At 64.8% G+C, this 57,671-nt stretch carries 50 protein-coding genes (2 of these 50 running past the window's edge); 29 read left to right on the forward strand and 21 right to left on the reverse strand.

Going from position 1 to position 57,671, the window contains the following annotated elements; all coding sequences use genetic code 11:
- The 4 genes from QW881_RS09575 to QW881_RS09590 all read left to right on the forward strand — a co-directional run.
- On the forward strand, positions 1-1,176 hold the 3' portion of the coding sequence (locus QW881_RS09575) for a PA0069 family radical SAM protein (protein WP_315757056.1). Its footprint begins 3 nt before the window's first position; only the last 1,176 of its 1,179 coding nucleotides appear in the window; its start codon lies beyond the left edge, outside the window; the stop codon is at positions 1,174-1,176.
- A gap of 30 nt (positions 1,177-1,206) precedes the next feature.
- Complete coding sequence (locus QW881_RS09580) at positions 1,207-1,656, forward strand: VOC family protein (RefSeq protein WP_315757057.1); 450 nt, start codon at positions 1,207-1,209, stop codon at positions 1,654-1,656.
- A gap of 75 nt (positions 1,657-1,731) precedes the next feature.
- The gene (locus QW881_RS09585) at positions 1,732-2,586 is read left to right on the forward strand and encodes a ribonuclease HII (RefSeq protein WP_315757058.1); all 855 of its coding nucleotides are present in this window, start codon (positions 1,732-1,734) and stop codon (positions 2,584-2,586) included.
- Between the two features lie 209 nt (positions 2,587-2,795).
- The gene (locus QW881_RS09590; protein ID WP_315757059.1) at positions 2,796-4,304 is read left to right on the forward strand and encodes a glycosyltransferase family 39 protein; all 1,509 of its coding nucleotides are present in this window, start codon (positions 2,796-2,798) and stop codon (positions 4,302-4,304) included.
- A 120-nt stretch (positions 4,305-4,424) separates the two neighbouring features.
- Here the strand turns inward: QW881_RS09590 and QW881_RS09595 are convergent, their stop codons facing one another.
- Positions 4,425-5,246, reverse strand: coding sequence for a uracil-DNA glycosylase (locus QW881_RS09595; RefSeq protein ID WP_315757113.1), 822 nt, complete (start codon positions 5,244-5,246; stop codon positions 4,425-4,427).
- 303 nt (positions 5,247-5,549) lie between these two features.
- On the opposite strand from QW881_RS09595, the gene QW881_RS09600 reads away from it, so the two are divergent.
- The 3 genes from QW881_RS09600 to QW881_RS09610 all read left to right on the forward strand — a co-directional run bounded on the left by QW881_RS09600 (position 5,550) and on the right by QW881_RS09610 (position 10,318).
- Positions 5,550-7,208, forward strand: coding sequence for an electron transfer flavoprotein-ubiquinone oxidoreductase (locus QW881_RS09600; protein ID WP_315757060.1), 1,659 nt, complete (start codon positions 5,550-5,552; stop codon positions 7,206-7,208).
- A gap of 241 nt (positions 7,209-7,449) precedes the next feature.
- On the forward strand, positions 7,450-9,246 hold the full coding sequence (locus QW881_RS09605) for a tetratricopeptide repeat protein (RefSeq protein ID WP_315757061.1): 1,797 nt from the start codon (positions 7,450-7,452) through the stop codon (positions 9,244-9,246).
- A 169-nt stretch (positions 9,247-9,415) separates the two neighbouring features.
- On the forward strand, positions 9,416-10,318 hold the full coding sequence (locus QW881_RS09610) for a 4-(cytidine 5'-diphospho)-2-C-methyl-D-erythritol kinase (protein WP_315757062.1): 903 nt from the start codon (positions 9,416-9,418) through the stop codon (positions 10,316-10,318).
- A gap of 216 nt (positions 10,319-10,534) precedes the next feature.
- Here the strand turns inward: QW881_RS09610 and QW881_RS09615 are convergent, their stop codons facing one another.
- Complete coding sequence (locus QW881_RS09615) at positions 10,535-11,545, reverse strand: polyprenyl synthetase family protein (protein WP_315757063.1); 1,011 nt, start codon at positions 11,543-11,545, stop codon at positions 10,535-10,537.
- Between the two features lie 136 nt (positions 11,546-11,681).
- On the opposite strand from QW881_RS09615, the gene QW881_RS09620 reads away from it, so the two are divergent.
- The 6 genes from QW881_RS09620 to glyS all read left to right on the forward strand — a co-directional run bounded on the left by QW881_RS09620 (position 11,682) and on the right by glyS (position 17,765).
- Positions 11,682-11,909 carry a DUF2007 domain-containing protein gene (locus QW881_RS09620; RefSeq protein ID WP_315739960.1) on the forward strand — a complete coding sequence of 76 codons (228 nt, stop codon included), beginning with the start codon at positions 11,682-11,684 and terminating at the stop codon, positions 11,907-11,909.
- A complete protein-coding gene (locus QW881_RS09625; protein WP_315757064.1) occupies positions 11,902-12,666 on the forward strand; it encodes a tRNA1(Val) (adenine(37)-N6)-methyltransferase in 765 nt (254 codons plus the stop codon). Before QW881_RS09620 ends, QW881_RS09625 begins: the two co-directional genes overlap by 8 nt.
- Positions 12,667-12,908: 242 nt before the next feature.
- On the forward strand, positions 12,909-13,811 hold the full coding sequence (locus QW881_RS09630) for a S49 family peptidase (RefSeq protein WP_315739962.1): 903 nt from the start codon (positions 12,909-12,911) through the stop codon (positions 13,809-13,811).
- Between the two features lie 106 nt (positions 13,812-13,917).
- Positions 13,918-14,109, forward strand: coding sequence for a hypothetical protein (locus tag QW881_RS09635; protein ID WP_315739963.1), 192 nt, complete (start codon positions 13,918-13,920; stop codon positions 14,107-14,109).
- Between the two features lie 128 nt (positions 14,110-14,237).
- Entirely contained in the window at positions 14,238-15,185 is a 948-nt protein-coding gene (locus tag QW881_RS09640) for a glycine--tRNA ligase subunit alpha (RefSeq protein ID WP_315757065.1), read from the forward strand.
- 339 nt (positions 15,186-15,524) lie between these two features.
- A complete protein-coding gene (gene glyS / locus QW881_RS09645) occupies positions 15,525-17,765 on the forward strand; it encodes a glycine--tRNA ligase subunit beta (RefSeq protein ID WP_315757066.1) in 2,241 nt (746 codons plus the stop codon).
- Between the two features lie 259 nt (positions 17,766-18,024).
- On the opposite strand, the gene QW881_RS09650 is transcribed toward glyS, so the two are convergent.
- A complete protein-coding gene (locus QW881_RS09650) occupies positions 18,025-18,378 on the reverse strand; it encodes a DUF1236 domain-containing protein (RefSeq protein WP_315739966.1) in 354 nt (117 codons plus the stop codon).
- A gap of 250 nt (positions 18,379-18,628) precedes the next feature.
- Between QW881_RS09650 and QW881_RS09655 the strand changes: the two genes are divergently transcribed.
- The 3 genes from QW881_RS09655 (at position 18,629) to QW881_RS09665 (ending at position 23,775) form a co-directional block, all read left to right on the forward strand.
- Positions 18,629-18,784, forward strand: a complete 156-nt coding sequence (locus QW881_RS09655) for a DUF3096 domain-containing protein (RefSeq protein WP_012042558.1) — start codon at positions 18,629-18,631, stop codon at positions 18,782-18,784.
- A 107-nt stretch (positions 18,785-18,891) separates the two neighbouring features.
- Entirely contained in the window at positions 18,892-21,855 is a 2,964-nt protein-coding gene (gene ppdK / locus QW881_RS09660) for a pyruvate, phosphate dikinase (protein WP_315757067.1), read from the forward strand.
- Between the two features lie 438 nt (positions 21,856-22,293).
- Positions 22,294-23,775 (forward strand): cell wall hydrolase, encoded by a 1,482-nt coding sequence (locus QW881_RS09665; protein ID WP_315757068.1) that lies wholly within the window; start codon positions 22,294-22,296, stop codon positions 23,773-23,775.
- Positions 23,776-23,779: 4 nt separating this feature from the next.
- Here the strand turns inward: QW881_RS09665 and QW881_RS09670 are convergent, their stop codons facing one another.
- From QW881_RS09670 to QW881_RS09685, 3 genes are all read right to left on the reverse strand, one after another.
- Positions 23,780-26,125 (reverse strand): ABC transporter substrate-binding protein, encoded by a 2,346-nt coding sequence (locus tag QW881_RS09670; protein ID WP_315757114.1) that lies wholly within the window; start codon positions 26,123-26,125, stop codon positions 23,780-23,782.
- 152 nt (positions 26,126-26,277) lie between these two features.
- Positions 26,278-27,171 carry a hypothetical protein gene (locus QW881_RS09675; protein WP_315739970.1) on the reverse strand — a complete coding sequence of 298 codons (894 nt, stop codon included), beginning with the start codon at positions 27,169-27,171 and terminating at the stop codon, positions 26,278-26,280.
- Between the two features lie 850 nt (positions 27,172-28,021).
- Complete coding sequence (locus tag QW881_RS09685; protein WP_315757069.1) at positions 28,022-29,620, reverse strand: L-aspartate oxidase; 1,599 nt, start codon at positions 29,618-29,620, stop codon at positions 28,022-28,024.
- A gap of 357 nt (positions 29,621-29,977) precedes the next feature.
- Between QW881_RS09685 and QW881_RS09690 the strand changes: the two genes are divergently transcribed.
- From QW881_RS09690 to QW881_RS09710, 5 genes are all read left to right on the forward strand, one after another.
- Positions 29,978-31,225 carry an MFS transporter gene (locus tag QW881_RS09690; protein WP_315757070.1) on the forward strand — a complete coding sequence of 416 codons (1,248 nt, stop codon included), beginning with the start codon at positions 29,978-29,980 and terminating at the stop codon, positions 31,223-31,225.
- 64 nt (positions 31,226-31,289) lie between these two features.
- Positions 31,290-32,276, forward strand: coding sequence for an MDR family oxidoreductase (locus QW881_RS09695; RefSeq protein ID WP_316158289.1), 987 nt, complete (start codon positions 31,290-31,292; stop codon positions 32,274-32,276).
- Positions 32,277-32,390: 114 nt separating this feature from the next.
- Complete coding sequence (locus QW881_RS09700) at positions 32,391-33,074, forward strand: hypothetical protein (protein WP_315757072.1); 684 nt, start codon at positions 32,391-32,393, stop codon at positions 33,072-33,074.
- Positions 33,075-33,250: 176 nt separating this feature from the next.
- Complete coding sequence (locus QW881_RS09705; RefSeq protein WP_315739975.1) at positions 33,251-33,484, forward strand: DUF6894 family protein; 234 nt, start codon at positions 33,251-33,253, stop codon at positions 33,482-33,484.
- A gap of 455 nt (positions 33,485-33,939) precedes the next feature.
- A complete protein-coding gene (locus QW881_RS09710; RefSeq protein ID WP_315757073.1) occupies positions 33,940-35,628 on the forward strand; it encodes a methyl-accepting chemotaxis protein in 1,689 nt (562 codons plus the stop codon).
- A gap of 12 nt (positions 35,629-35,640) precedes the next feature.
- Here QW881_RS09710 and QW881_RS09715 read toward each other — a convergent pair whose 3' ends face one another.
- The 7 genes from QW881_RS09715 to QW881_RS09745 form a co-directional block, all read right to left on the reverse strand.
- Positions 35,641-38,325: a DUF2339 domain-containing protein gene (locus tag QW881_RS09715; RefSeq protein ID WP_315757074.1), complete on the reverse strand. Its 2,685-nt coding sequence runs from the start codon at positions 38,323-38,325 to the stop codon at positions 35,641-35,643.
- A gap of 193 nt (positions 38,326-38,518) precedes the next feature.
- Positions 38,519-39,025 (reverse strand): tyrosine phosphatase family protein, encoded by a 507-nt coding sequence (locus tag QW881_RS09720; protein ID WP_315739978.1) that lies wholly within the window; start codon positions 39,023-39,025, stop codon positions 38,519-38,521.
- A gap of 101 nt (positions 39,026-39,126) precedes the next feature.
- Entirely contained in the window at positions 39,127-39,351 is a 225-nt protein-coding gene (locus QW881_RS09725) for a hypothetical protein (protein WP_315739979.1), read from the reverse strand.
- Positions 39,348-39,587: a hypothetical protein gene (locus tag QW881_RS09730; protein ID WP_315717219.1), complete on the reverse strand. Its 240-nt coding sequence runs from the start codon at positions 39,585-39,587 to the stop codon at positions 39,348-39,350. The genes QW881_RS09725 and QW881_RS09730 overlap by 4 nt, the downstream gene beginning before the upstream one ends.
- Position 39,588: 1 nt before the next feature.
- Positions 39,589-40,206, reverse strand: a complete 618-nt coding sequence (locus tag QW881_RS09735) for an HD family hydrolase (protein WP_315757075.1) — start codon at positions 40,204-40,206, stop codon at positions 39,589-39,591.
- Positions 40,203-40,832, reverse strand: coding sequence for a DNA-3-methyladenine glycosylase I (locus QW881_RS09740; RefSeq protein WP_315757076.1), 630 nt, complete (start codon positions 40,830-40,832; stop codon positions 40,203-40,205). Before QW881_RS09740 ends, QW881_RS09735 begins: the two co-directional genes overlap by 4 nt.
- Before the next feature lie 9 nt (positions 40,833-40,841).
- Positions 40,842-41,726 (reverse strand): folate-binding protein, encoded by an 885-nt coding sequence (locus QW881_RS09745; protein ID WP_316158290.1) that lies wholly within the window; start codon positions 41,724-41,726, stop codon positions 40,842-40,844.
- Between the two features lie 198 nt (positions 41,727-41,924).
- Here QW881_RS09745 and QW881_RS09750 point away from each other — a divergent pair, with 198 nt between their 5' ends.
- On the forward strand, positions 41,925-43,259 hold the full coding sequence (locus tag QW881_RS09750; RefSeq protein WP_315757115.1) for a dihydroorotase: 1,335 nt from the start codon (positions 41,925-41,927) through the stop codon (positions 43,257-43,259).
- A 132-nt stretch (positions 43,260-43,391) separates the two neighbouring features.
- Here QW881_RS09750 and QW881_RS09755 read toward each other — a convergent pair whose 3' ends face one another.
- Complete coding sequence (locus QW881_RS09755) at positions 43,392-43,910, reverse strand: protein phosphatase CheZ (protein WP_316158291.1); 519 nt, start codon at positions 43,908-43,910, stop codon at positions 43,392-43,394.
- A 734-nt stretch (positions 43,911-44,644) separates the two neighbouring features.
- On the opposite strand from QW881_RS09755, the gene QW881_RS09760 reads away from it, so the two are divergent.
- The 6 genes from QW881_RS09760 to QW881_RS09785 all read left to right on the forward strand — a co-directional run bounded on the left by QW881_RS09760 (position 44,645) and on the right by QW881_RS09785 (position 51,976).
- Positions 44,645-45,088, forward strand: a complete 444-nt coding sequence (locus QW881_RS09760) for a CBS domain-containing protein (RefSeq protein ID WP_316158292.1) — start codon at positions 44,645-44,647, stop codon at positions 45,086-45,088.
- Positions 45,089-46,916: 1,828 nt separating this feature from the next.
- The gene (locus QW881_RS09765) at positions 46,917-47,318 is read left to right on the forward strand and encodes a helix-turn-helix domain-containing protein (protein ID WP_315705390.1); all 402 of its coding nucleotides are present in this window, start codon (positions 46,917-46,919) and stop codon (positions 47,316-47,318) included.
- The gene (locus tag QW881_RS09770) at positions 47,315-48,172 is read left to right on the forward strand and encodes an IS3 family transposase (protein ID WP_315757083.1); all 858 of its coding nucleotides are present in this window, start codon (positions 47,315-47,317) and stop codon (positions 48,170-48,172) included. Before QW881_RS09765 ends, QW881_RS09770 begins: the two co-directional genes overlap by 4 nt.
- A gap of 72 nt (positions 48,173-48,244) precedes the next feature.
- Positions 48,245-49,741, forward strand: a complete 1,497-nt coding sequence (locus QW881_RS09775; protein ID WP_316196419.1) for a DUF1254 domain-containing protein — start codon at positions 48,245-48,247, stop codon at positions 49,739-49,741.
- 387 nt (positions 49,742-50,128) lie between these two features.
- Positions 50,129-50,311 (forward strand): hypothetical protein, encoded by a 183-nt coding sequence (locus QW881_RS09780; RefSeq protein ID WP_316158294.1) that lies wholly within the window; start codon positions 50,129-50,131, stop codon positions 50,309-50,311.
- Positions 50,312-50,623: 312 nt separating this feature from the next.
- Complete coding sequence (locus tag QW881_RS09785) at positions 50,624-51,976, forward strand: IS1182 family transposase (RefSeq protein ID WP_316158295.1); 1,353 nt, start codon at positions 50,624-50,626, stop codon at positions 51,974-51,976.
- Between the two features lie 1,418 nt (positions 51,977-53,394).
- Here QW881_RS09785 and QW881_RS09790 read toward each other — a convergent pair.
- The 4 genes from QW881_RS09790 to QW881_RS09805 form a co-directional block, all read right to left on the reverse strand.
- Positions 53,395-53,661, reverse strand: a complete 267-nt coding sequence (locus QW881_RS09790; RefSeq protein WP_315717207.1) for a hypothetical protein — start codon at positions 53,659-53,661, stop codon at positions 53,395-53,397.
- A gap of 168 nt (positions 53,662-53,829) precedes the next feature.
- Entirely contained in the window at positions 53,830-54,228 is a 399-nt protein-coding gene (locus QW881_RS09795; RefSeq protein ID WP_315717206.1) for a TIGR02301 family protein, read from the reverse strand.
- Between the two features lie 31 nt (positions 54,229-54,259).
- Positions 54,260-54,679 (reverse strand): NUDIX hydrolase, encoded by a 420-nt coding sequence (locus QW881_RS09800; protein ID WP_315754043.1) that lies wholly within the window; start codon positions 54,677-54,679, stop codon positions 54,260-54,262.
- Positions 54,680-54,744: 65 nt separating this feature from the next.
- Entirely contained in the window at positions 54,745-55,266 is a 522-nt protein-coding gene (locus QW881_RS09805; RefSeq protein WP_315717204.1) for a hypothetical protein, read from the reverse strand.
- Positions 55,267-55,352: 86 nt separating this feature from the next.
- Here QW881_RS09805 and QW881_RS09810 point away from each other — a divergent pair, with 86 nt between their 5' ends.
- On the forward strand, positions 55,353-56,123 hold the full coding sequence (locus QW881_RS09810) for an SOS response-associated peptidase (RefSeq protein ID WP_316158296.1): 771 nt from the start codon (positions 55,353-55,355) through the stop codon (positions 56,121-56,123).
- Positions 56,124-56,285: 162 nt separating this feature from the next.
- Here QW881_RS09810 and QW881_RS09815 read toward each other — a convergent pair whose 3' ends face one another.
- The 3 genes in view from QW881_RS09815 to QW881_RS09825 are tightly spaced (at most 15 nt apart) and all read right to left on the reverse strand, a layout consistent with a single transcriptional unit that may run on beyond the window.
- On the reverse strand, positions 56,286-56,867 hold the full coding sequence (locus tag QW881_RS09815) for an NUDIX domain-containing protein (RefSeq protein ID WP_316158297.1): 582 nt from the start codon (positions 56,865-56,867) through the stop codon (positions 56,286-56,288).
- Positions 56,868-56,876: 9 nt separating this feature from the next.
- Positions 56,877-57,332, reverse strand: coding sequence for a GNAT family acetyltransferase (locus tag QW881_RS09820; RefSeq protein WP_316158298.1), 456 nt, complete (start codon positions 57,330-57,332; stop codon positions 56,877-56,879).
- 15 nt (positions 57,333-57,347) lie between these two features.
- A protein-coding gene (locus tag QW881_RS09825) for an FAD-binding oxidoreductase (RefSeq protein ID WP_316158299.1) crosses the window boundary here: on the reverse strand, positions 57,348-57,671 show its 3' end. 1,104 nt of this gene lie beyond the right edge of the window; the window shows 324 of its 1,428 coding nt (coding positions 1,105-1,428); its start codon lies beyond the right edge, outside the window; its stop codon occupies positions 57,348-57,350.

The following is a 57,671-nucleotide window of genomic DNA, read 5'->3' on the forward strand; positions in this document are numbered from 1 at the left end:
AGCCGAGCATCTTCACATGCCCTCAAGCGCCCGCCGGTCCCGGTGCCCTCCGAGCCGGCGGGCGCGCCTTCGTCAGGTCCTGAGAATGACTTTCCCGAACTCGCGGTCGCCATCGAACGGGGCCGGCGCCGCGGCCGGGGTGCCCAATCCAACGCGAGCGGCCGCTACGAGGCGGAGGCCCGCGTTGTCTTCGATGATGGCTGGCAGAGCCTCGAGGAGCTGCCGCCGTTCAAGACGACGGTCGCGACCGACACCTCGCGCAAGGTCATCACCCGCAACGACTCGCCGGACATCGGTTTCGATCGCTCGATCAATCCGTATCGGGGCTGCGAGCACGGCTGTGTCTACTGCTTCGCGCGGCCGACCCATGCGTTTCTCGGGCTGTCGCCTGGTCTCGACTTCGAATCCAAGCTGTTCGTGAAGCCGGATGCGCCCGCGCTTCTGGAGAAGGAGCTGGCGGCCAGCGGCTACGAGCCGCGGATGATCGCGATCGGCACCAACACCGATCCCTATCAGCCGATCGAGCGCGAGCGGAAGATCATGCGCGGCATCCTCGAGGTGCTGGAAAAGGTTGGCCATCCCGTCGGGATCGTCACGAAGTCGGCGCTGGTGATGCGTGATGCCGACATCCTGGCGCGGATGGCCAAGAAGAACCTGGCGAAGGTCGCGATCTCCGTGACCACGCTGGATCCGAAGCTGGCGCGCACGATGGAGCCGCGGGCCTCGACGCCGTCGAAGCGGCTGGAGGCGCTGCAGGCGCTGTCCAAGGCCGGCATTCCGACCACGGTGATGGTGGCGCCGGTGATCCCGGCGCTCAACGACAGCGAGATCGAGCGCATTCTCGATGCCGCCGCCCATGCCGGCGTCAAGGAAGCGGCCTATGTGCTGCTGCGGCTGCCGCTGGAGGTGCGCGACCTGTTCCGGGAATGGCTACTCGAGCATTATCCCGACCGCTACCGCCACGTCTTCACCCTGATCCGCGACATGCGCGGCGGCCGCGATTACGACTCGCAATGGGGCACGCGAATGAAGGGGACAGGCCCGATGGCCTGGATGATCGGCCGCCGCTTCGAGATCGCCTGCGAGAAGCTCGGGCTGAACAAGCGTCGGACCAAGCTGACGACCGATCATTTCGTGCGGCCGAAGGGCGGCGGCCAGCAGCTCAGCCTGTTCTGAAGCGTGCGGAGAGTAAGTGGAGAGTAAGTGATGAGCGCACAAGCGAGCGTTCCGCGGTTCACCGTCATCACACTCGGTGTGTCCGAGATGCGGCGGAGCATCGCCTTCTATACATTGCTCGGCTTCGTCCGAAAATTCCGCGCGACCGGCGAGGCCGTGGCATTCTTCGAGACCGGCGGGACGGTGCTGGCGCTGTACCCGTGGGGCGCGCTCGCCGATGACGCGGGCGTGCCGGACGCACCGCGCCCTCAGGCGTTCCGAGGCGTGACGCTGGCATGGAACTGCCGCTCGGAGGCTGAGGTCGATGCGGCGCTCGCGTCGGCGGTGGAGAAAGGCGCGATGCTGCTGAGACCGGCGCAACGGACCGACTATGGCGGTTATAGCGGCTATTTCTCCGATCCGGACGGTCATGTCTGGGAAGTGGTGGTTGCGCCGGGGATTGATGTCGGCGAGGATGATCGAGTGCATCTGCCGGCGTAGTCGGTCGCCGGCAGGGGGCGAATAGCGGGGAATTGAGGCCCGTTCGGGTTGCGCCGCCGCCAGCCGTTTCGCACCATGGCGGCCATGATTCGCGATCAGTCAAAGAAGCCGGGCAGGGCGAAAGCAGCGAGCCGTGCCGTAGCGAAGAGCGCCCCTGCAAAGGCCGCGACCAAGCCTGCTGCCCCGGGTGCTGCCGGCAAGTCGGGCGCCAAGCTCGGCAAGGGCGTCATCGCGGTGGCGCCGCCGAGCTTCCGGCGTGAGCGCGCGCTGTTGAAGCAGGGCGTCTGGCCGGTCGCGGGCTGCGACGAGGCGGGACGGGGTCCGCTGGCCGGTCCGGTGGTCGCTGCGGCCGTGATTCTCGACCCTGCGCGCATCCCCAGGGGTCTCGATGATTCCAAGCGCCTGAGCGCGGAGCAGCGCGAGGCGCTGTTCGACAAGATCTGCAAGACGTCGGCGTTTGCGGTGGCCGTCGCCTCGCCGGCGCGAATCGATCGCGACAACATCCTGCGTGCCTCGCTCTGGGCGCTGTCGCGCGCCGTGAGGGCGCTGCCCGAGGCGCCGAAGCACGTCTTCGTCGACGGCCGCGACCGCATCGACGTCGATTGCGGCTGCGAGGCGGTGATTGGCGGCGATGGTCTGGTGATGTCGATTGCGGCCGCCTCGATCGTCGCCAAGGTCACGCGCGACCGGCTGATGTGCGCGCTGGCGCAGGATTGCCCGGGTTACGGCTTCGAGCAGCACAAGGGCTATGCTGTGCCGGAGCATCTCGCCGCATTGGACCGGCTTGGCCCCTCGGTGCATCATCGCAGCCTGTTCGCGCCTGTCGTCGCCGCCCGGCGCAAGCATCAGCCGTGGACCGATGTGCCGGAGCCGGATCTCTTCGCGGAGGTGACCGTGGTGACATCCACCGAAATCTCGCTCGAGGTCTGATGCAGGTTGCCTCGCGGGCGCCGCGGTCTTAATAGTTTTGGTCAGCCAGCCAGCACGAAGTGTCACCCCTCGCAGCAGGGGCGGTGTTGTGCGCCCCGATCGTGCGGTATCGATTGCGGGCGTCGGACAGCGAGGCTGCTGCGGATGAGCGACGGTCCTGCCGGCCTCCTCGACGTCCTCAGCGATTCAGCCAAGCGATCCAGCCGTTCATGCGTTTCACGTCACTGGTTGTCGAACTGATCCGCGCAAGGCCGCGGCTGGTCGTCGTCATCGTGGTGCTGTGCCAGGCCCTGATGTGGCTCGGCGTCGCCATGCTGTTCTATCGCAGCCCGCCCGGCCAGCTTGCCACCACCATCGCGTTCGGACGTGAATACCAGGTCGGCACCGATCTCGGCCCGCCACTGTCGTTCTGGCTGTCGGACATCGCCTATCGTCTCGCCGGCAATCACCTGCTCGGCGTCTACGTGCTGGCCGTGCTGTGCTCGGCCCTGGGTCTGTGGGTGATGTATCTCCTGGCGGGGGCGATCGTCGGCGGGCAGCAGGCGGTGCTCGCCGTGCTGCTGACCATGACCATCACCGCGTTCGGTGCACCCACGCTGGAATTCGGTCCGGAGGTGCTGGCGCGTCCGCTCTGGGCGCTGCTGCTGCTCCATAGCTGGCGGATTCTCGGCGAGGGCCGGCGCAACGCCTGGTTTGCCTGGTCGATCGAGGCCGGCCTGCTGCTGCTGACCACCTCGGCCGCGGCGGGCCTGCTGCTGCTGATCGCCGGCTTCGTGGTCTCCACCGCGCAGGGCCGCCGGGTGCTGCGCTCGTTCGATCCGCTGTTCGCGCTGCTGGTGGTGCTGGCGCTGGCGCTGCCCTACCTCATCTTCGTGCTGCGCGCCGACAGCGTCGGGCTGCCGGCGCTGCCCGTTCTCGCCGAGCTCTCGGTGCGCGCCTGGCATTGGCTCGCCTTGGCTGGCGGGGCGCTGCTGGCGATCTCGGCCATCGTGCTGCTGGTGCTGCTCGACGCCAGCTGGATCAGCCGCAGCGAGACCGACGCCCCGATCATCTACCGCCGTTCGGTCCCGCCGCTCGCCCGCGACTTCGTCTATTGCTTCGCGATCGCACCGGCCCTGGCGGGCAGCCTGATCTCCGGCCTGTTCGGTCTGCCCACGGTGTTCGGCGGCGTCGCCGTCACCTTGACGATGGTCGGCCTCGCGCTGGTGGTCGCGTCCGGCGATCTGATCTATCTGCGCCGCCAGCGGCTGCTGCGCACGGTGTGGGCGGCTGCGGTCGCTGCACCCGCGGTTTTCGTTGCCGGCAGCGCCGTGATTCAGCCCGTGATCGGCGAGGGCGAGGTCGCGACGTCGATGCCGGCCCGCGACATCGCCCGCTTCTTCGTCGAGAGTTTTGAGCGCCGTACCAACCAGCGGCTGCAGGCGGTCGCCGGCGATCCGCAGCTCGCCAGCCTGGTCGCGCTCGGTCGCCGCCGCGCGCATCTGTTCCTCGATGCCACCCCGCAGCGGACGCCCTGGGTCACGCCGGCGAAATTCGCCGAGAGCGGCGGCGTCGTGGTGTGGCGCGCCTCCGACACGGTCGGCACCCCACCGCCTGACATCGCCCTGCGCTTTCCGGGGCTGGTGCCGGAGGTGCCGCGCAGTTTCGACTGGCTGATCAACGGCCGCCAGCCGGTACTGCGCATCGGCTGGGCCATCGTGCGGCCGAGGGGGCCTTAGCGCTTTCCATGCGCCGTCATTGCGAGGAGCGAAGCGACGAAGCAATCCAGGGCTGCGCGCGTGACTCTGGATTGCTTCGCTTCGCCGCTGCGCTCGCAATGACGGAAGCGAATTGGGTCTTCAGACCGCTATCACCGTCGCGATTGCGCGCAGATCCTGCCAGGACAGTCGCTTGTAGGACGGCGAGCGCAGCAGATAGGCCGGATGGAAGGTCGCGATCGCGCGGATCGTCCGCTTGCCGGTGTCGTAGTCGCGCCATTTGCCGCGCACGCGCATGATGCCCTCGGTCGTACCGAGCAGCGACTGGGTCGAGGGATTGCCGAGCGTCACCAGCACATCGGGATCGACCAGCTCGATCTGGCGGCGAATGAACGGCAGGCAGATCTGCGTCTCCTGCGGCGTTGGCGTGCGGTTGCCGGGCGGGCGCCAGGGAATGACATTGGCGATGTAGACCTTGCTGCGGTCGAGCCCGATCGCGCCGATCATGCGGTCGAGCAGCTTGCCGGAGCGGCCGACGAATGGCAGGCCCTCGATGTCCTCGTCGCGGCCGGGCGCCTCGCCGACCAGCATGATGCGCGCCTGCGGATTGCCGTCGGCGAACACCAGCCGCGACGCCGTCTGCTTCAGCGCGCAGCCGTCGAAAGTCTCCAGGAGTTCGCGCAGCGCCTCCAGCGTCGGCGCCGTCCGCGCCGCCTCGCGGGCCGAGGCGACGGCCGCTTCCGGCGGAGGCGGCGGTTCTCCGCGCGGCGGAATGATCGCCGGCGCGGCCGGCCGGCCAGGCTGCGCCGCCACTTGGCGGGCGGCGGGAGTCGCGGCGGGGAACGAAACCGCCTCGGGCTCGACCAGCCGGTTGATCGGCTCGTCGGCCAAGGCGCAATCGACCCCGGCCTCCAGATAGAAGGCGAGCAGTTGCCGGACGTCGGGGAGGGGCTCGGGGGTCATCATGATCGATCGCCGCGGCAGTGTACGCTGCCTCGGCGCATGGCGGAATGCATTTCGGTGGTTGTCCTGCCCCGAAAAATCGGAAACAAGAGTTTGGAATAACCCAAAAAGGGACGGAACGCCCTAGTGTTCCGGCGCCAGCCGTCGCTCCCCCTCCGGACTAGCCCTCAGCGAACGGTGAACGCCTTCAGGAACCCTAGTTAAGTCATTGTTGCCATTGCAGCTCCGGGTTTGACCTTTGCACGCGCCAGGGGGCGGCAGAGGTCGGGTCCCCTGCACCGGCCGGGCCTGAGATCGAGAGAGATGAGCACCGAAGAATTACCTCCGCGCGAATCCATGGAGTTCGACGTCGTCATCGTCGGCGCCGGCCCCTCGGGCCTGTCCGCCGCGATCCGGCTGAAACAGCTCAATGCCGACCTCAACATCGTCGTGGTCGAGAAGGGCTCCGAGGTCGGCGCGCACATTCTGTCCGGTGCGGTGATCGATCCGGCGGCGCTCGACAAGCTCATCCCCGACTGGCGCTCGGACGACGATTGCCCGCTGAAGACCCAGGTCAAGGTCGACAAGTTCTTCTGGATGACCGAGAGCAGCGCGATCTCGCTGCCGGGCTTCGCGATGCCGCCGCTGATGGACAACCATCACTGCTACATCGGCTCGCTCGGCAATGTCTGCCGCTGGCTGTCGCGCAAGGCCGAGGCGCTCGGCGTCGAGATCTATCCGGGCTTCGCGGCCACCGAGGTGCTGTATGACGAGCAGGGCGCGGTGCGCGGCATCGCCACCGGCGACATGGGCATCGGCAAGGACGGCAAGCCGAAATCCTCGTTCACGCGCGGCATGGAGCTGCTCGGCAAGTACACGCTGTTCGCGGAAGGCGCGCGCGGCAGCCTGTCCAAGCAGCTGATCGCGAAATTCGCATTGGACGCCAAGAGCGAGCCGGCGAAATTCGGCATCGGCCTCAAGGAAGTCTGGCAGATCGATCCCGCCAAGCACCAGAAGGGGCTGATCCAGCATTCCTTCGGCTGGCCGCTCGACATGAAGACCGGCGGCGGCTCGTTCCTGTATCACTACGACGACAATCTGGTCGCAGTCGGATTCGTCGTCCACCTGAACTACGACGATCCCTATCTGTCGCCGTTCGAGGAATTCCAGCGCTTCAAGACGCACCCGTCGATCCGCGGCGTGTTCGAAGGCGGCAAGCGCCTCGCCTACGGCGCACGCGCCATCACCGAAGGCGGCTATCAGTCGGTGCCGCGGCTGTCGTTCGCCGGCGGCGCGCTGATCGGCTGCGCGGCGGGCTTCGTCAACGTGCCGCGCATCAAGGGCGTGCACAACGCGATGGGCAGCGCGATGCTCGCGGCCGAGCACGTCAATGCCGCGCTCGCATCCGGCCGCGCCAATGACGAGCTGGTCAGTTACGAGAACGCCTGGCGCGGCTCGCCAGTCGGCGAGGATCTGTTCAAGGTCCGCAACGTCAAGCCGCTATGGTCGAAGTTCGGTACGGTGCTCGGCGTCGCGCTCGGCGGCTTCGACATGTGGTGCAACACGCTCGGTTTCTCGTTGTTCGGCACCCAGTCGCACGTCAAGCCCGATCGCGCCACGCTCGATCCCGCCAAGGCGCACCAGCCGAAGCCGGCGATGAAGCCGGACGGCAAGTTGACCTTCGACCGGCTGTCCTCGGTGTTCCTGTCGAACACCAATCACGAGGAAGACCAGCCGGTGCATCTGAAGGTCGCCGACATGGCGCTGCAGAAGAGCTCCGAGCACGACGTCTATGCCGGACCGTCCAACCGCTATTGCCCTGCGGGCGTCTACGAATGGGTCGAGGAGGGCGCCACCCCGCGCTTCGTGATCAACGCGCAGAACTGCGTCCACTGCAAGACCTGCGACGTCAAGGATCCCAACGGCAACATCACCTGGGTTCCTCCGGAAGGAGGCGGTGGGCCGAACTACGAGGCGATGTAGCCTCGCATAACGCACGATTGCGTGAGTCGGCTGCTCCGGGGAGGGCAGCCGGCCACGATACGGCCATACTGGCGCGGTTTGACGCAGGTCACCTTCGCCAAAGGGGCTCCCGGCTGACCCGAATATCCTGCAAATCCTTGCGGTTGGCCGCCAAACGCGGCATTGTCGGCGCCTTGAAGAGCTGCCGATCGGGTTCGTGTCCGTACCGATCCGTCATTTCCAACAACCAGAGCGCACCGTGATGTTGTCAATTCGCAATCGCTGGACCGCAATTGCCGTTTCTGCCTTGCTGCTCCCCGGTGCCGTCCTGGCCCAGACGCCGGATCATCCTGCGGATAACGCCGCGAAGTTTCCGACCAGCGTCGATCTGAAGTCGCTCACCACCTCGGGCAGCTATCTGGCGGCCCGCCACGCCAGCGTCGAGCGCGACGCGGCCTCGGCGGCGGCGTTCTACCGCTCGGCGCTACGTAGCGACCCCAAGAATAACGAGCTGCTCGACCGCGCCTTCATCTCCTCGGTCGCCGATGGCGACATCGACGAGGCCGTGAAGCTGGCCGAGCGCGTGCTCACGATCGACAAGTCGAACCGCATCGCGCGCCTCGTGGTCGGCGTGCAGGACATCAAGCAGAAGAAATACACAGCCGCCCAGACCAACATCAACCAGTCGGTGCGCGGGCCGATCACCGATCTCGTCGCCACCTTGCTGTCGGCGTGGGCCGCGGCCGGTGCGGGCGATTCGAAGACCGCCGTCGCCAATATCGACAAGCTGACTGGTCCCGAATGGTATCCGCTGTTCAAGGACCTCCATGCCGGCATGATCCTGGAGCTGGCCGGCAAGGAGAAGGACGCCGGCACGCGGTTCGAGCGCGCCTACAAGCTCGACGATTCGATGCTGCGCATCACCGAGGCCTATGCGCATTGGCTGTCGCGCAACAAGGATGCGGCCGCCGCGACCGCGATCTATGAAGCCTTCGACAAGAAGCTCGCGCGCCATCCGCTGGTGCAGGAGGGCCTGCGCGAGTCCAAGGCCGGCAAGAAGCTGCCGTCGCTGGTCGATTCGGCGCAGGCCGGCGCCGCCGAGGCGCTGTACGGCATCGGCGCCACTTTGAGCCGTCGCGGCGGCGAGGATCTGGCGCTGGTCTATCTGCAGCTCGCGCTGCATCTGCAGCCGAATCATCCGCTGGCGCTGCTGTCGCTCGCCGATCTCTACGAGACCGTGAAGAAGCCGCAGATGGCGATCAAGGTCTATGAGCGGGTGCCGGCGAGCTCGCCGTTGAAGCGCAATGCGCAGATCCAGCTCGCCACCGATCTCGACAGCGCCGACCGCAGCGACGAGGCGATCAAGATCCTCAAGGACGTCATTGCGCAGGATCCGAAGGATCTCGAGGCGATCATGGCGCTCGGCAACATCGAGCGCGGCCGCAAGAAGTTCGCCGATTGCGCCAAGACCTATTCGCTCGGCGTCGATTCGCTGCCGGTGAACAATGAAAAGGCCAACAGCGTCTATTACTACTACCGCGGCATCTGCCTGGAGCGCTCCAAGCAGTGGCCGAAGGCTGAGGCCGACATGCGCAAGGCCCTCGAGCTGCAGCCCGACCAGCCGCATGTGCTGAACTATCTCGGCTATTCCTGGATCGACCAGGGCATCAATCTCGACGAAGGCATGAAGATGATCAAGCGTGCCGTCGAGCAGCGGCCGGACGATGGCTACATCGTCGACTCGCTCGGCTGGGCCTATTACCGCATCGGCAACTACGAGGAGGCGGTCAAGAACCTCGAGCGCGCGATCGACCTCAAGCCCGAGGATCCGACCATCAACGACCATCTCGGCGACGCCTATTGGCGCATCGGCCGCAAGCTGGAAGCCAAGTTCCAGTGGGCCCATGCCCGCGACCTGAAGCCCGAGGCCGAGGAGCTGCCGAAGATCGAGGCCAAGATCCAGAACGGCCTGACTGATGATCCGGCACCCGCTGCGGCCAGCAACGACACCAAGGATACGCCGTCCGACGCCAAGAAGGACGACGGCAAGGGCGGCTAGTTCGTCCTGATCACGATGTGAGAGCCATCACGGGCTCCTCGGCTTGCCGGGGAGCCCGGATGATTTTGATGAAGCGTGTGGCGGTTGCCGGCCACGTTCGTTTCGGCCTCGGGCCGCGGCGAGTTGGCATCTGACCTCCACCACCGAACATGCTGGGGGCATTGCGCCGATGTTGGCGTCCACGGTCACCGGCGCGCTGCAGGAGCAGGGGCGCGCCAAGGTCAATCTGACCCTGCGGGTCGTCGGCCGCCGGGTCGACGGCTATCATGATCTCGAAAGCGTCGTCGGCTTTGCGGATTGCGCGGACCAGCTCACGCTGGTGCCGGGGCCGGAGCTGAGGCTGACCACGACCGGACCTCTGGCAGAGGCCTGTGGCGAGACCACGGACAATCTGGTGCTGAAGGCGGCGCGTCTGCTGGCGGAGGCCGTTCCCGGCCTGAAGCTCGGCGAGTTCACGCTGGAGAAGGTGCTGCCGGTCGCCGCCGGCATCGGCGGCGGCTCGGCCGATGCCGCAGCGGCGCTGCGGCTGCTGGCGAAGCTGAACGGCCTGTCGCTGGACGATCCGCGCCTCACTGCGGTTGCCTTGAAGACCGGCGCCGACGTGCCCGTTTGCGTGCCTTCGCGCGCCTGCACCATGACCGGCGTCGGCGAGAACCTGCAGCCGCTTGCGCTTCCCGTCCTGCCCTGCGTGATGATCAATCCGCGGGTGCCGGTCGCGACCAAGGACGTGTTCCAGGCGCTCGGCCTGAAGCCTGGCGACCTGCTGGTCGGCGTGACCGATGTCTTCACGGCGCCGTCCTGGCCGCAGGCCGGCGCGTCGGTCGGAGACTGGGTCGCTGCACTCGATCAGGTGAAGAACGATCTGGAGCCGCCCGCCCTGAAGGTGCAGTCGATCATCGGCACGGTGCTCGACGCGCTGCGCGCGAGTTCAGGCGTCCTGCTCGCTCGCATGTCCGGCTCCGGCGCGACGTGCTTTGCGATCTATGGCAGCGAGGCGGATGCAAAGTCGGCCGGCGCCGCGATCGCAGCCGCGCACCCTGAATGGTGGGTGCATGCGGGGACGCTGAGCTAGTTTGCTGGCTCGGCCCTCATTGCGAGCGAAGGTGGGCAAAGGCGCAGCCTGGCACAAGGTCGTGGTGGCGCCCTGCCCACCGTCTCACCCCGGAGCACGACGCCCGATGGTGGGCACGGCACCATTGCAGCGTGATTTGTCGCATCGGCTGGGCAGGGCGCCTTTGCCCACCCTACAGAACTTGCTTGGGTGACGGTCTCTCGGCAGACGGACGAACTAATGCGACCGCGCCAGGCAGAACGCCACCACCTGCTCCAGCGCGGACTTCATCGGGGAGGCCGGGAACAGCGCCAGCGCGTCGACGGCCATGGCGCCGTAGTGATGCGCGCGGCTGATCGTGTCCTCCAAGGCGCGGTGCTTGTTCATCAGCCCGATCGCATGGTCGAGATCGTGATCGCTGATCTCGCCGCGCTCCAGCGCCTTGATCCAGAAGGCACGCTCGCTGTCGCTGCCGCGGCGGAACGCGAGCACCACCGGCAGCGTGATCTTGCCCTCGCGGAAATCGTCGCCGACATTCTTTCCGAGCTTGGCGGCCTTGCCGCCATAGTCGAGCACGTCGTCGACGAGCTGGAAGGCGATGCCGAGATTCATGCCGAAAGACCGGGATGCGGCCTGCTCAGCCTTGGGACGGTCGGCGAGCACCGGGCCGACCTCACAGGCGGCAGCGAACAGTTCCGCCGTCTTGCCGCGGATCACGGCGAGATATTCGTCCTCGGTCGTTGCGGTGTTCTTGGCGGCGGCAAGCTGCATCACCTCGCCTTCGGCAATCGTGGCTGCGGCGGCCGAGAGAATGTCGAGCGCGCGCAGCGAGCCGACCTCGACCATCATGCGGAACGCCTGGCCGAGCAGGAAGTCGCCGACCAGCACGCTGGCCTCGTTGCCCCACAGCATGCGCGCCGACAATTTGCCGCGGCGCATTTCGCTCTCGTCAACCACGTCGTCATGGAGCAGCGTCGCCGTATGCATGAACTCGACGGCCGCGGCGAGCTTGACGTGACCATCGCCGGTGTAGTCGGTGAGATGAGCCATCGCCAGCGTCAGCATCGGCCGCAGCCGCTTGCCGCCGGAGGAGATCAGGTGGTTTGCGACCTCCGGGATCATCGTGACGTCCGAGCCGGTGCGCGACAAAATCGTAGCGTTGACCCGTTCCATGTCGGCTGCGACCAGCGCGACCAGCCCATCGATGGAGGCTCCCGATGGACTCTCGAAAGGTACGATAACCGCCACTCTGGTCTCCGATTTTGCTATGCTCGAAACGACAATAGAAACTGCGGCCGCAGGCGGCAAGGGCAGACACGGAACCTTGACCCGAGCCGTCTTGACCCAAGCCTTCTTGACCCAAGCCCGCATGGAGACATAACGATTGAAGGAATTGGTTCGGACCAATGATATCGTGCTGGTTTCGGCGATCGGGGCGCTGCTCGACGGCGCCGACATCCATCACCTCGTGCTCGATCAGAACATGAGCGTCATCGAGGGCTCGCTCGGCATCCTGCCGCGCAGGATCCTCGTGCATGAGGACGACAATCTCCAGGCCCGGCGGCTTCTCACCGACGCCGGTCTGGCGCATGAATTGCGCCCTGATGAGTGACGCTGTCGACATTTCCGAGGATGCCGTGCTCGGCGGCCAATTGCGGCTGCGGCAGCCCACGACGGGCCATCGCGCCGGCCACGATGCAATCCTGCTGGCGGCGGCGACGGTCGCGCGTTCGGGCGATCGCGTGGTCGATCTCGGTGCCGGCGTGGGGACGGCCGGGCTAGCCTTGGCCCGGCGCGTCGGCGGTCTCAGCTTGATGCTGGTCGAGCGCGAGCCGGATCTGGCGTGCCTCGCGCGCGACAACGCACGCGCCAATGCCTTGCCGGCGGAGGTCGTGGTGCTGGACGTCGCCGCGGACGCGGCCGCTTTCGCTGCCGCGGGGCTCGGGCCCGACAGTGTCGACGTGGTGCTGATGAATCCGCCGTTCCACGATGCCGCGCGCCACCGTGCCTCGCCCGACGCCGCGCGTGCGACCGCGCATGTGGCAACGGTGACGACGTTGGAGGTCTGGACGCATGCCGCGCGGCGGATGCTGAAATCCGGTGGCGTGCTGACCTTGATCTGGCGGGCCGACGGTTTGAGCGAGGTCGTTGCGGCGCTGGCGCGCGGCTTCGGCAGTCTCGCGATTCAACCGGTTCACGGCCAGGCGGGCAGACCGGCGATCCGTATCCTGGTCAGGGCCGTTAAGGGAGGCCGGGCACCGACCCAAATTCTCGCCGGAGTGGCGCTGAATGAGGCGGCAGGTGTGCCGAATGACGAGGTCGTGCGTGTGCTGGCGGGGCAGGGGGCGCTGGCTTTGGGCACCCCCTGAACTGCTAATTGAGGTCGGGCGTTATTGCGTCTGAGCTTCCGACTGGCGTTCGGTTACCGTCGTGAAACGGATCGCAGTCAATAGAGTACCGATCAGCAGCATCAACAGGTAGACCTTCATGTATTCCTCCGCCGCACTCTGCACCTTGGCTCGCCGTGCGATTGCCCAGGAGATTGCAAGGCTCGTTCCAGCCCTTTGAATGGCAGCGGCGCGATAAAAAGTGGTTAATCCGAGGTAACAGGATGGTGGACAATTTGACACAACCCAGCGATGCAGCCGGGCTCTTCGATCGCCTGAAGACGCTGCTTCCGGCGCGGCTGCGCGGCGTACCGGTGGTGCCGGTCGTCCGCCTGTCCGGCGTGATCGGCGCGGTGACGCCGCTGCGGCCGGGGCTGACGCTCGCCGGCGTCGCCAAGGTGCTGGAGCGCGCCTTCTCCATGCGCAACGCCAAGGCAGTGGCACTGGTGATCAATTCGCCCGGCGGCTCGCCGGTGCAGTCGCGCCAGATCTACTTGCGCATTCGCCAGCTCGCCGCGGAGAAGAAGCTGCCGGTGCTCGTGTTCGTCGAGGACGTCGCGGCCTCCGGCGGCTACATGATCGCCTGCGCCGGCGACGAGATCTTCTGCGATCCGTCCTCGATCCTCGGCTCGATCGGCGTGGTCGGCGGCTCGTTCGGACTGCAGGACCTGATCAAGAAGATCGGCATCGAGCGCCGGCTGTATACGGCCGGCGAGCACAAGGCGATGCTCGATCCGTTCCTGCCGGAGAATCCCGACGACGTGGCGCGGCTGAAGAAGATCCAGCGCGAGATCCACGCGCTGTTCATCTCGCTGGTCAAGGAAAGCCGCGCGACCCGGCTGAAGGGCGCCGACGATGTGCTGTTCACCGGCGAGTACTGGGCCGGCGACAGCGCCGTCACGCTGGGGCTGGCGGACGCCATCGGCGACCTCCGCGCCGTCCTGCGCACCCGCTTCGGCGACAAGGTCGCAACGCCTGTCGTGGCGCCGGCGTCCGGCCTGTTGTCGGGTCTGCTCGGCCGCCGCGCCGCGGGCGCCGGCAGCCTGGGATTCGGCTGGACGGGGCTGGCCGAGGAGCTGATCTCCGCGGCCGAAACCCGGGCGATCTGGGCCCGTTTCGGGTTCTAGACTGGAGGCCGCGCCATTTCGCCCCTCGCAATCCGGATTGCGGGGGGAACCGGGATCGGCGACAATGGGAATCGGGGTGGCTCTGTTCATGAACGAGGATCGACCAATGCCGCCGTTCGTTGCTTTCGCGGGTATGCTGGGCGGGCTTGCCGTGGTTCGCTGGGCCTACAAGGCCGCTCAGAAGATCAACCGGGAGCTCGAAGAGGCGCGACTGTCGCGCGTCGCCGAGGCCGCGCAGACCGCCGAGATCAAGACTCTGCGCCGCGATCCCGTCACGGGCGCCTACCGGCCGGGCTGACGCGAGCCGCTGATCTTCGAGCGACGGCACGTCGCCGCCGTTCGGAGACCCTATTGCCTTGATTCCTGATGTCCCCGCCGATACGGTCCGCGCGCTTTTCCGACGCCTGCGAAAGACCGATACCGACGATGGACTCGCTACCTCTGCACATGCGCCCCGAACGTTCGTTCCAGGGCTTCATCCTGGCCCTGCAGCGGTTCTGGGCCGAGCAGGGCTGCGTGATCCTGCAGCCCTACGACATGGAGATGGGCGCCGGCACCTTCCATCCGGCGACGACCTTGCGCGCGCTCGGTCCTAGGCCGTGGAATGCCGCCTATGTACAGCCCTCGCGGCGGCCGAAGGACGGCCGCTACGGCGAGAATCCAAACCGGATGCAGCACTACTACCAGTTCCAGGTGATCATGAAGCCGTCGCCGCCGAACCTTCAGGAGCTGTACCTGAAGTCGCTCGGCGCCATCGGCATCGACGCCGCCGTGCACGACATCCGCTTTGTCGAGGACGACTGGGAGAGCCCGACGCTCGGCGCCTGGGGTCTCGGTTGGGAGTGCTGGTGCGACGGCATGGAGGTGTCGCAGTTCACCTATTTCCAGCAGGTCGCGGGCTTCGAATGCGCGCCGGTCGCCGGCGAGCTCACCTATGGCCTTGAGCGCCTGGCGATGTACGTGCAGGGCGTCGACCGCGTCTACGACCTCAACTTCAACGGCCGCGACGGCGACGCCAAGGTGACCTATGGCGACGTCTTCCTGCAGGCCGAGCGGGAATACTCCCGGCACAATTTCGAGCATGCCGACACCGACATGCTGTTCGAGCAGTTCAAGATGGCCGAGGGCGCCTGCCGCAAATATCTCGCCGCCGGCTGGCGTGACGGCAATCGCCGGGAGCACCAGATGGCGCTGCCGGCCTACGACCAGTGCATCAAGGCAAGCCACGTGTTCAACCTGCTCGATGCGCGCGGCGTCATCTCCGTCACCGAGCGCCAGAGCTACATCCTGCGCGTCCGCGAGCTCGCCAAAGCCTGCGGCGAAGCCTGGCTGCATACGGAGGCGGGCGGGGCGGGGGCGGCATCAGCCGGTTGAGCGAGCGCCGCTCAAGCATTCCTCATGTCGAATCGAGATCTATTTTGCAGTCGAATGTCGCAACATCTGCGGTGCCTCTGCTCCCCTCCCCCTTGCGGGGAGGGGGCGGGGGTGGGGGTCCCCGGGCGAGATGCCTGACGGGGCACTCACGCCCCATGCATGGACGCCTGCGGTCGGTTGCCCACAACAACGTCCTCGGCAGTCCTGACGACGTTCCCCACGACCTTCAGCGCGCGCTGACCCCCACCCCCGACCCCTCCCCGCTGCCGACAATCGCTACGCGATTGCGGCGTGGGGGAGGGGAGCTCAGCAGCGCCAGCCCTGCCAACGAGTTCTAAAATGCCCGACCTTCTCCTCGAACTGTTCTCCGAAGAAATCCCCGCGCGCATGCAGGCCAAGGCGGCCGAGGATCTGCGCCGCATGGTCACCGACAAGCTCGTCGCCGAGGGCCTCGTCTATGAGGGGGCCAAGGCGTTCGCGACGCCGCGGCGGCTGGCGCTGACCGTGCACGGCATCCCGGCGCGGCAGGCTGATCTCAAGGAGGAGCGCAGGGGCCCGCGCGTCGGCGGCGCCGATGCCGCGATCCAAGGCTTCCTCAAGGCCACCGGCCTGTCCTCGATCGAGGAGGCCACGATCCAGCGCGATCCGAAGAAGGGCGACTTCTACGTCGCGCTGATCGAGAAGCCCGGCCGCGCCACGCTCGACGTGCTCGCCGAGATGCTGCCGGTGATCGTGCGCACGTTCCCGTGGCCGAAATCGATGCGCTGGGGCAAGCGCTCGGAGCGACCGGGCGCGCTCAACTGGGTGCGGCCGCTGCACGCGATCACTGCCACGTTCGGCCTGGAGACCGAGGAGCCGGACGTCGTCAGCTTCGCCGTCGACGGTATCGAGGCGGGCCAGACAACGTTCGGCCACCGCTTCATGTCGCCGTCGCCGATTTCGGTGCGACGCTTCGAGGACTATGAGGCCAAGCTGCTCGACGCCAAGGTCGTGCTCGATCCTGACCGGCGCAAGGACACCATCGTCACCGACGCCAAGCAGCTTGCGTTCGCGCAAGGGTTCGAGCTGGTCGAGGACCCCGTGCTGCTCGACGAGGTCGCGGGCCTGGTCGAATGGCCCGTGGTGCTGATGGGCTCGTTCGATCCGGACTACCTCAAGGTGCCCGGCGAGGTGATCCGCGCCACCATCCGCAACAACCAGAAATGCTTCGTGGTGCGCGACCCCAAGACGGGGGGGCTCGCGCCGAAATTCATCCTGACCGCGAACATCGAAGCGAGCGACGGCGGCAAGACCATCATCGCCGGCAACGAGCGCGTTATCCGCGCCCGGCTGTCGGACGCGAAGTTCTTCTACGAGACGGACCTGAAGACGAGGCTCGAGGACCGGCTGCCGAAACTTAGTGAGATTGTGTTCCACCAAAAGCTTGGTACTCAACGAGATCGAGTTGTTCGCCTTGAGTACATCACTGAGGCTTTGGCGCATGGTAGCAAACAGGACGTCTCAAGGGCAAAACGAGCTGCCTCGCTGTCCAAAGCCGATCTGGTTACTGAACTGGTAGGCGAATTCCCTGAACTGCAGGGGCTTATGGGCCAATATTACGCGCTTGCTCAAGGTGAAGACGAACTCGTCGCTCGAGCTATCCCGGAGCACTATAAGCCTGTCGGCGCTTCAGACTCAGTCCCCCGGAGCCCCATCTCGTTTACTCTGGCAATCGCAGATAAGTTAGATGTTCTAGTCGGATTCTGGTCCAACGACGAAAAGCCGACTGGGTCGAAAGATCCTTACGCTTTGCGGAGAGCTGCTATCGGCTTGATCCGCATTCTTCTTGAAAACAATATCCGTTTGTCTTTGTCCGTCTGGATTGGCTTTGTCGCGGAGGTGCAAAAGCAGCAGCGTATACGCCACGTCTCCATAGCTAATCTAACCGAGGCTATCAAAGCGCTTGGCGGGACCGGGCTGTATGGGGATGAGCTTTTCGAGGCGGTGAAGAAGGTTGTTCCGGATATGGCTCACGCTTCAGCGCGAAGAGCAGAGTCGAAGGACTTAGCGTGGCAAGACGATCTCCTCTCCTTCTTCGCCGACCGCCTCAAGGTCCAGCTCCGCGAGCAGGGCGCGCGGCATGATCTCGTCGACGCGGTGTTCGCGCTCGGCGGCCAGGACGACCTGCTGATGGTCGTCCGCCGCGTCGAGGCGCTCGGAAAATTCCTCGAGACCGACGACGGCAAGAACCTGCTCGCCGGCACCAAGCGCGCGTCCAACATCCTCGCCATCGAGGAGAAGAAGGACAAGCGCAAATTCGACGGCGCACCGGACGCTGCGCTCTACAAGCTCGACGAGGAGAAGGCGCTGGCGAGGGCGATCGGCGAGGTCGCGGCGGAAGCCGGCGCTGCCGTCGCCAAGGAAGACTTTGCCGCAGCGATGCGCGCGATGGCCAAGCTCCGTCCGGCGGTCGATGCGTTCTTCGACAAGGTGAAGGTCAACGATGACGACGCCAAGATCCGCGAGAACCGGCTGAAGCTCTTGAATGAGATCCGCAGCGCGACGCGTGCGGTGGCCGACTTCTCAAAGATCGAGGGCTGATCGCCCTATAGCAACGTAGGGTGGGCAAAGGCGCTGCCGTGCTATCCCCACGTCCCCCGATCGCAATGGCGCCGTGCCCACCGTCTCGCAGCGGAGTTGCTGCCGAATGGTGGGCACGCTGTCGCCTTCGGCGGCCGCTTTGCCCACCCTACAAGTTACGCGCCAATAAAAATTAGCCCTACCCGGCGGGGGGAACCGGGCAGGGCCTTTTACATCTGGCCGCTTGCGGGGGCGTTGGCGACCAAATGCAGCTCTATAACTATTCAACGACCTGAATGATCCGCCGCGATCGCGGTTCGACCAGGACAGTTTCGCCGTTGACCACGGTGTAGCGATAAGGTGTCGCACCGAAGCGCTGCGGAACGTCGTAATATGTAACACCGGACTCTGGCAGCACGGTGCCAACAACGACGCGATCGGGGATCACATAGTTGGGAACACGCTCGCGCACGACATATTCGCGAAACTCCGGCCGTCGCTCGACCGTGATTACTGGAGCGTCCTCCTCGACCACGACGCTGCGCCCGACGCCCGTCGTGTAGGATTGCGCCTGTGCGGCCGCCGGTATCACGAGTGCGGCCATGAGGGCAGCAAGGGTGAGATGGGTTCGCATGGGACGGGACTCCTGAGCTGTTGATCGCTGAGAGAAACCGGCGCGTGCCGGCACCTGCTTCCCAATGCCGGCAACAGGTCATCGTTCCGCGCGGGGCCACGTGGAACCGGCGGCATTTTTGCGGCAGATTCAGCGGTGGGGGAACCGGAACTCGTGCCGTGCGTCTCCTATTCCGCCACGATGGGCCAGGATAAAGTCCGGCCAAATCGAATCGCCCCAGCCTCGTCCTTCAATCATTCAGAGTTCACCGATGACCCTGACCGTTGCCCATATCTCGCCGATCATGTCCGTGATCGCCGGCGTCCTGATCCTGATCATGCCGCGCCTGCTGAACCTGATCGTCGCGATCTTCCTCATCCTGAACGGCCTGATCGGCATGGGCCTGCTGAAGTGGCTCCACTTCTAGTCCCCAGGCTCTAGTCCCAAGGTCGGGAACCCCCGAGCTTGCGCCGCGGCGCCCAAAGTGGTGTAAGGCGCGCGATTTCTCCTCCCATTTGCGGATCGAAGCACCTCATGGCCAAAGCGGTAGCGAAGTCTAAGAAAGTTACAGCGAAATCAAAGCCTTCCAAGCCGGGCAAGGCCAAGACCGCAGCACTCGCTCCACCGCGCAAGGCGCTCAAGACGGCGTCGAAGCCCGTTGCCAAGGCCCCGGCCAAGGTCGCGCCCAGGTCTGCACCGAAAGCGCCAGTGAAAACCGCTCCGAAGAAGCCGGCCAAGACGGCTGCCAAGCCGGTCGCCAAGGCTGTGAAGGCGTCGGCTGCGAAGGCCCCGGCCAAGAGCGCGGTCACCGCGATCAAGCCGAACAAGTGGGTCTACACCTTCGGTGACGGCAAGGCCGAAGGTAAGGCCGGCCTGCGTGACCTGCTCGGCGGCAAGGGCGCCAATCTGGCCGAGATGGCCAATCTCGGCCTGCCGGTGCCTCCGGGCTTCACCATTCCGACCTCGGTCTGCACCTACTTCTACGCCAACGACAAGACCTATCCGAAGGAGCTGCAGTCGCAGGTCGACAAGGCGCTCGACTACATCGGCAAATTGACCGGCAAGAAGTTCGGCGATCCGGAGAACCCGCTGCTGGTCTCGGTGCGCTCCGGCGCCCGCGCCTCGATGCCGGGCATGATGGACACCGTGCTCAATCTCGGTCTCAACGACCAGACGGTGGAAGCGCTGGCCTCGCTGTCCGGCGATCGCCGCTTCGCCTTCGACAGCTATCGCCGCTTCATCACGATGTATTCGGATGTCGTGCTCGGCTTCGAGCACCATCATTTCGAGGACATCCTCGACAGCTTCAAGGACACCCAGGGCTATCAGCTCGACACCGACCTGAGCTCCGAGGACTGGGAGATGCTGGTCGGCAAGTACAAGGACGCGGTCGCGCACGAGACCGGCAAGGACTTCCCGCAGGACCCGCACGACCAGTTGTGGGGCGCGATCGGCGCCGTCTTCTCATCCTGGATGAACACGCGCGCGGTGACCTATCGCAAGCTGCACGACATTCCGGAATCCTGGGGCACCGCCGTCAACGTCCAGGCCATGGTGTTCGGCAACATGGGCGACACCTCGGCCACCGGCGTCGCCTTCACGCGCAATCCTTCGACCGGCGAGAGCAAGCTCTACGGCGAGTTCCTGATCAACGCGCAGGGCGAGGACGTCGTCGCCGGCATCCGCACCCCGCAGGACATCACCGAGGACGCGCGTCAGGAGTCGGGTTCGGACCGGCCGTCGATGGAAGTCGCGATGCCCGACGCCTTCCACGAGCTGACCCGCATCTACACGCTGCTCGAGAAGCACTACCGTGACATGCAGGACATGGAGTTCACGGTCGAGCGCGGCAAGCTGTGGATGCTGCAGACCCGCAGCGGCAAGCGCACCGCCAAGGCGGCGCTGCGCATCGCGGTCGAGCTCGCAAATGAGGGCCTGATCTCGCAGAGCGACGCCGTGCTCCGCGTCGATCCGGCCTCGCTCGATCAGCTCCTGCATCCGACCATCGATCCCTCCGCCAAGCGCGACGTGGTCGCCACCGGCCTGCCGGCCTCGCCGGGCGCGGCATCCGGCGAGATCGTGTTCTCCTCGGACGAGGCCACCAAGCTGCAGGCCGACGGTCGCAAGGTGATCCTGGTCCGCATCGAGACCTCGCCGGAGGACATCCACGGCATGCATGCCGCGGAAGGCATTCTCACGACGCGTGGCGGCATGACTTCGCACGCCGCCGTCGTCGCGCGCGGCATGGGCAAGCCCTGCGTGTCCGGCTGCGGCACCATCCGCGTCGACTACGGCCGGGGCACGATGAGCATCGGCTCCCGCACCTTCAAGACCGGCGACGTCATCACCATCGACGGCTCCGTTGGCCAGGTGCTGGCCGGCCGCATGCCGATGATCGAGCCGGAGCTGTCCGGCGAGTTCGGCACCCTGATGGGCTGGGCGGATGCCGTGCGTGAGACCGGCGTGCGCGTCAATGCCGATACGCCGGAGGATGCGCGCACCGCGATCAAGTTCGGCGCCGAGGGCATCGGCCTGTGCCGCACCGAGCACATGTTCTTCGAGGAGACGCGCATCCGCACGGTGCGCGAGATGATTCTCTCCGAGGATGAGCAGGAGCGTCGCGCCGCGCTCGCCAAGCTGCTGCCGATGCAGCGCGCCGACTTCGTCGAGCTGTTCGAGATCATGAAAGGCCTGCCGGTCACGATCCGGCTGCTCGATCCGCCGCTGCACGAGTTCCTGCCGCACACGCAGGCCGAGGTCGAGGAAGTCGCCCGCGCGATGAACACCGATCCGCGGCGCCTGGCCGACCGCGCCCGCGAGCTGTCGGAGTTCAACCCGATGCTCGGCTTCCGCGGCTGCCGTCTCGCCATCGCCTATCCGGAGATCGCCGAGATGCAGGCGCGCGCGATCTTCGAGGCGGCGGTCGAGGCCGAGAAGCGCACCGGCGAGGCCGTCGGCCTCGAGGTGATGGTGCCGCTGATCGCGACCAAGGCCGAGTTCGACCTGGTCAAGGCGCGCATCGACGCGATGGCGCAGGCCGTGATCCGCGAGACCGGCGCCAAGCTGGAGTACCAGGTCGGCACCATGATCGAGCTGCCGCGCGCAGCGCTGATGGCCGGCCAGATCGCGGAGGCCGCCGAGTTCTTCTCGTTCGGTACCAACGACCTGACGCAAACGACCTACGGCATCAGCCGCGACGACGCCGGCAGCTTCCTCGGCGCCTACGTCGCCAAGGGCATTCTCGATATCGATCCGTTCATCTCGATCGACCGCGAGGGCGTCGGCGAGCTGGTCAAGATCGGCGTCGAGCGCGGCCGCGCCACGCGACCCAACCTCAAGGTCGGCATCTGCGGCGAGCATGGCGGCGATCCGGCCTCGGTCGCGTTCTGCCACAAGGTCGGCATGAACTACGTGTCGTGCTCGCCGTACCGCGTGCCGATCGCGCGCCTCGCCGCTGCGCAATCCGCGCTCGGCAAGGAGATCGCGAGCCAGGCCTGATCCTGCTGCGATCGATCTGATCTGACGAAGGCCGGCACATGTTGCCGGCCTTTTTCATTGGTGAGGGTTCGTCGCGAGGCGGCGCGCACGTGACGCAAGGTGCACTTCTTCTCCAGCACTGCCGTCATTCCGGGGGCGCTCCGGAATGACGAGTGGAGAGAGCGAACGTTGCAGTTCCGATGGAACACTCCGCCTCATGATGTGCAGATGATTTTCATTCACCGCATCTGTTGACTGAATGTTCACCGTTCTCGTCGGTGCGCTGTTTACCAAGCATCTCGATCGCTCGGCGCTCTGCAACTTCCCCGCTTGCCTGTTTCACAATTGCAACGCGGATTAACTCCTCGGCAACCTAAACCCGATACGAAGAGAGAAGATCGAATTGCACGGAAGCACTGTTGTTCGGTCGATCCAGTAAGCGTTGCGTTGAGCGTATCGATGTTAGTTCTGCGTCCCGATCCGAAGGGCGCGCGATTTGCGTCCTTCGGACTCGGTCTCTGCGTCTTCGCTCTGATGCCGACAGAGACCGGGTATCAAGACATCGCTTCTCTGCTCGCCCGCCAGCCGGGCGTCGCCGAACGCTGGCAGAAGCGTGTGTTCTCGGCTGCGGCCTCCATTCAGCTCGCCACCTATAGTTTCGGTCGTCCGATCGGAACCTCGGCGCCGCAGGCGGTGAGCATCCGCCTCGCAAGCCTCGATGGGCGCGATCTCGACATCACCGGATCGACGCCGCGCAATCCGGCGCTGCAGGTTCCGCCGCGCTATCAGGCCTCCGATTTTCCCAAGGTCGATCGCACGCTGAAGGGCGATCGACTCGTCGTGCGCCCCCCGACGCCGTCGGCGCAGCCGACCGAATCGGCCGCGCCCGTCGAGCCTGCGCCCTCCGAGCCTGCACCCACGCCCTCGACACAACCCAATTCGAACTCCTCGGTGTTCGGCGCCAAGACGACGGAAGCACCGGCGCAGGCGCCACTCCCGCAGCGTTCTGCACTCGATCCCGAATTGCAGGAGGCACTGAGCGCGCCGCCGCTCGTGCAGTACGACGCGGCGAAGTCCGAGATCCAGCCATCGGGCGAACTGAAGCCTGCAGCCGACCAAATTCTGGCAGATGGCGCCGTCAGCTATGACGGCCTCACCATCAAGACCTCCAATCTCTATTTCGGCACGTCGTCGTTGGGCGTTGCCGCCGGAACCATGGAGACATGGCTGCCGGGCGAGGCGCCGCTGATCGTGATGCCGGATACGGACCTCAAGCCGATGGCGGTGCTGTCACATCCGGCCGACGATGCCGCCAAGGCCGGTGATGGCGGCGAGAGCATCGCGCCGAAAGGCGAGGTCAACACCGACAATCAGCGCGACAGGACTCCGGCCGAACGGTTGGGCCTCACGGACGAGAAGGCGCGCTTCAAGTCCGAGAAGTGCCTTGCCGAAGCGATCTATTTCGAATCCCGCGGCGAGGCGGTGCGCGGCCAGATGGCCGTGGCGCAGGTCGTGCTGAACCGGGCGTTCTCCGGCTATTATCCGACGACGGTGTGCGGCGTCGTCTACCAGAACAAATACCGCCACTTCGCCTGCCAGTTCACCTTCGCCTGCGACAACAATCCGGATGTGATCCGCGAGCCCGAGATGTGGGATCGCGCCAAGAAGATCGCGAAGGCCATGCTGGACGGGCTGATCTGGCTGCCGGAGGTGGGCAAGTCGACCCACTATCATGCCTATTGGGTGCGGCCGTCCTGGGTCGCAGAGATGAAGCGCATGTACAAGTTCGGCGTCCACACCTTCTACCGGCCGAAGAAATGGGGCGACGGCAGCGACGCGCCGAGCTGGGGCACGCCGCAGCAGACCGCGGCCATTTCGGCCGAGCTCACCGAGGCCGCCAAGAGCGAGGCCGAGAGCAATCCGAACTGGACGCGGCGCTAATCATCTAGCGACGCGTCGCATTCCACTCGAGAAAGCGGCGATACAACTCGGTCTGGCGCGCCTGGTCCGGCGGCGTTGCGGCCGCCGGCTTTGCCGTGACAGGAATGCGCGGGGACGGTGCGGCGGCCGCGACCGGCTTCGACGGTTTAACGGTGGCCGTAGTGGCCGCCGGAATCCGTGTCGTCCCATCGAGCCATTCCTGCGCGGCCCGGAACCTGGTCCAGCCGGCGACCGGCGCGCGCGGCGCCATCTCCTGCCATTTCGGATGGAAGGGAGGCCGCTGCAGCTGCGACATGCGCGAGAACAGCGACTCGACCAGCAGCGACAGCCGGCGATCGCGGTCGCTTCCTGGCTGCCAATTATACGACGCCAGGATTGCCTCTGCTGCGATCGTTTCCACCGACTCGGAATTGGAGATCAGGTTGGGGTAGTCGTCCGCGGTGAGCTTGGATGGAAGGTAATCCTCGCGCAAGGTCTTGTCGTAGCCGACCGGGACGAGATGCAGATTGGCATCCGTGATCTGGCTGAGCCAGGGCACCGGCTTGCCGTCGACCGCAATCATCGCGTCGATCTCCCCCTTGCGCAACATTTCGAGCGCGATGCGCGGCTCGATATAGAGCAGATGCGGCTTGATCTCGAGCCGCTCGAACACGTTGATCGCGGTCACGAAGGTGCTGCCGTCCGGCAGGTCGACCGCAACGGTCTTGCCGTCGAGCTCCCGCATGGTGCGGATCGATCGCGGTGCCAGAACATGCATTTCCTCGTTGAACATCTTGGTGACGTAGACGAGCTGATTGCGGATGTTGCTCGCGAAGTCCTTGCGTTCGAGATAGGACAGCGTGTCCTTGCGCACGATTCCCACGTCGACGCCCTTGAGCATGAGGATGTCGGCCACCGCCTGAACCGAGCCGCTGCCGAGGACCGGCATGACCCGCAGGTTGATGCCGTCATTGAGGACCGAGGCGACGTCGGCGCCCATCTGGGAATAGGTGCTGCCATACGAGCCCGTCATCAGGCTCACCGTATTGGCGTTGAGCTGGCTCGCGAGGTCCCGCTTGGCCGACGCATAGCGGAAGATCGCCTTGAAGGAATCGCTGACCGCACCCGGGTCGATTCCGCTGCGCACCGGCCCGAACCGTTCCCAATGGCCATCGACGAAACGCTTCATCTGCATCTGCTCGATCGGCGCGTGGTCGCTGGCGCTGGTATTGGCGACGATCCCGGGAATCAACATGGGAATTGGCGTCCCCTTCAAGGAACGCGCCTGCCTCATGATGTTGTCGCGGGAGAAGTCGTCGCCGCAATTGCGCAGGACCGCAACCATCAGGTTGGCAAGCGCGTAGCCCACGATTCCCAAGCTGTTGTTCTTGCTGATTGCAGGCGCGTAGCGATCCATGAACGCGGACCACTCGGCGAAGCCGGGATCGCCGCCCTGCACACCGCCCTCGTACAGGATGGTGGCGGAAAGCAGTCCTTCCGCGTTCTGCAGGCCTGCAGGCTGCAGCACGGTGGCAACCGAATCCGAAACCGTGGGGATGATGTGCTCGGGTCTCCAGCCGAGCTCGGCGAGGCGGCGGATCGCGAGCACCGTGAATTTCGGGGTGCTGACGTCGACCAGGATGTTGGCTCCGGCGGTCTTCAGCTTCGCGATCTGCTGATTGATGTCGGCATCGGTGACCGCGTAAGCCGCTTCCGCGACGATCGGCAGCTTGCCGCCGAGCCCGTCCTTCAAACCCTTCAGATAGTCCTTGCCGAACTCGTCGTCTTGATAAAGCACACCGATGCGCGTGCCACCGGCATGTTGCTCGAGCAGATATTGCGCGTGAATATGAGCTTCAATCTGGTAGCTGGGTTGCGCTCCCATGGTCCAAGGATAGTCGCGAGGCTGATCCCAGATCGAGGCGCCGGAGCCGACGAACAATTGCGGTATCTTGTTCGCGTTGAGATAAGGCCGCACCGCCGCGCTGGTCGCTGTTCCAACGCTCGCAAAGATGACGTCGACCTTGTCTTCCTCCACCAGCCGTCGTGTCAGCTCCACCGTCTTCTGCGGATTATAGCCGTCGTCATAGGAGATGTAGGTGATCTTGCGGCCCCTGATCCCGCCCTCGTCATTCACCTTCTGGAAATAGGCGGAGATGACCTTGCTCACGCTGCCGTAGGCGGCCGCCGGCCCGCTGTAGGGCGTCGTATTGCCGATCCGGATCTCGCCCTCGGCAGCACGCGCCAGGCCTGGCACGGCGGCAAGCACGAGGAGCAAGGCCACGGTCGGAGAACCCGGCGCGCCAAGCAGCCGAGGACCACGGGGCGCCGACGACAAGGCCGGTTGCAACAGACGATCAAACATTCCCATCATGGACCTCATCACGCAACACAACACTTTGCGGGGACGCGCGTCGCCCGCACGACACCATCGACCAGGATCCGGCGGTCCGCGCCCCGCCGCAATTCCTGCGCAGCGACCGGCGTGAGACCGCGCTGGATCACCCGGTTTCGAAGCTCGGGTCACTCGAGCCGCCGTCGAGCCTCGAGTGACCCGAGTTCGGCGGCTCTCGCGTACCAGGCGCGGGCCTTGGCCGGATCGGGCGCGACGCCAACGGCTTTCAGGTTGGACAAGATCGCGGGGTCATAGGTGCCGGCCAGCGTCAGTGATGCTTCGGCGTCCGCTTCCGCGACATGCGCCAGGATCAGGCGGGCACTCGCAACGTCGCCCGCGCCGATGAGATCGCGTCCGCGCTTCAGCATTTCGCTGATCTCGTTCTTGGTCAGCGCAGACGCGGCCGCCGGTGCAGGGCTCCTGGTCGCGATGGTCCGAGATGCTTTCGGCGGAATTGACTGCGGGGTCTCGCCTCCGCCCGGAGCCGGCTTGACGATCGGGACCGACGCCACGATCGAATCGGCACGTCCGATCGTGTGCGCCGCGGCGTCCAGCGATGCTTGTCCGTCATCGGATTTCGATTTCCCCGCTGTCCCGAAGTTTCGGGGAGACGATGAAGCGGTCGCTTCAGACTTCGTAACTGTTTCAATGTTCGGAGCCTGCATGATGCGCACCGCAAAGAACGCGAGGCACGCAAGCGCGGCCACTGCGGCACCGAACCGGAAAACAGAATCGAATTCGAGCCGTTCGGGCGGAGGTGGAGGCATCACGACGGGATCGAGTGAAGGGATCTGCCAGGATCGGTCCGCTTCTGCTGGCGCCATTGGCATCGGCGCATCGTCAACCGCTGAAGCGGTTTGCCACCACGGCCGGGAGAGATCGGTGGCCGCATCCTCATCAGGCGCAGACGTCGCATGCGCGAGGCTGTTGGACAAAGCGGCAGGCTTTGCCGGGCGCCAACGTTCGCTCTGCGCATCACCCACGGTGATCCGCGATCCGCTACTCCGCAACAAGGAACTCATCCTCAACTACTCCTGCGGACACGCGCCATCGCGTCGCCCCGCAACACTCCCTGGACCGTTTGGCGCCTTTCTGCTCGGCGACTCGGCTTCCAAACCGGCGGCGAGACCGATGACCGAATCTATGGCCATGCCAAGCGGTGAATCGGCGATCTGGCAGCCGTGAGTTCCCATTTCCTCGTCAGCAGGACGGACAAAACGCGCGCTACTACTTGAGCACCGCTAAATTTCGACCATCTCTTTTTCTTATTTGTACAGGTTCTGCGGTTCTTTTGCCGAAATCATGGCGAACCTGTCCAGCCATTTAGTTGGTGCTGGTAAATGCCGTCGGCGCCGGGGCGCACGAGATAGTGCGGCGGCGTCTGGCCGAGAACGATCTGAAGCCATGGCGCAGGAGCATGTGGCGTATCCCCATAGATCGATGCGAATTAGTCGCGCGCGTAGAGGATGTGCTCGATCCGTGCGGCGAGTCGCATCAGCGTCAGCCGGTGATCTGCTTCGACGAAAGGCCTCGTCCAACTCATTGGCGAGGGCCGCTCAGATCGTGCGCGTGATGACTACGAGCACCAGCGCAACGGTACGGCCGATTTGTTCGTCCAGCGCCCGCGGATCGATGGATGCACGCGGCCGACACGGCACGCACTAATTACATCGTGCCTGCCCCCAAATACCGGCGAGGCAGCAAATAACAACGAGTCGTAATATCTGTATTGGGCGACGATGGCTGCTTCGTCATGAGCACCGTCATTCCGGGACAAGGCCGCAGGCCCTGAACCCGGAATGACGGTGATCACGAATGACGGTGAAAACGCGACTGCCGAGCTCCGTCGTGACGCAGTCGGATCAGCTCTTGCTACGCGCTCAACGGCCGCGACTGCCGCGCCGTCGGCCGTGCCGCGAGCTCGTCGGCGATCTCGCGGGCAGCGGCCAATGTGGTCATCGTCCGCTGCGCGAAGCTCGGATTCTCGGCCGGGCAATCGGCGCGGCAATGCGCGCCGCGGCTCTCGCGCCGGCTCCAGGCCGCGGTGGCGATCAGCAGCGCAGCGCTCGCCATGTTGCGCAGCCTCGGGCTGCCGGCGTCGCGCTCCATCCTGGCAATCGCGGCGATGGCCTCCGCCAGCCGCTCCTCGTCGCGAATGACGCCGAGCTGCGCCGTCATCGTCTCGCGCAGCGAGCTCGCCGCAGCGCCGGCACAGGGGCCGGCCGGATCGGCGAACGCAATGTCCTGTAGCGTGGAGGGCGCGGTGAACGTCCGGCCGGAGATGTCCTCGGCGATCCGCTGGGCGAACACCAGCGCGGCGAGCAGCGCGTTGCCGGCGATGTGGTTGGCGCCGTCCGTTGCCGTCGCGGCGACTTCACCCGCCGCCCAAAGCCCCTCGATCGAGCTGCGGCCCTGCGCGTCGACCGCGATCCCGCCCATGTGGAAATGCGCCGCCGGCGCCACCGGAATCGGCTGCCGGGTCGGATCGAGCCCCGCAGCGGTACAGACCCGGTGCAGCATCGGATAGCGCCCGGCGACGTCGTCATCGAGCACGTCGCGCGCATCGAGAAAGGCGCCGCGTCCGGCGATGATCTCGGCCATCACGCCGCGCGCCACCGTGTCGCGCGGGGCAAGATCGACCAGCGGATGGCGCGGCAGCATGAAGCGCTGGCCGCGCCGGTTGACCAGGATGGCGCCGGCGCCGCGCAGGCTCTCGCTCACAACCGGCGCCGGATCGTGACCGGTCATCATCGCGGTCGGATGAAACTGGACGAACTCCGGATCGGCAATGACCGCGCCGGCGCGCGCAGCGATGGCGAGGCCGATGCCGGTGGCGTGCGGCGGATTCGTGGTCGCCGCGAACAGACGGCCGATGCCGCCGGTGGCCAGCACGATTGCCGGCGCCGGGATCAGCACCGGCGCGGCCGCATCGTCGTCGGTCGGCCGCAGTCGCAGGCCACGCACCGCGCCGTCTTCCGTCAGCAGCGCGTCGGCGACATGGCCCTCGATGATGCGGATCGAGGGCGTTGCGCGCACGGCTTGAGACAGCGCGGTGATGATCGCTTGTCCGGTGAAGTCTCCGCGAACGCTGAGAATCCGTCGCGCGGTGTGCGCAGCCGCACGAGACGTCGCCAGCCTGCCGCTGTGATCACGATCGAACGCCACGCCGAGGCGGACCAGGTCCTCGATTGCAGCCGAAGCGTCGCGCGCGAGCGCCAGCGCAGCCGTCGCGTCGACCAGGCCGCCACCCGCAGCGATCATGTCGGCGGCATGGGTATCGGGGCTGTCGCCGGATGAAACCGCTGCGGCGATGTCGGCCTGCATCGTCGTGCCGAACGAGGCCTCACCCAATGCGGTCGCGGAGATCAGCGTGACCGGCTGCGGTGCGAGCTTCAGCGCGCAGAACAGCCCGGCAACTCCGGCACCGACGATCACGACGTGGCCGGATGTCTCGATCTGATCGTGGTCCATGTGATGTCCAAATTCCACATTCCGTGCGCATGTGTACCGCGGTACCTGTTAGTTCTTCTTCAGAGACTTCCTTCGCTGTTTATCGGTGTTTGGCGACAAATAGCGGCTGTTCTGAAGGTCACTCCCGCACAGGATGAATCGTCGTTTGCGACTCGCGCATCAGGACGTTTCACGCCGGGACAAGGACGCATGAGCGAGTTCCGCCGCGGGAACTCGCTTCGGATGACACGTACTCATGGCTGGCTGCCGCATCGAAATTTTTCATGGCTGGGTTCCGCTTTTGAGCTTGGGAGTTCAATGCAAATGCATTAATCGGAAGGGCGCGGCGGACAGCGACCGCGGCAGGGGAGGACACGGATGTCGGTACAGGCAGGCGATCTCGGCACGGCCTCCCGCAGCCAGAGCTGGCGTACGCCGGTCGTCATCATCGTGTGCGGCTGCGCGATTGCGCTGCTGAGCTTCGGTCCGCGCTCCAGCCTCGGCTTCTTCGTGCAGCCGATGAGCCGTGAATTCGCCTGGGGACGCGACGTGTTCGCGCTTGCGGTGGCGGTGCAGAACCTGTTGTGGGGGCTCGGTCAGCCGCTCGCCGGCGCGATCGCCGATCGTTTCGGCGTGATGCGCGTGATCTGTGTCGGCGCGCTGCTCTATGCCGGCGGCCTGCTGATGATGCGCTATTCCAGCTCGCCTCTGTCGCTGAACATCGGCGCCGGCGTACTGGTCGGCTTCGGCCTGTCGGGCTGCTCGTTCAATCTCATCCTGTCGGCGTTCAGCAAGCTGTTGCCGCCGGAGCGCCGTGGTGTCGCGCTCGGCGCCGGCACGGCGGCCGGCTCGCTCGGCCAGTTCCTGTTCGCTCCCTTCGGCGTCGCGCTGATCGACCAGTTCGGCTGGCAGAGCGCGCTGATGGTGTTCGCGACGCTGATGCTGTTCATCGTGCCGCTGTCGCTCGCCGTGGCGACGCCGCCGGCGGCCGAGGCCAAGCCGTCGGAGGCCGAGCAGCAGTCGTTCACGACCGCGCTGATGGAGGCGTTTGGCCACCGGTCCTACGTGCTGCTGGTGCTCGGCTTCTTCACCTGCGGCTTCCAACTCGCCTTCATCACCGTGCACCTGCCGGCGTTCCTGGTCGATCGTGGCCTGTCGGCGCAGGTTGGCGGCTGGGTGATCGCGGCGATCGGCCTGTTCAACATCATCGGCTCGCTCAGTGTCGGCTGGCTGCAGAGCCGGCTGCCGAAGCGCTACATCCTGTCCTTCATCTATTTCACCCGTGCGCTGGCGACGCTCGCCTTCATCTCGTTCCCGGTCACGGCGGCCTCCGCGATCGCCTTCGGCGCGGTCTCCGGGCTCGCCTGGCTCTCCACCGTGCCGCCGACCTCGTCGCTGGTCGCGATCATGTTCGGCACCCGCTGGCTCGCCACGCTCTATGGCTTCGCCTTCGTCAGCCACCAGGTCGGCGGCTTCCTCGGCGTCTGGCTCGGCGGCATCGTGTTCGAGCGCTACGGTTCCTATACGCCGATCTGGTGGCTCTCGATCCTGTTCGGCGTGCTGTCGGCGCTGATCAACCTGCCGATCGTTGAGAAGCCGGTCGCGCGCGCCGTTCCCGCGACCTGAGTTGCGCGGCCGACCCGATCGGCTAAACATGGCGTGAGACAAAGAAAGCGCAGGGAGTGCCGCTGTGGGAACGTTCAAGGCGATCCGGATCGACAAGGCGGACAAGGGAACGACCGCGACGCTGACGCAGTTCGATGAAGCCGAGCTGATGGACGGTGACGTCACGGTCAAGGTCGAGTGGTCGGCGCTGAACTACAAGGACGGGCTGGCGCTGACCGGCAAGGCGCCGGTGGTCCGGCGCTTCCCGATGATCGCGGGGATCGATTTTGCCGGCACGGTCGAGCAGTCCAGCCATCCCGCCTGGAAGCCGGGCGATGCCGTGATCTGTACCGGCTGGGGCATGGGCGAGACCCATCTCGGCGCCTATGCCGAGAAGGCGCGGGTCAAGGGCGATTGGCTCGTCGGCCTGCCACAGGGCCTGTCGGCCCGGGATGCCATGGCCATCGGCACCGCCGGCTTCACGGCGATGCTGGCCGTGCTGGCCCTGGAGAAGCACGGGCTGACGCCGGCCAGCGGGGCGGTGGTGGTGACGGGCGCGGCCGGCGGCGTCGGCTCGGTGGCGACGGCTGTGCTCACCAAGCTCGGCTACCATGTGATCGCCTCGACCGGCCGCCTGGCCGAAGCCGACTATCTCAAGTCGCTCGGTGCCGCCGAAATCATCGACCGCAACGAGCTGTCCGGGCCGGCCAAGCCGCTGGCGAAGGAGCGCTGGGCGGGCGGCATCGACAGCGTCGGCTCGCATACGCTCGCCAACCTGCTGGCGATGACCCAATATGGCGGTGCCATCGCCGCCTGTGGCCTCGCTGCCGGCATGGATTTGCCATCGTCGGTGGCGCCGTTCATCTTGCGGGGCGTGTGCCTCCTCGGCATCGATTCGGTGATGTGCCCGCTGCCGGCGCGCAAGGCGGCCTGGCAGCGCCTCGCCACTGATTTGGATCGCGCAAAACTAGCTGAAATCACTCACGAAATTGCCTTGGACCAAGTGGCGTCGCTGGGGCCGCAGATTCTCGCGGGCCAGGTCCGCGGCCGTACGGTGGTAAGAATATCCTGAGGATGTTCAGACTTTTCAAACCATGCTGCTCCATTGTTGCCATGGTTGGTATGGTAAGCATGGGGTAAAGATACCGCCTTACCCGCTGCGTGGGGTTAAGTGGGAGTTTGATGCATGCTCGCGCGTATATTGCTGGGGACCGTGACTGCCGGTGCCGTGATTGCTCCTGCGGTTGCGGGTTCGATGACAGCCGACGAGGCCCGCAAATTCGTCGCCGGAAAGGTGTTCGCCTTCACCTGCGTTGACGGCACCCGTGGCGCGGGCCGCATCCTCGACGACATGGGCGCGGCGGGCGCGGTGCAGTTCTCCGGCTCTGGCCCGGTGCGTCACATCCGCCTGCCCGGCAACACCCTGCAGATTCGCGGCCAGAACGTTTGCGCTGCCATCAAGGGCATGCCGTTCGAACCGTGCTTCAACCTCGACAAGAAGGACGATCGCAGCTTCCGCGGTTCGGTCTCCGGGCTCGGCGCCTTCGCCTATTGCGACTTCCAGCACCAGGGCGGAGCCACCATGCTGATGGCGCGCGCCGTGGCGCGGCCGCGCGCCGCACGCGCTGCTGGACCCGCGGCTGACGGCTTGCACACCGAAGTGGCGGCGCGAGTCGAGACCCCGCGGGTGGAGCGCAGCAAGGTAGAACCCCTGAAGGCGGATCCTGCGAAGGCCGCCAAGGCGGAAAGTGCGAAGCCCGAAACCGCCAAGGCCGAAACCGCCAAGCCCGAAAACGCGAAGAGCGAAATTACCAGATCCGATAACGCGAAGTCGGATGCGGCGCCGGAGCTGCGTCGCTCGACCGATTAGTTGTTAGTTCACCGATTATTGAAAAACCAGTCCCCTATTAACATAGAGCAATATTTTAAGCTGACCGCACGTTAGTGGTCATTGCGCCGTAGTCGTACGGAATCTTAAATTCATGCCTCGGTAGTGACTCGTGTGCAGTTTGCAACCAGGGGGGTGGCCCACGAGAAAGGGTCGTTATGTCGCTTTATTTCTTCCGGATCAGCCAGGGCCGCTATTCTGGCGCTGCTGATCAGCCTTATGAATTCGCCAATCGGGAAACCGCCTGGAACGAGCTGACGGCTGTCTGCTCCGACCTGATCGGTGGCATCTCGAAGTCGTTGCAGCAGGGGGCCGAGTGGCAGATGGAGCTGCTCGACGAAGCCAAGCAGCCAGTGTTCCGGATCCGGCTGATGTCCGAAGCGGTCGGCTGAGTTCCAACTGTCCGGGTGATTGCGCCGCTGGCCATCGGATTCGAGGTCCGGTGCGCCGTGGCGCCAGTCCGCTGAGGGCGTGTTCTCCCTCCGTCACACTTCTCGTGCTCAGACGACGCTTGTGTTGCCGAACGCAGTTCGTGGTTTTGCTTCCACACGATCCGTCAACGGTATCGGGAGACCCGGTGCGTCGGGCGCCGGTTCCGGAGCACCGCGCCGTCCCTGAGGGCCATCATTTTACGCGCATTGTCAGTAATCTTACGGTTCCAGCATTAACCTCCGATAAGCCTGTTTCGCGCCCAATGAGGTCGTCAGAGACGACATGCGGGTTCGGAATTTTCGGAGCCCTCTGATCCTCTGACCTCGACCGCGCAGCGCAGCGCAGACCTGGATGTTCGGGCCGTCTCTGGCGCTGGTAGAACGCGGCCGAACCACGCAGTCAGCTGGGGTCCTCCGTGTCAACAATGTCCATTCGTACGAAGATCATTTCGGTCATCGCCTTCATGCTCTTCACCATGTGCGGGCTCGGCGTGCTCGCCGTCACCAGCATGCAGTCGATCAATGTCAACACGGTCGACATCGCCACCAACTGGTTGCCAAGCGTGCGCGCGATCGGCGAGCTGCGCGCCGACATCAACCTGCTGCGCATCGCCTTGCGCGCGCATGTGATGTCGGAGACGGCCGAGGCCAAGCAGGCCGCGGAGAAGCGCGTCAACGGAATCCTCGAGACGATCAACAAGGACCGCAAGACTTACGAGCCGATGATCACCTCGGCCGAGGAACGCGCGATCTACAACAACTGGGTGCAGTCCTGGGAGAAGTACGTCGTCGCCGTCAAGCAGGTGATGGATGAATCCAACAAGAGCGTCGGAAAGATTCCGCACGAGGCCACCGAAATGCTGGAAAAGTCGGCCGCGGCGATCGCGCGCGACGCCGACAAGTATTTCATCCAGGACATCGAGTTCAACAACAAGGGCGCCGACAACGCGACGCGGCAGGCTGCCGAGAGCTTCTCGCGCGCGATCTGGCTCGTGGTTTCGATCATTGCCGCCGCCGTCATCGCCGGCATCGCCGTCGGATTCTATCTCGTGCAGAACGTCTCGTCCGGCATCGCGTCGATCATCAAGCCGATGCAGGAGCTCGCCAAGGGCGATCTCGGCGCGGAAGTCACGCATCGCGGCGAGCCGACCGAGATCGGCGCCATGGCTGATACGCTGCAGGTGTTCAAGGAGGCGCTGATCGCCAAGAAGGAGGCCGATGAGCTCGCGGCACACGATGCCGAGGTCAAGATCGAACGCGGCCGGCGCGTCGACAATATCACCCGCCAGTTCGAGGCGACCATCGGCGAGATCGTGCAGACGGTGTCGTCGGCCTCGACCGAGCTCGAGCATTCCGCCGGCGCGCTGTCATCAACCGCGACGCGTTCGCAGGAGATCTCGACTGCGGTTGCGGCTGCTTCGGAGGAGGCTTCGACCAACGTGCAGTCAGTCGCGTCCGCGACGGAGGAGCTATCGTCGTCGATCACCGAGATCAGCCGCCAGGTGCAGGAATCGGCCCGCATGGCCACCGAGGCCGTCGACCAGGCGCGCATGACCAACGATCGCGTGAGCGAGCTGAGCAAGGCCGCGGCGCGGATCGGTGACGTCGTCGAACTGATCAACACGATCGCCGGCCAGACCAATCTGCTGGCGCTGAATGCGACCATCGAGGCCGCTCGTGCCGGCGAGGCCGGCCGCGGCTTCGCGGTCGTCGCGTCCGAAGTGAAGGCGCTGGCCGAGCAGACCGCCAAGGCGACCGACGAGATCGGCCAGCAGGTGTCCGGCATCCAGGCGGCGACACAGGAATCGGTCGGCGCCATCCGGGCGATCTCCACGACCATCGAGCGGCTGTCGGAAATCTCGTCGGCGATCGCGGCGGCCGTGGAAGAGCAGGGTGCCGCCACGCAGGAGATTTCGCGCAACGTCCAGCAGGCATCGGAGGGCACGCAGCAGGTTTCTGTGAACGTCGTCGACGTGCAGCGCGGCGCGACGGAAACCGGAACGGCCTCCACGCATGTGCTGGCCGCGGCGCAATCGCTGGCCTCGGACAGCGACCGGCTGAAGCGTGAGGTGGCGTCGTTCCTGGAGTCGGTGCGCGCGGCCTAATCCGACATGGCGCTACGCCGCCGGCTGAGCCGGCGGTGCCTGCTGCTGCCGTCGGAACAGCACTTTCTGGTACAGCCAGCCGATCGCGACCAGCACCAGCCCGAGCCCGATGAACGACAGCGCGCGCCACACGCCGGTCAGCGCCGACATGTCGATCAGGAAGGCCTTCAGGATCGTCAGCGCGATCACGATGGCGGACGCCAGACGGGCGCGTTGCGACTGCACGATGATTCCGATCCCGAGCAGCACCACGCCGAAGGCGAGCCAGGCGATCGAATAGGTGTACTGCTCGGCCGCGCTGGTCGGCCCTGCCGTCAGATCGGGGCCGTGATAGATCCGGCGGATCTCGAGGCTGACATAGGACAGCGCCAGGATCAGTGCGCCCGCGGCCAGCGTATTGCCATAGGCCGGCGGACGGCGGCCTGCGACCGCGTAGGACAACAGCAGCATCAGCACCGCCGGGAACGCATAGGCCAGGATCAGGATGTTGAGCAGGCCGCCCTTGATCGCGACATCCGAGATCATCGGGTTCTCGAGCAGCAGCAGCCCGAGCACGGTGGCGCCGCCGGCAAAGCCGGTCAGGATCACGGCGCTGATGTTGTGCACGATGCTGCCGCTGCGCTCCCGCAGCCGCTCCAGCCCGATCGCCAGCGCCAGGGCCACGCAGACGTCGAGTCCCACTTCGGCGAGCGACGGCACCGCCAGCATGTCGCCGTCATTGACGGCGTGGCGGATCTCCAGGAAGGCGAGCAGGGTCGTGAACAGGATCGCGGCGGCCTCGACCGCGCGCAGCGGCGCGTCGTCGCCATGGCGGCGCATCAGATAGCTCGCGCCCCAGAACGACACCGCCGGCACGCCGTAGCCCCACAGCAGCCAGTTGACGATCGGCGTGGTGCCGACATCGGCGCCGACGATGCGCGGATCATAGCCGATGCGCAGCACCACGAGCCCGGCAAAGACCGCCGCGAGCGTGCGCAGGAACGGGATCGGCCGCCTCTCGAAGATCCATGCGGTGCCGAGCGACATCAGCGCCAGCGCGATCGTCAGCCAGCCCTTCTCCAGCGCGAAGGTCAGCGCCAGCGCCAGCGCGGCCAGCGTGCCGGTCGCGAACAATGCGATCGAGGCGCTGAGGCCCGGACGCTCCTCGCGCCGGGTCAGCGCCTCGGTGGCGACGGCAAACGCGGCGGCGAGCACGACGGCGACGATCGCGAACGGAATCGAGCGGTCGAGATGGGCGATGCGCGCATAGAGCGCGACAAGAAGCGCCAGCGGCGTGAACACGCCGGCCGCCGACCACACCACCGGCACGACCGCGTTGTGCGAGCGGCCCTGCGCCAGGAAGCCGGCGCCGCCGAAGCCGAGCGCGAAGATCGCCGCCGTCACCAGATGCGACGTGACCGATGCGCCGAGCGGGTTCGGCCCCATCCCGGGCAACGCGCCGCCCGGCAGCACCAGCAGGTCCGGATTGTCGCGCAGCGCCCATTCGGCGAATACCAGGAACACGGTGGCCGCCGCAGCGGCGACCGCGCCGACGGCGCTCGGCGCGCGCCAGGCGACCGCGAGCGTCGCCGCGACCAGCACGGTGAAGCCGATCAGCGCCAGACCGTCATGGAAGCTCGCCAGCACGACCAGCATGGCGCCGAGCAGATAAACCGCCAGGCCGACGGATGAGATCGGCTCGACCTCGTCGTTCTCGGCGGCGGGTCCGAACATGAAGCCGCAGACCACGATCAGCGCGGCCAGCGCGAAACCAACCGCGACGTGGAAGACATGCGGCGCCACCGCCTCGACGCCCGCGTCGAGTCCGGGCAAGGTCCACAGGAACGACAGCCCGATCGTGGTCATCGCGAGCCAGCGCCACAGCCGCACGCGGGCCAGCGCAAAGGCGGCGGCGGTGACGATGGCGAGGTAGATGTACAGCGCCCAGTAGTTCGGTTCGCCGGTCGACACCAGCACCGGCGTCGTGAACGCGGCGACCAAACCGAGCCCGGCGAGCGCCGGGCCATGCAACAGCGCCGCCGCCAGCGTGCCCAGCGCGACGATGCCGAGCAGCACGAAGGCGATCGCGGGCGGCAGGAAGTCGTACAGCGCGTAGGCCGCGTAGATGGTGGCGAAGGCGACCGCCGTGCCGGCCGCGGTCAGGATCGCCGGAATGTTGGCGATCGGCAGCGCTGCGATCTGCGAGATGCTCTCCTTGCGCCGCGTCCATTCGCCGGCCGCGAGCAGCGCGGCCGCAAACAGCGCGCCGAGTGCGACGCGCACCTCGGGGCCGACGAGGCCGGCCTCGATCGAGTAGCGCACCATGAAGAAGCCGCCGAGCGCCAAGGTCAGCCCGCCGATCCACACCACCCAGCGGGTGCCGATGCGCTCCTCGAAGCCGGCCGCAGGCTGCGGCACGGGTGACGGGGACGCGAGCGGCGGCGGCTGTTCGGCCGCGTCGTCGCTCGCCATCGCCACGGGCTGGAGAGCAGGCTCGGTCAGCTCCGGCAATGGCGGCGGCATTGGCGGGGCTTCAGCGGGCTCCTGAAGCGGGCTTAGCGGCGGCGCGACCACCGGCGCAGCCGCGATCGGGCGTGCCGCCTCGAGCTTGGCCAGCCGGGCCTGGACCTCGGCCAGGCGATCGGAAATCCGGCGCGCGAAGGCGAGCGCCGCGAACGCGACCAGCAGCGCGATCCAATCCAGGGGCCAATCGAACATCACGCGGGGAATCCTCAATCGATGGCGCCGGTGGGCGTCAGGGGTGGAAGGTGCCGGCCTTCGGGTGGACCGCTGGCGCAGCGAATCGGCCGACGGCCCGCGGCGGGTCGCCCGATGGCCGTCGTTCCCTCTGTGTCAAACCGTGGAACATAAGTTCAAAGCGCACCGGTACTCGGCTGCGCCGCGTCGCAACTCAGTCCAGATCGATCCGGAATGGCGCGCTGTCGACCATCATGGCGCCGGGCCCGATCGCGTCCAGCGCGCGCACCATGCGCCCCTGGCGGCCCAGTGCCCTGTCGGCCAGGCTGACGATCAGCCGGTTCGGCGAGGCGATCGGCGAGGCCTGGCGGATCGCCCAGGCGATATCGAGCTCGTCGCGATTGGGGTTGAGCGCGCAGGCCGTGGCGAAGGCGCTCGCGGTGGAGCGGCTGATGCCGGCATAGCAGTGGATCACCAGCGGCGCCGCGCGATCCCAGCCGCGGACGAACTCCAGCACCTGGGCGACGTGATCCTCGCTCGGCGCCATGAAGCCCGGAAGCTGCTCGGTGATGTCGTCGACCGAGACCCGCAGATGGTTTTCGGGGCGGATCGTCTCCGGCCGCTTCACCTGCTCGACATTGGCCATGATGGTCAGCACGTGGCTGGCGCCGGTCAGGCGCACGGTCTCGGGCAGGGCGGCGAGTGAGCAGACATGGATCATGGGAGGCCTTTGGAGGCCCGATTATACGAATGGGGGCACAAGGGCAAAAGCGGGATTTGGATGTCTGCTGTCAGGCTGGCGCATATATGCGCCGACAGCCCTCAGCGCGTGTTCTTGAGCTGCCGCAGCTCCTGGCGAACCAGATGGGCCTTGCCTTCGATCTCCGCGTTCAGCCGCTCGAGATGATCGAGGAGCCGCTCACGGTTCTGGGGGGCGATCTCGACCGGTTTCTCGGACCAGGGCCGGCGCACGAAGAGGGCCACGATGGCGACGGCCAAGGCGGTCAGAAGCGGAAAGCTCAGGGCAACGAGCTGGTGCAGGGTCATCGAAGACCTCCCAGGATCCACTGACCCAGCAAATGTATGAGCACTCCGGTGATAATGCAAACGACGCCCGACCCGTAGATCAGGCCCGCGGGGGTGCTGGGCGGCAGCACCCCATAGACGAACTGGGCAAGCGGCACGAACGTCCCGGCGGTGACGATGGCCGTCGCCAGCGTGTTGACCCAGTTGGCCGCCAGCTTCAGCCGTTCATTGCGGCGTTCGTCCGGCGTCAGCGGCATCTCAGCACGACCCCAGCACCGCGTGGAAGCGGGTCAGGAACTGCTTCTCGGCCTTGGCCGCGCTCCAGGGCGTCAGATAGTCCGTCACGGTGGCGTCCGGCAGGCCGGGGTCGCGACCGAACAGCTTCTTCGCCTCGCTCTCCGAGAAGCCGGCCAGCCGGGTCGCCTCCAGAAAAGCGGCGCCGCGGTCGGCCGCCTTGATCTGGCGCTCGATCTCCGGAGCAATCTCGGCCGGCAGGCCGAAGCGGATGTGGATGGCGCCGAGCAGCCGCTTCTCGACTGATTTGTAGCCGTCGCCGAGCACCGCCTTGAATGGCGAGATCATGTCGCCGATGACGTATTCCGGCGCATCGTGCAGCAGCGCGGCGAGCCGCAGCCGGGCATCGATGTTCGGCTTGCGCGCGCGCATCACCGTCTCGACCAGCAGCGTGTGCTGTGCGACCGAGAAGATGTGCGCGCCGGTGGTCTGGCCATTCCAGCGCGCGACACGCGCGAGCCCATGGGCGATGTCGGCGATCTCGACATCGAGTGGCGATGGGTCGATGAGGTTGAGCCGCCGGCCGGACAGCATGCGCTGCCAGACGCGGTCGTGCCCGCTCGGGGCCTTGTCAGTCGTCATTTGGGAGGCTTGAGGCGTGGGGTGCGGCGCTTGCCGCTGCAGGTCTCGTGGCAGAAGCAGGTGACGAGATGGTCGTTGACCATCCCAGTCGCCTGCATGAAGGCGTAGACGATCGTGGGACCGACGAACTTGAAGCCGCGCGAGGCCAGCTCTTTCGAGATCTTGATCGACAGCGGCGTCGAGGCCGGCACGCTCGCGGTGGTCTTGAACGCATTGACCTTGGGCGTGCCGTCCATGAAGTTCCACAGCAGCTTCGAGAAGCCGGGACCCTTGTCCTGGATGTCGAGCCAGGATTTCGCGCTGAGAATCGTCCCTTCGATCTTGGCACGGTTGCGCACGATGCCGGCATCGTTCATCAGCGCGTGGATCTTCTTGTCGGAATAGCGCGCGATCTTCTCCGGCTGGAAATCATCGAAGGCGCGGCGGAAATTGTCACGCTTGCGCAGGATCGTGATCCACGACAGCCCGGCCTGGAAGCCGTCGAGGATCAGCTTCTCGAACAGCGCGCGGTCGTCATATTCCGGCACGCCCCACTCGGTGTCGTGATAGGCGACGTAGAGCGGATCGCTGCCCGGCCAAGGGCAGCGCGTCAGGCCATCGGGATGGACGACAGCAGCGCGACCCATGAGACCGGCTCAGGCGACCGTCTGTTTCGGCGCGCCCTGCAGCGCGTCGGGATCAGCGATGCGTAGAACGAGGCCGCCGGCGGTGAGCGGCGTTCCCGCCTCCAACGCCTCGGCGGCGCGGTCGATGCGCAGCAGCGCCATGCCCTTCTGCGCGGCGGCCGAGCCCATGGTGCCGACGGACTTGTCGCCGGCCAGAATCGGCGTGCCCGGCTCGGGACTCGGCCCGTCGAGCAGCACCTTCGCCGCGCGCGTGCGCGTGGTGCCGCGATGATGCATGCGGCTCACGACCTCCTGGCCGACATAGCAGCCCTTGCCGACGTCGACGCCGTGCAGCCGGTCCATGTTGGTCTCGTGCGGGAAGGCGTCGCCATACATGAAGTCGAGCCCGCCGCGCGGCACGCTGCAGTCGATGCGATGCGCCTCATAGGCGTCGGAATCGACGATCTCGGTCCCGAGCCGTGCGGCGATCTCCGCGAGCGCCTCCTGCGGCGCAATGACGCGCGCGCCGAGGCTCTCATGACGCGGATCGGTGAAGCTCGGCTCCGGCGTGGCGCCGATGGCGCCATCCCAGACCGCGATCACGCCGAGCTCTCCGGAGAGATTGCTGACCGCGACCTTGGCCCTGAGCTTGTAGAGGTTGAGCTTGTCGGTGAGCGCCTGCGCCAGCGCGCGCGGACAGTCGAGCAGGAAGCGCTCGCCGGCGTCGGTCGCCGGCACCTGTGCCACCAGGAAATCAACGATGATCTTGCCCTGCGGCGTCAGCAGCGCGCCGAACCGGGCATCGCCAGGCGTGAGCTTGGTGACGTCGGTGGTGAAGAGACCGTTGAGGAACTTGCGTGCATCGTCGCCGCTGACCTGGACCACGCCCCGGTCGTCGAGAAACGTCGCCTTCATCCGAAAAACCTCTTGCGACAGGCCGCACTGAAACGTATGCCGCCCAGGCATAAACCACAAGGCTGAAACGCCGCCGCGCGGTGGCTTCATTCTAAAGATCGAGACTCGCGTGCCACCGGAGGCCAGCAAATGGGCAGGCGCGCAGCATGATCGATCTGTCTTGGGGCGGTCAGGAGAATGAAATCCTATGAGGGCTTCATGAGCGCGCGCTTCGACGTCATTCTGAAATCCGGCACCGTGGTCAATCAGGACGGCGAGGGTGTCCGCGACATCGGCATTTCAGGCGGACGTATTGTCGAGATCGGCGATCTCGGCACAGCCTCGGCCGCCGAGATCATCGACTGCAAGGGCCTGCACGTGCTGCCCGGCGTGATCGACACCCAGGTGCATTTCCGCGAGCCTGGTCTCACTCACAAGGAGGACCTCGAAACCGGCTCGCGCAGCGCCGTGATGGGCGGCGTCACCGCCGTGTTCGAGATGCCCAACACCAATCCGCTGACGGTGACCGAAGAGGCGTTCGCCGCCAAGGTCGCTGCCGGCCGCCATCGCATGCATTGCGATTTCGCCTTCTTCATCGGCGGCACCCGCGAGAACGTCGAGCAGCTCCCGGTGTTGGAGCGCGCCGAGGGCTGCGCCGGCGTGAAGGTGTTCGTCGGCTCCTCCACCGGCTCGCTGCTGGTCGAGGACGACGACAGCCTTCGCCGCATCTTCCAGGTGATCCGCCGCCGTGCCGCGTTCCACGCCGAGGACGAGTACCGCCTCAACGAGCGCAAGGACCTGCGCGTCGAGAACGATCCGCGCTCGCACCCGGTGTGGCGCGACGAGGAGGCGGCGCTGCGCGCCACGCAACGTCTCGTCACCCTCGCGCACGAGACCGGCAAGCGCATCCACGTGCTGCACATCTCCACCAAGGAGGAGATCGTGTATCTGCGCGACCACAAGGACGTCGCCACCGTCGAGGCGACGCCGCATCATCTCACCTTGGCGGCGCCGGAGTGCTACGAGCGGCTCGGCACCTACGCGCAGATGAATCCGCCGGTGCGCTCGGCCGATCATCGCGACGTCATCTGGTGGGGCGTCCACCAGGGCATCGTCGACATACTAGGCTCCGACCACGCGCCGCACACCGCGGAGGAGAAGGCCAAGACCTATCCGGCCTCGCCCTCCGGCATGACCGGCGTGCAGACGCTGGTGCCGATCATGCTCGACCACGTCAACGCCGGTCGCCTGTCGCTGGCCCGCTTCGTCGATCTCACCAGCGCCGGCCCCGCCCGCATCTACAACATCGCCCGCAAGGGCCGCATCGCCGCCGGCTACGACGCCGACCTCACCATCGTGGACCTCAAGCGCAGCGAGACCATCACCAACGAATGGGTCGCCTCGAAAGCCGGCTGGACGCCCTATGATGGCCTACGCGTCACCGGCTGGCCGGTCGGCACGTTCGTCCGCGGCCAGCGCGTGATGTGGCAGGGCGAGCTGCTGACGCCAGCGATCGGCGAGCCGGTACGCTTCATGGAGACGCTGCGGCCGTAACGGCGCTGCGCGTTAGTTTGCTCCGTCATTGCGAGCGCAGCGACGCAGTCCAGAGTCCCTGCGCGGCCCTGGATTGCTTCGTCGCTCTGCTCCTCGCAATGACGCGGAGCGGGCATCACGCCTGGCCGTCGTTCACGCGAACAGCTTGTCGATGTCGTCCTGGGAAATCGCCACGCCCGGCCGCTTCGGGCCCTCCATCAAGTCCGGGGCGCTTGGGGCAGCAAGCTCGGTGGCCAGCCGCGCCAGCTCCTCTTTTCCCCAGATGCGGACGAGCTTGTTGATGTGGTCCTCCATGAACTGCAGCGACTTGACCACGCGAGTGATCCGCTGCCCCGTGAGGTCCTGAAACGCGCACGCCTCGAACACCTTGTTCGTGCTATCGACGATCTCGTCGCAGACCGCTGTGGCAGTCGGGTCTTTGACTTTCTGCAACTTCGCGACGCTGGCGCCGATCGCCTCCATGCTTTCGAGGATCGCGTTCCCGGCTGTCTCCGTATTCTCGACGATCGCGTCGAGGGTGTCGGTCATCGTCGCGAAACTGCCCTTGCCGTCGCCTTGAAGAGCGGCGAGTTCGCGCCGCATGCTGCTAATCTGGCCGAACATCTCGACCAGGTAGGTTTTCAGCAACCTCTCTTCTTCCGGCGCAATCATCAGAAATCCCCGACTTTTCCTTAACGTTTCCTTGCCAATTCTTCACGCGGCAGTTGCAAACCCCGGCCTGCGCTTCTGTGAAGGCATTTCGGATTTCGCTTCGGCGGTGACCGGCTCGCGACGCGGCTATCGAGATTTCGCGTAAGCTCGAAACGGCACTGTGGTCAGGTAGGTGAAGATCAGCGACCCATTTTTGCCCGTTTTCGTTAAGGGCGCATGTTCATTCCCGTCAAAGCCTTCAAATTGCTTTGTGAAGAGTTTCCGAGCGACATGGCTGCCGAGGGAGGCCATTGGGCAGTTCTCGGTCTGCTGTCGGTTTCCGCGACGCCGGGACGGCCCTTGGGGCCTGGATGAGTGAGCGGGCGTCACGACAGGAGGCAGGCGGCGGCGGCCGGCCAAAATGAATGCGAATGTCCGCTGCCAGGGACGACGCGGACGTGGGGGAGAAATTCCAGCACGCCGCCTCTTGACCCAGAGCTCTCCACTGACCGCAATCGTCGATCGACTTGCGTTTTGCCGAGCAACATTTTTGCCGGCACCCGATGGTTCCGCTCTCGGGGACGATCTGACCTCTGCAATCCCAGGAATCGATAGGCCGCCTGTGACCCCGATCATCGTTCGGTCCACGGCCAGGCGCACCGCATCGGCGAGGCGCTGACGAAGCCGGATATTTCGACTATCCTGCCATCCGGACCATCAAGGCGGGGCAGGACGGGGTCCAGGAGGGGACATCGATGAGCACAGTAAGAAGCGCGCTGGCCCAGAAGAGTGGCGCCGTGATCCATGTTCGTTCCGGGGACATGGTCGTCGAAGCCTTGCGCCAGATGCGCGACAACCGGGTCCGGTCGGTGCTCGTCATCGACGACGGCGCGCTGGTCGGCATCGTGACGCAGGGGGACTGCGCCATCAAAGTGCTGCTGCCCGGGCTCGACGCCAAGCAGACGCCGGTGGGTCAGGTGATGACGGGCAACCCGGTGACGGTCAAGCCGGACCACCGGCTGGACAGTTGCATGGCGATGATGGCTCAACGTGGCTTTCGCCATCTGCCGGTGCTGGACGCGGGCAAGGTCGTGGGCGTGATCTCGGTCGGGGACGTCGTCAAGAACATCATCCGGGACTTGGAGCACAACGTGGACGACCTGATGGGCTACATCATGAAGGATGGCCCCGGGGGGTGACGGACGAACGTGGTGCCGTCGCTCTCCGCCTATGTCTGCTTGTGACCCGGAGCGGACTTGCGCGTGGCTCGCCGAACGTTCTTCACGATCCGCTTGGACGGCGGATCTTGGTTCTCGGACTTCTGCCCGCAATTCTGTCTTACAGGCGCTGATTCCGGGCAGGCAGACCAGGCGCTATGTTGGCGCGAGAAATGGCTTTCCCTTCGACCGATGTGAAAACTCTCGGTCGATGTCGCCTTTCAATCGCACGCTACTATTTTCGATGCCATACAGTCGCCGTTCGGATACCACCTAATGCACTGGTAACATTTCTTCGTCGACCCTGGGCAACCAACTACGCCCCCGTTGTTGGTGTTGCACGATCCAGTCGGCGGACAAACTGACTCGGTGAGAATGCACCGTCCATTGTTGTCACGCTCAACACATTCAATATGGCAGGCCTTCTTTTTGGCCGCCATGACAGGCGAGGAGCCGAGACCCGCGGCGATCGAAAGAGCGGCGACCGAAAACACAATTCGCAGGATCAATCGCATACTACCCTCCTACACGTGTCTGGTTATTATAAAGAGATTGCTAAATTGCTTCTTTGATCTGGCGCAACTTATGCGCGATCATCATCCTGCGCCTAATCATAACCTGCGATGAGGAGCAATGCGCACGGACGCCAGAAATTAAAGGCGCACGAGTATGTACAGTATCGGTATTTCCAACGTACCGGCACATGCTCCCCACAGGTTTATGAACGATTTGCCCTTCCAGGCGACCGCACGTCAGGTCCTGGCCCGGTCCGGACCTTCCGGTCTGCATCCGCGATGTCGGCTTCCCGGCCTCGACCGGACAGACATTCCTTCACACCCGCCGAGTTCAGGAAGCGTTCTGGCATCGCCAGTCTGTTTCCGTGCGCCGGGGCGACACTGCCTTAGCGAAGGCCGCCGCCAAAATTTGAATTGGTGGGCGTCCTGATTTGTTAACGACCGCTGCTATGACATCACTAAGGTTAGTTTCTAGGTGATCGCTATGAGCATTTTGGTGAAGACGTTTTGCTGGATCGTGGCCTTGTCCGCTTGGTGCGGAGCAATGTGGAGCAATTTTCGCGCCGGCCAGCAACTACGCGCAGCGGGCTATAGCGTTTGGACCTTAAGTACGAGAGCCCGTTTCAATGCCTGGAAGGGAGCAAACATTGTGCTCTTCCTGAGTTGTTCCGCAATATTTGCTGCGGCAGTTTTGGTACTAATTTCGATACAATAGGCCAGAAGTCCCCTCCTCGAATGTCTCCTGTTGGCCTATCTCGGACCTTCCGATCGGCCCTGGCTGAGGTTGGCTGCTGGGGCTCAACCGGAAGTAAGCGCCCGCAGCAGCTTAGGGCAGCTTTTGACCTATTTCGGACATTGAGCTTTGACCTGTTGATCTGGGTCAACACGAAGATCGGTTTTATTGGAGTTAATTGTTTTAAACGAAGGAGGCGAAAATGAAGCTCTCATTCGCAATAGCGGCTACGCTACTGATAACTGGGTTCGTAGCCGCGAGCACCGAGACTGCACATACGTTGACTATCCAGCCAATTGCGTCGTACGGCCGGGCGTAGTGCTGAGGCCGCGACCCGTTGCACGACAAGCGGTGGTGGGTGCTGGCACTGTAAATCGCGGCGGTCCGGTCAATCGCGCTGGCAGACGTTGACCCGTCAATTTGCGAGATTTGTAGCCTCGCCCGAACCCCAAGATCGGATTTCCGCAGAGCTGCTTATAAACTCAAAATCTTTCAAGGCGGTGGACTGCACCCCTTAAGTGAGACACGATAATTTCTGTGACAGGCATTTCGAGGATGACCTGTGGCAGCAAGAGGGAAGAACCGTCAGTTTCCGACGGCTTACAAACTGAAGGCGATCAAGCGCGTCGAGCGAGGCGAAGGCGTTCTGCCTGTGGCTCGCGAGCTTGGGATATCTCGCAAGATCCTGCATGACTGGATCAAGGCCTGGAAGGCGCAAGGACCTGAGGGATTGAACCGCAAGCGAGGGCCGAAGCCCGGCCCCCGGAAGCTCAAAGCTACGGCAACCTATGACGACAAGCGGTCTGCGCTGACGCGCGCAAATGCTCGCATCGCCGAACTCGAACGGCTTGTCGGCCGTCAGCAGATGGATCTCGATTTTTTTCGGCAAGCCTTGCGCGCATTGGAGCGGCCGGCAGCGCAAGGCGGACCCGCACCCGCATCATCGAAGTCATCCAAGCCATGACATCGGAGGCAACGGAGTCCCACGCCGACGTGCAACGGCTCTGCGGTCTGGCCGGCCTGCCACGCGCGACCTATTACCGGCATCTCAACAAACGCAGTCGTGAGACTGCCGACTGCGAGCTGCGCGACCAGATCCAACGCATTTGCCTGAAGCATCCGTTCTACGGCTACCGGCGCGTGACGGCCACCATCCGACGTAAAGGCATGGTCGTTAATGCTAAGAAGGTGCTCAGGCTCATGCGCGAGGACAATCTTCTCGCACAGCGCAAGGCGCCATTCCTGAAGCCGCCTGCAGAGCGACCAAGGGACATTGTCGTGGTGCCCAATCTGGTGCGCGGCCTGGTGCCGTCCGCTCCCGATCAGATCTGGGTCGCAGACATCACCTACGTCCATCTCGCCACGACCTTCGCCTACCTCGCGGTCATCCTCGATGCCTTCTCGCGCAAGGCGGTTGGCTGGGCCTTCGAGAACACGCTCAATGCCTCGCTCGCGATTGCAGCATTGAACAAGGCCATCGAGGCCCGCAAGCCGCAACGCAGCAGCCTGATCCACCATTCCGACCGCGGCGTGCAATACGCGTCAATCGCCTATCGCCAAATATTAGCGGATCGCGACATCACGATCAGCATGAGCAGGCCGGGCAACCCCTTCGACAACGCCAAGGCTGAGAGCTTCATGAAGACGCTCAAGGCCGAGGAGGTCAACGGCAAGGCGTTCTCCGACATAAGAGACGCTCGCCGCCGGATCGATAGCTTCATTGCGGATGTCTACAACAAGGAGCGCCTGCACTCGGCGCTCGGCTATCGATCGCCTATTGAGTTCGAAGCCGCGTTCGCGCAAAACAAGGCACGATAGTCGTCGTGGCAACCCCACTGTCACAGAAATTATCGTGTCTCACTTAAGGGGGGCAGTCCAGCGGGCCGCACCATGAAATTAGTGACATCAGTGATTTTTGCGCTGTCTTTCGTGGCGCTCTCGGCAATTCCGCTCAACGCCCAGCAATACAAGATGCAAACGCCGATACCGCCAGGCGTCGCAATCCCGGACAAGGTGGAGACCCGCTTTGGGACGCTGAACTTCTTCGACGGTTTTCCCGACGATGCGACCGTGGAAAAGCTCTACGACAATCTGGATTTCCAACACGCCGTCCAGGCCTACATGTTGGCGCTGGCTCCAGTGAACCAGTTGGCAAATCGGAAGGGCATCGCGGAACTGGGTCCGTTCAATCTAACGGTGCCGATCTTCGAGGATAGGATGGACTCGAAGTCGCTTTTTCTCACCCCGAACAACAACACGCCGTACACTTGGTTTTGGCTCGACCTGCGCGACGGGCCTCTGGTGCTCGAAGTGCCTCCCAATGTGCTCGGCCTCATCAACGACATGTGGTATAATTTTGTTACTGATGTCGGGCTCGTCGGGCCGGACAAGGGTCAGGGCGGCAAGTACCTGATCCTGCCGCCCGGCTACAAGGGCGAGGTGCCGAGCGGATTTTTTGTCGTGAAGCCGGCGACGTTCAGCGTCTGGGTTCCGTGGCGCTCATTCCTCGTGAACGGCGATCCGAAGCCAGGCGTCGACTTGGTCGAACAGCACACGCGAATCTATCGCCTGAAAGATGCTGCCAATCCGCCAAAACTCAATTTCGTGCATGTTTCCGGTAAAGCATTTAGCACGCTGGCGCCGGGAGATTATCCCTTCTGGGAGTATCTGAATCAGGTTGTGCAGGAGGAGCCGACGGATACAGTCGACCCGGTCACACTCGGCCTCTACGCAGCGGTCGGCATCCAGAAGGGTAAGCCCTTCGCGCCCGATGCACGGATGAAAAAAATTCTGACCGAAGCCGCCTTGGTAGGTGACGCCACCGCCCGTGCGATCAATGGCCGGTTGCGGATCAAGGAAAGCTACTATTATCCCAACAGCGCGTGGCGAACGGGCTTCTTCGGTGGCTACAAGTTCGAAGAAAACGGCGCGCGTATTCTCGATGCCTACTCGGCATTCTTCTTCTACGCGACCGGCGTGACACCGGCGATGGATTCCAAGTCGGTTGGCGAGGGATCGCAATATATGGCCGCGTTCGTTGATAGCCAAAACAAGCCACTCGATGGCGGAAAAAACTACAAGCTGCACCTGCCACCAAATATCCCGGTCAAGCAATTTTGGTCGGTCATCCTCTACGACAATCAGACCCGCTCCATGCTGCAGACCGACCAGCGTTGGCCAGCCGCAACTAGCCAGAACCCGAAACTCTTGCCGAACGCGGACGGGTCAGTGGACATCTATTTCGGGCCCAAGGCGCCGGCTGGGAAGGAGAACAACTGGGTGCAGACCATCCCCGGCAAAGGATGGAACACGCTCCTGCGCCTCTACGGCCCGCTCCAGCCGTGGTTCGACAAAACTTGGCGTCCCGGCGAGATTGAGCCGATATAGCAAGAAGGAGGTCCGAGCTTCGACTCGCCTCTTCATTTCCGCTTATGGCCCATCTAGGACCTTCCGATCGGCCCTGGCTGACGTCGGCTGCTGGGGCTCAACCGGAAGTAAGCACTCGCGGGAGCGGAGGGCTGCTTTTGATCCTTAGCTGACGTATCGCGGCCACCAGCCCCCCCCACATTCCCCAGCGCTTGCGTGAACTGGGCTCGTGTCTACGCAAACAGTGGCATTCTGATTACAGCTCAATTGAATTGCGCCCAAGTTGAGGTGCGTCGGGGCGCGGACTCAACTTCCTCTGCTGAGTGCTTACGTGGGATGTTGATATAGACCTCCTCCGGGACATCAACGGAATGCTGACTTCGGCGTCCGCGAGTGAAGGCTCAATCTATGGACACCGTCTACGTGATCCTGCTGATCGCGACCCTCGTTCTCGGGTTTGTCGCAACCGTCCTATGGGGGCCGGACTTCGAGTGGTTTGGGCGCGATGTTGAGGCCGCCTACATCTTCAAGCTGGTCGGCATCGGGCTGATCGTGTTCTTCTTAATCGCGATCACCTTCGGCCTCATTTGAGACCTCACAAACCCGGACGGCGCGGCGTCCTAGAGGAGCAGCAGAGGCTCAAGTCGATGGCGGAAGCCGGAAGTCGACCAGACGAAATCGCCGCCGCACTCCAGCGTGGCAAAGCATCCGTCCGTGTTCGAGCTTGGCAACATCGCGCTGCGGCTAGTTACAATAAAAGCGGAACTAGATTGCTCGCCTCTGGACCGAGCGTAGCGAGTGCATGCGAAACGTCGGTTTATGGCCGATTTCGTTGAAAAAGTCGCCAGTTGCGGCGCAGAGATATCGGTGATTCAGTCTGTCTAATTGGCGGGACTGAAGGTCATGATGGGGCATCGGCAAGTCGAACAGGCTGCGTTGTTCTATGAGTTCTCGCTGGAAAGGCACATCCCAGCCGACCACCTGTTGCGGTCGATCGATAGGTTCGTCGACTTCGAGGACCTGCGACGGGAGTTGGCACCGTTCTACAGCAACATCGGCCGGCCCTCGATCGATCCGGAGCTGATGATCAGGATGCTCCTGATCGGCTATTGCTTCGGCATACGTTCGGAACGGCGCCTCTGTGATGAAGTCCACCTCAATCTGGCCTACCGCTGGTTCTGCCGGTTGGGTCTGGATGGAGCTGTCCCCGATCACTCGACGTTCTCGAAGAACAGGCACGGCCGCTTCCGTGAGAGCGATCTCTTCCGTCGCGTGTTCGAGACCGTCTTGCGCCGCTGCATCCGGGAGCGGCTGGTCGGCGGCGAAGGGTTCGCAGTCGACGCGAGCCTGATCAAGGCGGATGCCAACCGACAGAAGGGAATCGAAGGCGATAAGGGGCTTCCGCCGGAGGCCGCGGGTCGAGCGATCGACGAGTATCTTGCCGTTCTTGATGATGCCGCGTTCGGTGCCGCGACGGAGGTCACGCCCAAGTTCGTGTCGCCCTCCGACCCGGCGGCGCGCTGGACGGGAGCGCACGGCGGCCAGGCCTTCTTCGCTTACTCGACGAATTATCTGGTCGACGTCGAGAATGCGATCATCGTCGATGTCGAGGCGACCACGGCGATCCGCCAGGCAGAAGTATTGGCCGCCAAGCGCATGATTGAGCGTTCAATCGAAAGGTTCGATCTCTATCCAAGCCGACTTTTGGGCGACAGCGCCTATGGCTCAGCTGAGATGCTCGGCTGGCTGGTCTACGAGCATGGGATCGAGCCGCACGTGACCGTCTTCGACAAGTCGGCCCGCACCGACGGGACCTTCTCGCGTGAGGCCTTCACCTACGACCATAGCAGGGACGTCTATCGCTGCCCCGCTGGCAAAACCCTCACCACTACAGGGACGCTGGTGAACAACGATACGACGGTCCTCTACCGTGCGAGCAAGCACGATTGCCAAGCATGCTCTCTCAGAAGCAGGTGTTGCCCCAACACCCCGGCCCGAAAAGTGCCGCGCTCGGTCTACGAGGGCGCTCGCGACATGGCACGCGAGATCGCAAGCTCACGGGAAGGCCGCACTTCACGCCGGCTCCGCAAGAAGATCGAGATGCTGTTCGCGCATCTCAAGCGCATTCTCAAGCTCGATCGCCTGCGACTAAGAGGGCCGAACGGCGCACGCGACGAGTTCATCCTCGCTGCAGCCGCTCAGAACCTTGGCAAAATGGCCAAGCTGATCCCGATGCCCGCACCGACGCCCGCGTGACCCCCACCAAGCCAACTCATCCGATAAACGGCAGTCGTTCACGACGAAACTACAGCCTACTTTTTCAACGGAATCGGCCCATAACGGATCTGGTCGCCGGCTCGCGTGAAGGTCTGCTTCTGATGCTCGACCGGAAGCAGGTGCCCGGGAACAGCGCTCCGACACGGCTGCATTTTGTTGTCTCCTTAGGATTGAGGAAGCCGGTTCGCGCTACTAGCCTGTGACCTTCAAGACGGTACGGTTGGCCCCAAGGATAATGTCTGGTGTACTTCATCGCCTTTATGATCGTGGTCGTCTTGACTGCCGTGGTGTCGCTTCGCCGATCCATGACTCTATCACGGAACGCTCGGGGGGGCTGGCCCGGCCCAGCGGCTGGCAGCGCGGCGGCGGGCGCTTTGGCCTGTATTCTGCGCGGCAATTCTTGAGTTTGGGTTGATTGGACTTAGTCATGTTCAAGACAACCAGGAGCTTGGTCCCTCCGTGACGATCGATCTCATGGCGCTTACGGCCGCTTTTATCGGCGGCTGGTTTCTTGGCGTCATTGGCGGAATGGATTGGGACTGAAGCGCCGCAAGAAACGCAGAGCAAAAAAGCCCGTCGGGCGAATCAGTCGTGCGATCTTGTTTGTAACGTCGTCGTTCGGGCTCGCCGCAACTACACGAAACGCCTGTGCCGAAATGGCAATTTTGCGCATTGTCTCAACGTGATCGCGCCCGCAGCACCTTCCGGGCGAAAGATTTCACTTTCGTTTTTCCAGAATACGTGTCTATCCTCCACCCATCCCGCCTCAACGAGAGGGGCGTACGCGCGGTCGTCACGAGACGCGAGGCGGGCAGGCGGTGGACGTGTCGGGTTGCAGCGTGGCTTTGGTTGCGCGGACGGACAACCTTCGATGCGGACGTGAAGTCGCGTGGTCCTGGCCTCCCGATGCCGAGGTCAAGCCTGAGTGTGATGCGAGAGCATCGGCGCAGGCGATGGGGGCAATCAAGCCGGTCCCCAGGGAGAGCGCGAAAGAAGCGTTAAAACCATCGCGCAGGGAAGGCTGGGCTCATCCGGCTGCACCTGTGGTTCCTGCCCCGTGCACTTTTGTTCGCACGGGGGCCATGGGCGTCAGCCGACGCCCAGCCTTCCCTGCGCCCTCGATTGAATGAGGGCCGAACGTCGGTCATCGCTCGGACGCATCGCGCCGCGAGGACGATGAGGCGTGTCTCGATGCTGTTTGAGATGTGAAAACGGATCTCGGCCCCGATGGGCGCTCTTCGTTTTGGCTCCGTCATTGCGCTCGCAATGACGCGGAGTTTGTCGACGTAGTTGTCGTAGCCTGGGTGAGCGCAGCGATATCCGGGTTCAACGAGGCTGCGGATGGAACCCCGGATGTCGCTGCGCTCATCCGGGCTACCCGCGAGGAGCGGGAGAACCTACTGCGTCGCGCGCGACAGCGAGAACTCGCCGTTGCGGACGCGCTCCGGCAGGCCTTCGACGAAGGTCGCCACCGCGTCCTCGCCATAGGTGGTGACGAGTTCGGCCAGCGCCGCGAACAGGCTGGCCTGCGCCAGGCAGTCGCCGTCGACGCCGTCATGGCGCGCTTCCGCCCAGGCTTCGTTGAGGTAGCTGAGCGCGGCCTGCTTCTGCTCGTGGTCGGGCAGGACGGCGGGGAGGGCGCTGAAAGTGACGGGAAAGCTCATTGAATTCAGTCTGGCGGGGCCGCGAGGCGCGTTGAATTCCGAACGCGGACGCGCCGGACCAGTGAGGTTTACCACGCAGGCGGCGGACGCCTAGGCCAGTTCTTTAGGAAAGGTTAACAAGGTTAACGCAAACGTGGATAACGCCGGCGCGCCGTCAACCATGGGCCATCAGTTGGCGTAGCGCGCCGTGAGGTCGCGCGAGATCTTCGAGCCCTCGTCGATGTAGCGGCGGATCGCCACCATCGCCGCCGGCGTGCAGGTCCGGTAGGTCTGCTGAAAGCCGTTATAGCCGCGGTTGAAGCCGGCGATCATCCGGGCGCGGCGTTCGCCCGACGGCGTCTCGGCATCGATCAGAGCCTGCATCTGGTTGCGCCATTTGGCGCCTTCATTGCTGCCGCAGATGCCGCGGAGGTAATGCAGGGTTCCGAGGATCTCGGCCAGCCGCTGCAGATCGCCATCGAACGGCGCGGCCGCATCCTGCGCGCGCGCGGGCACAATGGCGCAGGCGGCAACGAGCATGAGGACGGCCAGGAGGCGCTTGGGGATCATGGGGAACACCGACGTCATATGCCTTTGCCGGACGGCGGACGCAAGGCGCCTACACCAGGGTCCGTGCGGCGGCGATGATCTCCGGCAGTCCGTCAGTCAGCGTGAGGCCCTCGAGCGCATCGGGGAGGCGCCACTGAAAGTCGTCCAGTTCCGGGTTGAGCCGGGGCTCTCCGGCCTGCCAGCGGGCCGCAAAGGGAAGGATCACATAGTGGCCGCCGCCGCCCTGGGCCGGCAGGACCTCGCGCCATCCGGCCAGCCCGACAATTGCGATCGAGAGTGCGGTTTCCTCCATGACCTCGCGCGCGACGGCCTCGTGCAGGGTCTCGCCGAGCTCCACCCGGCCGCCGGGCAGCGTGTAGACGCCCTTGGCGGGGGAACGCGCCCGGCGCACCAGCAGGAGCTTGCCGTCGCGGAAGATGGCGGCGCTGACGGCGAGTTGGGGGTGGCGGGGCGGCGTCGGGGCGGTCATACCAATGGCTCCAGGCGTGGTCTGCACCGTAGCGTGAAGACGACCGGGCCGGCAGCCCGTGCTGCTCAGAAGCTTGCCATGATGGCGTCGACGGCGTCGACCTCGTCGACCGGGTCAGGGTCGACCTCGATGTCGCCATTGATGATGCCGCCGGCCTGGGTCACCAGCGGCTTGACCCACGCCGCGGCCTGCTCGGCGAGCTTGGCCTTGGTGGCGTCCTGCTTGGCTGCGCGCATCGCGCTGCCGACCGCGAGCAGGATGTCGGTCATGGTCTTCGTGAGATGATCGAACTTGTCGCGAATCGCCGGGTCGGCCTGCTCATAGGCCTCGATGACGAGATCGCGGGCCTTGAAATTGGTGTGCGTGAAATGTTCTGGATAGGTCAGCGGCGACCACGCCAGAAAATCCTCGGCGCATTCCGGAATATCGGGAATCATTTCGAGCAGCATCACGGCTTCGTTGAAATGATTCAGATAGTCGGTGGCGAGCCCGGTGCGCGGATTGATGTTGGCGGCGCGCAGCATCGCGGCCCGCGCCGGGTCAATGGCGCTGCCCGCCGGTCGTTGGGTCGTGCGATCGGTAGGCACGGAATGGGTCGCCGCTGCGGTCATCCGCTGCAGTGTTGGCAACCTAAGTTAAAAGGTGCTGAACACACGACGATTTGAGTGAGATTATGTGTGGACGCTTCGTGATCACTTCACCACCCGCGGCTCTCAGGCAGATTTTCGGCTACGAGGAACAGCCGAACTTTCCGCCGCGGCACAATATTGCTCCGACGCAGCCGATTCCCGTAGTTCTTCTGGATCAGGACATCAGGCATTTTCGGCTCATGCGCTGGGGATTCATTCCGGCCTGGGTCAAGGATCCCCGTAATTTCACGCTGCTGATCAATGCGCGTTCGGAGTCCGCACGCGAGAAGCCGGCGTTCAAGAATGCGATTCGGCGGCGCCGCGTGCTAGTGCCCGCTGATGGATATTACGAGTGGCAGGTGATCGATGGTCGCAAGCGGCCGTTCTTCATCCATCGCAGTGACGGCGCGCCGCTCGGTTTCGCGGCCCTCGCCGAGACCTGGATGGGGCCGAACGGCGAGGAGGTCGATACGGTGGCGATCGTCACCGCGGCTGCGAGCCGCGATCTCGCCACGCTGCATCATCGTGTTCCCGTGACGATCAGGCCGGATGATTTCGCGCTGTGGCTCGACTGCCGCTCCGATGATCCTGATGAGGCCATGCGGCTGCTGATCCCGCCTCGCGAGGGCGAGTTCGCGTGGTACGAGGTCTCCACGCGCGTCAACACGGTGGCCAACGACGACGAGCAGCTGCTGCTGCCGATGACCGCGGAGATGCGCGCCGCCGAGGACGCGCAGCGCAAGCCGGCGAAGAAGGTTGCATCTCGCAAAGTTTCGCCTGCGCCTGCGGATGACGGGCAGGGGAGTTTGTTCTGAGGCGGGGAGCATCAACGAAAAAGGTCGTCATACCCGCGAAGGCGGGGATCCAGTACGCCGCGGCCTCTCGTGCCGAAACGGCTGCCGATGGAATACTGGGTCCCCCCCGCCTTCGCGGAGGACGACAGAGAAGCAAGACCCGCGACCGAGCGTTGGCCGCGCTCAGCCAAAGATCCTCAGCGCGGCGTGCTGCAGCAGCATGATGGTCTTGGCGTCCTGGATGCGGCCGTCGGCGATCATCGTCAGCGCGTCGTCGATCGAGAGTTCCAGCACCTCGATCTCCTCGCCCTCATGCGCGAGCCCGCCGCCGGCGCTGACGCGCATGTGAGGCTCGTATTCGGCGACGAAGAAATGGATCTTCTCGGTGACGACGCCCGGGCTCATGAACGCCTCGAACACGAACTTGACGTCGTGCAGCCGGAATCCGGTCTCCTCCTCGGCCTCGAGGCGGATGCGCTCCTCCGGCGAGGCATCGTCGAGCAGGCCGGCCGCCGCCTCGATCAGCAGATCGTCATGGCCGTTGACGAACGCGGGATAGCGGAACTGCTTGACCAGGATGACGCTGCGCTGGGCGAGGTTGTAGGGCAGGATCGCCGCCGCGTTGCCGCGCTCGAACACGTCGCGGCTCTGCATCTGCCAGGTGCCGTCGTCGCGCCGCCATTCGAACCTGGTCGAGGTCAGCGTGCCGTAATGGTCGGAGAGCACGCGCGTCTCGTGGACGCGGATGCGGTCGGAGATGCTCATGCTGAACCTCTATTTCATGCCGGGCGTGGGCGCGCGGCCGTCGAGCCATTTCGAGAACACGACGCTGTCCTGCACGGCATAGTCGAGCGTCTGGTAGAACGCCTGCACCGCGGTGTTGTCGCCGCGCACCATCAGCATCAGCTTGGCGACGCCGCGCGCCCGCAGCCAGTCCTCGGCCGCGGCCATGATGGTGCGGCCATGGTTGTGGCCGCGATGCTCGGGATCGACGCTGACGTAGTAGACCCAGCCACGATGACCGTCATGGCCGACCATCGCGGAAGCGGCGATCGCGCCGCCGCTGCGGCCGACCAGGACGGTCGCATTGTCGCCACGGCGGGCGAGCGCGATGTCGGCGGCCGGATCATTCCACGGCCGCGTCAGGCCGCAGCGCTGCCACAGCGCGATGATGGCGGGCACGTCGGCATCGGTGATGTCGGAAATGATGAGAGCAGGAGCAGTGTCCATGGGAGCGTCGAAAGCCTAGAGCACCTTGCCGGGATTCATGATTCCGAGCGGATCGAATTGCGCCTTGATCGCGCGCATCAGCGAAATCGCGGTCGGGTCCTTCACGTCGGGCAGCTCGTCGCGCTTGAGCACGCCGATGCCGTGCTCGGCCGAGATCGAGCCGCCCATGCGCAGCACGATCTCGAACACGACCGCATTCACCTCGTGCCAGCGGGCGAGATAGTCGGCCGTGTTGGCGCCGATCGGCTGGCTGACATTGTAGTGGATGTTGCCGTCGCCGAGATGGCCGAACGGCACCGGACGCGCGCCGGGCATCAGCTTCACCACGGCCGCGTTGGC

It is taken from the genome of Bradyrhizobium sp. SZCCHNS3016, assembly GCF_032484535.1.
GTDB lineage: Bacteria > Pseudomonadota > Alphaproteobacteria > Rhizobiales > Xanthobacteraceae > Bradyrhizobium.

Coding starts and splice junctions, on each gene's coding strand:
- QW881_RS09650 (WP_315739966.1), bottom strand. CDS start 18,378: ATGCGAACCCATCTCACCCTTGCTGCCCTCATGGCCGCACTCGTGATA.
- QW881_RS09775 (WP_316196419.1), top strand. CDS start 48,245: ATGAAATTAGTGACATCAGTGATTTTTGCGCTGTCTTTCGTGGCGCTC.
- ppdK (WP_315757067.1), top strand. CDS start 18,892: ATGGCCAAAGCGGTAGCGAAGTCTAAGAAAGTTACAGCGAAATCAAAG.
- QW881_RS09780 (WP_316158294.1), top strand. CDS start 50,129: ATGGACACCGTCTACGTGATCCTGCTGATCGCGACCCTCGTTCTCGGG.
- QW881_RS09595 (WP_315757113.1), bottom strand. CDS start 5,246: ATGACCCCCGAGCCCCTCCCCGACGTCCGGCAACTGCTCGCCTTCTAT.
- QW881_RS09685 (WP_315757069.1), bottom strand. CDS start 29,620: ATGGACCACGATCAGATCGAGACATCCGGCCACGTCGTGATCGTCGGT.
- QW881_RS09600 (WP_315757060.1), top strand. CDS start 5,550: ATGAGCACCGAAGAATTACCTCCGCGCGAATCCATGGAGTTCGACGTC.
- QW881_RS09760 (WP_316158292.1), top strand. CDS start 44,645: ATGAGCACAGTAAGAAGCGCGCTGGCCCAGAAGAGTGGCGCCGTGATC.
- QW881_RS09740 (WP_315757076.1), bottom strand. CDS start 40,832: ATGGGTCGCGCTGCTGTCGTCCATCCCGATGGCCTGACGCGCTGCCCT.
- QW881_RS09750 (WP_315757115.1), top strand. CDS start 41,925: ATGAGCGCGCGCTTCGACGTCATTCTGAAATCCGGCACCGTGGTCAAT.
- QW881_RS09670 (WP_315757114.1), bottom strand. CDS start 26,125: ATGGGAATGTTTGATCGTCTGTTGCAACCGGCCTTGTCGTCGGCGCCC.
- QW881_RS09625 (WP_315757064.1), top strand. CDS start 11,902: ATGAGTGACGCTGTCGACATTTCCGAGGATGCCGTGCTCGGCGGCCAA.
- QW881_RS09665 (WP_315757068.1), top strand. CDS start 22,294: ATGTTAGTTCTGCGTCCCGATCCGAAGGGCGCGCGATTTGCGTCCTTC.
- QW881_RS09690 (WP_315757070.1), top strand. CDS start 29,978: ATGTCGGTACAGGCAGGCGATCTCGGCACGGCCTCCCGCAGCCAGAGC.
- QW881_RS09800 (WP_315754043.1), bottom strand. CDS start 54,679: ATGACCGCCCCGACGCCGCCCCGCCACCCCCAACTCGCCGTCAGCGCC.
- QW881_RS09790 (WP_315717207.1), bottom strand. CDS start 53,661: ATGAGCTTTCCCGTCACTTTCAGCGCCCTCCCCGCCGTCCTGCCCGAC.
- QW881_RS09720 (WP_315739978.1), bottom strand. CDS start 39,025: ATGATCCATGTCTGCTCACTCGCCGCCCTGCCCGAGACCGTGCGCCTG.
- QW881_RS09700 (WP_315757072.1), top strand. CDS start 32,391: ATGCTCGCGCGTATATTGCTGGGGACCGTGACTGCCGGTGCCGTGATT.
- QW881_RS09610 (WP_315757062.1), top strand. CDS start 9,416: ATGTTGGCGTCCACGGTCACCGGCGCGCTGCAGGAGCAGGGGCGCGCC.
- glyS (WP_315757066.1), top strand. CDS start 15,525: ATGCCCGACCTTCTCCTCGAACTGTTCTCCGAAGAAATCCCCGCGCGC.
- QW881_RS09725 (WP_315739979.1), bottom strand. CDS start 39,351: ATGACCCTGCACCAGCTCGTTGCCCTGAGCTTTCCGCTTCTGACCGCC.
- QW881_RS09590 (WP_315757059.1), top strand. CDS start 2,796: ATGCGTTTCACGTCACTGGTTGTCGAACTGATCCGCGCAAGGCCGCGG.
- QW881_RS09785 (WP_316158295.1), top strand. CDS start 50,624: ATGATGGGGCATCGGCAAGTCGAACAGGCTGCGTTGTTCTATGAGTTC.
- QW881_RS09715 (WP_315757074.1), bottom strand. CDS start 38,325: ATGTTCGATTGGCCCCTGGATTGGATCGCGCTGCTGGTCGCGTTCGCG.
- QW881_RS09735 (WP_315757075.1), bottom strand. CDS start 40,206: ATGACGACTGACAAGGCCCCGAGCGGGCACGACCGCGTCTGGCAGCGC.
- QW881_RS09795 (WP_315717206.1), bottom strand. CDS start 54,228: ATGACGTCGGTGTTCCCCATGATCCCCAAGCGCCTCCTGGCCGTCCTC.
- QW881_RS09640 (WP_315757065.1), top strand. CDS start 14,238: ATGGACTCGCTACCTCTGCACATGCGCCCCGAACGTTCGTTCCAGGGC.
- QW881_RS09705 (WP_315739975.1), top strand. CDS start 33,251: ATGTCGCTTTATTTCTTCCGGATCAGCCAGGGCCGCTATTCTGGCGCT.
- QW881_RS09810 (WP_316158296.1), top strand. CDS start 55,353: ATGTGTGGACGCTTCGTGATCACTTCACCACCCGCGGCTCTCAGGCAG.
- QW881_RS09605 (WP_315757061.1), top strand. CDS start 7,450: ATGTTGTCAATTCGCAATCGCTGGACCGCAATTGCCGTTTCTGCCTTG.
- QW881_RS09755 (WP_316158291.1), bottom strand. CDS start 43,910: ATGATTGCGCCGGAAGAAGAGAGGTTGCTGAAAACCTACCTGGTCGAG.
- QW881_RS09655 (WP_012042558.1), top strand. CDS start 18,629: ATGACCCTGACCGTTGCCCATATCTCGCCGATCATGTCCGTGATCGCC.
- QW881_RS09730 (WP_315717219.1), bottom strand. CDS start 39,587: ATGCCGCTGACGCCGGACGAACGCCGCAATGAACGGCTGAAGCTGGCG.
- QW881_RS09635 (WP_315739963.1), top strand. CDS start 13,918: ATGCCGCCGTTCGTTGCTTTCGCGGGTATGCTGGGCGGGCTTGCCGTG.
- QW881_RS09675 (WP_315739970.1), bottom strand. CDS start 27,171: ATGAGTTCCTTGTTGCGGAGTAGCGGATCGCGGATCACCGTGGGTGAT.
- QW881_RS09630 (WP_315739962.1), top strand. CDS start 12,909: ATGGTGGACAATTTGACACAACCCAGCGATGCAGCCGGGCTCTTCGAT.
- QW881_RS09815 (WP_316158297.1), bottom strand. CDS start 56,867: ATGAGCATCTCCGACCGCATCCGCGTCCACGAGACGCGCGTGCTCTCC.
- QW881_RS09745 (WP_316158290.1), bottom strand. CDS start 41,726: ATGAAGGCGACGTTTCTCGACGACCGGGGCGTGGTCCAGGTCAGCGGC.
- QW881_RS09585 (WP_315757058.1), top strand. CDS start 1,732: ATGGCGGCCATGATTCGCGATCAGTCAAAGAAGCCGGGCAGGGCGAAA.
- QW881_RS09770 (WP_315757083.1), top strand. CDS start 47,315: ATGACATCGGAGGCAACGGAGTCCCACGCCGACGTGCAACGGCTCTGC.
- QW881_RS09820 (WP_316158298.1), bottom strand. CDS start 57,332: ATGGACACTGCTCCTGCTCTCATCATTTCCGACATCACCGATGCCGAC.
- QW881_RS09580 (WP_315757057.1), top strand. CDS start 1,207: ATGAGCGCACAAGCGAGCGTTCCGCGGTTCACCGTCATCACACTCGGT.